At 70.2% G+C, this 57671-nt stretch carries 34 protein-coding genes and 1 pseudogene (1 of these 35 running past the window's edge); 23 read left to right on the top strand and 12 right to left on the bottom strand.

All coding sequences use genetic code 11. The annotated features are described in order from the left end of the window. From ACZ43N_RS33550 to ACZ43N_RS33505, 10 genes are all read left to right on the top strand, one after another. Positions 1 to 463, top strand: partial view of a CIS tube protein gene (locus tag ACZ43N_RS33550; RefSeq protein ID WP_468102824.1) — the 3' portion only. The gene continues 263 nt to the left of window position 1, outside the view; the window shows 463 of its 726 coding nt (coding positions 264-726); its start codon lies off the left edge, out of view; it ends in the stop codon at positions 461 to 463. Continuing rightward, entirely contained in the window at positions 463 to 2364 is a 1902-nt protein-coding gene (locus ACZ43N_RS33545; RefSeq protein ID WP_468102823.1) for a VgrG-related protein, read from the top strand. Before ACZ43N_RS33550 ends, ACZ43N_RS33545 begins: the two co-directional genes overlap by 1 nt. 156 nt (positions 2365 to 2520) lie before the next feature. Then, on the top strand, positions 2521 to 2955 hold the full coding sequence (locus ACZ43N_RS33540; protein ID WP_468102822.1) for a GPW/gp25 family protein: 435 nt from the start codon (positions 2521 to 2523) through the stop codon (positions 2953 to 2955). Then, positions 2955 to 4913 carry a putative baseplate assembly protein gene (locus ACZ43N_RS33535; protein WP_468102821.1) on the top strand — a complete coding sequence of 653 codons (1959 nt, stop codon included), beginning with the start codon at positions 2955 to 2957 and terminating at the stop codon, positions 4911 to 4913. Before ACZ43N_RS33540 ends, ACZ43N_RS33535 begins: the two co-directional genes overlap by 1 nt. Before the next feature lie 70 nt (positions 4914 to 4983). Next, positions 4984 to 5538, top strand: coding sequence for a phage tail protein (locus tag ACZ43N_RS33530; RefSeq protein WP_468102820.1), 555 nt, complete (start codon positions 4984 to 4986; stop codon positions 5536 to 5538). After that, on the top strand, positions 5535 to 7106 hold the full coding sequence (locus ACZ43N_RS33525) for an NADase-type glycan-binding domain-containing protein (RefSeq protein WP_468102819.1): 1572 nt from the start codon (positions 5535 to 5537) through the stop codon (positions 7104 to 7106). The genes ACZ43N_RS33530 and ACZ43N_RS33525 overlap by 4 nt, the downstream gene beginning before the upstream one ends. A gap of 106 nt (positions 7107 to 7212) precedes the next feature. Then, positions 7213 to 9411 carry an AAA family ATPase gene (locus ACZ43N_RS33520; protein ID WP_468102818.1) on the top strand — a complete coding sequence of 733 codons (2199 nt, stop codon included), beginning with the start codon at positions 7213 to 7215 and terminating at the stop codon, positions 9409 to 9411. Then, a complete protein-coding gene (locus tag ACZ43N_RS33515; protein ID WP_468102817.1) occupies positions 9408 to 10619 on the top strand; it encodes an McrC family protein in 1212 nt (403 codons plus the stop codon). Before ACZ43N_RS33520 ends, ACZ43N_RS33515 begins: the two co-directional genes overlap by 4 nt. A 42-nt stretch (positions 10620 to 10661) precedes the next feature. Continuing rightward, on the top strand, positions 10662 to 11219 hold the full coding sequence (locus ACZ43N_RS33510; protein WP_468102816.1) for a glycoside hydrolase family 25 protein: 558 nt from the start codon (positions 10662 to 10664) through the stop codon (positions 11217 to 11219). A 27-nt stretch (positions 11220 to 11246) separates the two neighbouring features. Next, positions 11247 to 15158, top strand: a complete 3912-nt coding sequence (locus ACZ43N_RS33505; RefSeq protein WP_468102815.1) for a P-loop NTPase fold protein — start codon at positions 11247 to 11249, stop codon at positions 15156 to 15158. A 151-nt stretch (positions 15159 to 15309) separates the two neighbouring features. Here the strand turns inward: ACZ43N_RS33505 and ACZ43N_RS33500 are convergent, their stop codons facing one another. Beyond that, positions 15310 to 15522, bottom strand: coding sequence for an EF-hand domain-containing protein (locus tag ACZ43N_RS33500; RefSeq protein ID WP_159773243.1), 213 nt, complete (start codon positions 15520 to 15522; stop codon positions 15310 to 15312). Positions 15523 to 15897: 375 nt separating this feature from the next. Here ACZ43N_RS33500 and ACZ43N_RS33495 point away from each other — a divergent pair, with 375 nt between their 5' ends. Continuing rightward, positions 15898 to 16533 carry a GNAT family N-acetyltransferase gene (locus ACZ43N_RS33495; RefSeq protein WP_468102814.1) on the top strand — a complete coding sequence of 212 codons (636 nt, stop codon included), beginning with the start codon at positions 15898 to 15900 and terminating at the stop codon, positions 16531 to 16533. Between the two features lie 6 nt (positions 16534 to 16539). On the opposite strand, the gene ACZ43N_RS33490 is transcribed toward ACZ43N_RS33495, so the two are convergent. The 5 genes from ACZ43N_RS33490 to ACZ43N_RS33470 form a co-directional block, all read right to left on the bottom strand. After that, a complete protein-coding gene (locus ACZ43N_RS33490) occupies positions 16540 to 17760 on the bottom strand; it encodes a YncE family protein (protein ID WP_468102813.1) in 1221 nt (406 codons plus the stop codon). Between the two features lie 354 nt (positions 17761 to 18114). Further along, on the bottom strand, positions 18115 to 18618 hold the full coding sequence (locus tag ACZ43N_RS33485) for an ATP-binding protein (RefSeq protein WP_468102812.1): 504 nt from the start codon (positions 18616 to 18618) through the stop codon (positions 18115 to 18117). 295 nt (positions 18619 to 18913) lie between these two features. After that, a complete protein-coding gene (locus ACZ43N_RS33480; RefSeq protein ID WP_468102811.1) occupies positions 18914 to 19681 on the bottom strand; it encodes an enoyl-CoA hydratase/isomerase family protein in 768 nt (255 codons plus the stop codon). A gap of 84 nt (positions 19682 to 19765) precedes the next feature. Further along, complete coding sequence (locus tag ACZ43N_RS33475; RefSeq protein WP_468102810.1) at positions 19766 to 21022, bottom strand: L,D-transpeptidase; 1257 nt, start codon at positions 21020 to 21022, stop codon at positions 19766 to 19768. Between the two features lie 204 nt (positions 21023 to 21226). Continuing rightward, positions 21227 to 22453 (bottom strand): L,D-transpeptidase, encoded by a 1227-nt coding sequence (locus tag ACZ43N_RS33470; RefSeq protein ID WP_468102809.1) that lies wholly within the window; start codon positions 22451 to 22453, stop codon positions 21227 to 21229. A gap of 178 nt (positions 22454 to 22631) precedes the next feature. Between ACZ43N_RS33470 and glgX the strand changes: the two genes are divergently transcribed. The 9 genes from glgX (at position 22632) to ACZ43N_RS33425 (ending at position 37706) form a co-directional block, all read left to right on the top strand. Then, entirely contained in the window at positions 22632 to 24890 is a 2259-nt protein-coding gene (glgX, locus tag ACZ43N_RS33465; protein WP_468102808.1) for a glycogen debranching protein GlgX, read from the top strand. A gap of 96 nt (positions 24891 to 24986) precedes the next feature. After that, positions 24987 to 26822, top strand: a complete 1836-nt coding sequence (locus tag ACZ43N_RS33460) for an ABC transporter ATP-binding protein (RefSeq protein ID WP_468102807.1) — start codon at positions 24987 to 24989, stop codon at positions 26820 to 26822. Next, positions 26819 to 28681: an ABC transporter ATP-binding protein gene (locus ACZ43N_RS33455; protein ID WP_468102806.1), complete on the top strand. Its 1863-nt coding sequence runs from the start codon at positions 26819 to 26821 to the stop codon at positions 28679 to 28681. The genes ACZ43N_RS33460 and ACZ43N_RS33455 overlap by 4 nt, the downstream gene beginning before the upstream one ends. Positions 28682 to 28753: 72 nt before the next feature. Further along, complete coding sequence (locus ACZ43N_RS33450; protein ID WP_468102805.1) at positions 28754 to 30592, top strand: ABC transporter ATP-binding protein; 1839 nt, start codon at positions 28754 to 28756, stop codon at positions 30590 to 30592. After that, complete coding sequence (locus ACZ43N_RS33445; protein WP_468102804.1) at positions 30589 to 32631, top strand: ABC transporter ATP-binding protein; 2043 nt, start codon at positions 30589 to 30591, stop codon at positions 32629 to 32631. Before ACZ43N_RS33450 ends, ACZ43N_RS33445 begins: the two co-directional genes overlap by 4 nt. A gap of 282 nt (positions 32632 to 32913) precedes the next feature. Next, complete coding sequence (locus tag ACZ43N_RS33440; protein WP_468102803.1) at positions 32914 to 34998, top strand: M4 family metallopeptidase; 2085 nt, start codon at positions 32914 to 32916, stop codon at positions 34996 to 34998. A gap of 304 nt (positions 34999 to 35302) precedes the next feature. Beyond that, positions 35303 to 36964, top strand: coding sequence for a M4 family metallopeptidase (locus ACZ43N_RS33435; protein WP_468102802.1), 1662 nt, complete (start codon positions 35303 to 35305; stop codon positions 36962 to 36964). Between the two features lie 71 nt (positions 36965 to 37035). After that, on the top strand, positions 37036 to 37572 hold the full coding sequence (locus ACZ43N_RS33430; protein ID WP_468102801.1) for a DUF1990 family protein: 537 nt from the start codon (positions 37036 to 37038) through the stop codon (positions 37570 to 37572). Next, positions 37569 to 37706, top strand: a complete 138-nt coding sequence (locus ACZ43N_RS33425) for a hypothetical protein (protein ID WP_468102800.1) — start codon at positions 37569 to 37571, stop codon at positions 37704 to 37706. The genes ACZ43N_RS33430 and ACZ43N_RS33425 overlap by 4 nt, the downstream gene beginning before the upstream one ends. A gap of 20 nt (positions 37707 to 37726) precedes the next feature. Here the strand turns inward: ACZ43N_RS33425 and ACZ43N_RS33420 are convergent, their stop codons facing one another. From ACZ43N_RS33420 to ACZ43N_RS33400, 5 genes and pseudogenes are all read right to left on the bottom strand, one after another. Continuing rightward, a complete protein-coding gene (locus tag ACZ43N_RS33420) occupies positions 37727 to 38128 on the bottom strand; it encodes a hypothetical protein (protein WP_468102799.1) in 402 nt (133 codons plus the stop codon). Then, positions 38125 to 45204, bottom strand: coding sequence for a polymorphic toxin-type HINT domain-containing protein (locus ACZ43N_RS33415; protein ID WP_468102798.1), 7080 nt, complete (start codon positions 45202 to 45204; stop codon positions 38125 to 38127). Before ACZ43N_RS33415 ends, ACZ43N_RS33420 begins: the two co-directional genes overlap by 4 nt. 109 nt (positions 45205 to 45313) lie before the next feature. After that, positions 45314 to 49030, bottom strand: coding sequence for a LamG-like jellyroll fold domain-containing protein (locus ACZ43N_RS33410; protein WP_468102881.1), 3717 nt, complete (start codon positions 49028 to 49030; stop codon positions 45314 to 45316). A 774-nt stretch (positions 49031 to 49804) separates the two neighbouring features. Continuing rightward, positions 49805 to 50283: pseudogene (locus tag ACZ43N_RS33405) on the bottom strand (DUF3417 domain-containing protein); the annotation flags it as partial. Beyond that, a complete protein-coding gene (locus ACZ43N_RS33400) occupies positions 50279 to 51154 on the bottom strand; it encodes a glutaminyl-peptide cyclotransferase (RefSeq protein WP_468102797.1) in 876 nt (291 codons plus the stop codon). The pseudogene ACZ43N_RS33405 and the gene ACZ43N_RS33400, both read right to left, overlap by 5 nt. A 211-nt stretch (positions 51155 to 51365) precedes the next feature. On the opposite strand from ACZ43N_RS33400, the gene ACZ43N_RS33395 reads away from it, so the two are divergent. Next, entirely contained in the window at positions 51366 to 51857 is a 492-nt protein-coding gene (locus tag ACZ43N_RS33395) for an LPXTG cell wall anchor domain-containing protein (RefSeq protein ID WP_468102796.1), read from the top strand. A 636-nt stretch (positions 51858 to 52493) separates the two neighbouring features. On the opposite strand, the gene ACZ43N_RS33390 is transcribed toward ACZ43N_RS33395, so the two are convergent. Beyond that, on the bottom strand, positions 52494 to 55115 hold the full coding sequence (locus ACZ43N_RS33390; RefSeq protein ID WP_468102880.1) for a glycosyltransferase family 1 protein: 2622 nt from the start codon (positions 55113 to 55115) through the stop codon (positions 52494 to 52496). 327 nt (positions 55116 to 55442) lie between these two features. Between ACZ43N_RS33390 and ACZ43N_RS33385 the strand changes: the two genes are divergently transcribed. Both ACZ43N_RS33385 and ACZ43N_RS33380 read left to right on the top strand, forming a co-directional pair. Next, positions 55443 to 56657, top strand: coding sequence for a S8 family peptidase (locus ACZ43N_RS33385; RefSeq protein ID WP_468102795.1), 1215 nt, complete (start codon positions 55443 to 55445; stop codon positions 56655 to 56657). A 229-nt stretch (positions 56658 to 56886) separates the two neighbouring features. Further along, positions 56887 to 57671 (top strand): maltotransferase domain-containing protein (locus ACZ43N_RS33380; protein WP_468102794.1); only part of this gene is annotated, 785 nt, incomplete at its 3' end.

Here is a 57671-nt window from a genome sequence, read left to right as displayed (position 1 = left end):
GGCCAGGCCGGGCGCCAACACGGTGCTGAAGAAGGTGGAGTCGCTGATGGGGTGCTGTGAGGTGACGTCGAAGAGCATCGCTGCCAAGCAGCCCTCACCCCCATGGGTGGAGTTCCAGTGGGGGGCGTTCTCGACGGCCCGGTTCACGGCGTACGTCAGTTCCGTGGACGCCACGTACTCCCTGTTCGGGACGACGGGTGTGCCGATCCGGGCCACATGCCAGGTCCGGTTGCACGAGATCCCCACCAAGACCAAGGGCCAGAACCCGACCTCGGGCGCGCTGACCGCACGGAGCGTGCACCGGGTGGTGGCGGGCGACTCGTTGCAGTCGCTGGCGTGGCGGGAGTACGGGAACGCGGCGGCGTGGCGGGCGATCGCCGAGGCCAACGGGATCGACGACCCGACGCGCCTGACGACGGGCGTGGTCCTCGTCCTCCCGGCGGCCGAGGAGGTGGGTCTCTGATGGTCAAGCCGTCCCACTCCAACGTCATCCACGTCACCATCGACGGCCGCAAGTTGCCGACCGAGTACGCCGATCTGCTCGTCGGCGGCTGGGTCGATCTGGGGGCCGGGGTGCCCGGCGCGTTCCGGCTGACGTTCCGGGACCCGCACGGGCTGCTGCTGGGCAAATTGAACATCAGGTTCGGCTCGCTGGTGGTCATCGCCTCCGTCGCCGACGGCAAGGGCGCGGGCTCCCCGCTGCTCAGCGGCGAGGTCACCGGAATGGAGACCGACTACGACGGGACCGGCACGTTCACCGTCGTCCGCGGCTACGACCCCGGGCACCGGCTGATGCGGGTGCGCAGGGTGGCGGCGTACCGCAACCAGACGGCCGCCGACATCGCCCGCAAGCTGGCCTCGGCGAACGGCATCCCGGTCGGGCGGGTCCAGGGCACGAGGACGGTCTACGAGTTCATCAGCCAGTCGAACGTCACGGACTGGGACTTCCTCGCTCGGCTCGCCGACGAGAACGAGATGGTGATGTCACTGGACTCCGAGGGGAGGTTCCAGTTCGTCAAGCCGAAGCCGGCGTCGGGGGCGCCCGCGACGAGCACCCCCGGCGAGAAGAGCCCCTTCGTGTTCCAGGCCGGCGTGGACGTGCTGCGCTGCCGGGCCGCCGTGACCGCCGCCGACCAGGTCGACAAGGTCGAGGCGCGGGGCTGGAACGTGACCACGAAGAAGAAGCTCACGGCGACGACGAGGGCCGGCACCAGCCCCGGTGTCGCCATCGGCACCACCCCGCAGAAGGCCGCGACCCCGTTCAAGGCGGCGAAGCTGGTCGAGACCGACCAGCCGTACGACCGCCAGGCCGAGGTCACGCACGCGGCAGGCTCCCTCGCCGACGACATCACCTCCGCGTTCGCCGAACTGGAGGTGACGGTGCGCGGCAACCCCGAGCTGCGGCCCGGGGTGCCGATCACGCTCACCGACGTGGGCACCCCGTTCGAGGGCAAGTACACGTGCACCGCCGTACGGCACACGTTCGGCGACGGCAGCCACTACGAGACGTTCGTGACGGTCAGCGGCCGCCAGTGGCGCTCCCTGTTCGGTCTGACCTCCGGAGGCTCCACGGCGGCCCCGAGGCTGCCCAGTGTGGCCAACGCGCTGGTCACCGATGTGGCGGACCCGCTGAAGCAGGGCCGGGTGAAGCTCCAGTTCCCATGGCTGGACGACACGTACGTCAGTGACTGGACGCGGACGGTGCAGCTGGGCGGCAAGGGCGGCGGCGGGATCTTCCCACTGGACGTCGGCGACGAGGTGCTGGTCGCCTTCGACCGGGGCACGCTGGACCACCCGTTCGTCATCGGCGGCCTCTACAACGGCGTCGACAAGCCGACCCCCGTCAAGGACATGTGGCTGCACGACCCGGTCAAGAAGAAGGCGATCCTGCACACGCTGTCCGACCGGGACGGCAACCGGGTGGACCTGCTCAGCCAGCAGACGGGCCTCCGCAAGCAGGGCGTACGGCTCGCCACCGGCAACGACCGGCTGATCGTCAACCTGGACCGGACGAAGACCGAGATCACCGTGGACAGCAAGGGCGCCGTGCGGATCAAGGGCGGCACGTCGGTGTCCGTGAACGCCGGTACGGATCTGACGCTGAGCGGGCGGCGGTCCGTGACCATCAGGAGCGGCGGGCCGCTCAACCTCCAGGGCCAGGGGCTGGTCAGCCTCCGATCGGTGACCGGCGCGGTCAACGTCTCCGCGATGGGCGCCCTCAACCTGAGCGCGACCGGCGCGGCGACGCTCAACGCCGCCGGGACCGTGCAGGTCAACGCCGTGGGCCAACTGGGCCTCAAGGCCGTCAAGGTCGACATCTTCGGCGGATTCTTCGTCAACCAGATCAAGTACCCGTTCGGGTGAGGGCCGAGAAGTACCGCAGACACACCCGTACCGCGGATCCACCCATACCCCGGATCCACACGTACCCCGGATCCACACGTACCCCGGATCCACACGGACCGCGGGTCCACACGGACCGCAGACACACGTATCTCAGGAAGGGAGGCCGGCCCGCACATGGCCGAGCAGTTCGTCGGGTCCGGTTGGGCGTTCCCGCTTCGCATCGGGCCGACCGGAGGCATCGCCCTGGTCAGCGGGGAGCGCGAGATCGAGGAGGCCATCCGGCTCATCCTCGCCACCGCGCCCGGTGAGCGGCCGATGCGCCCCGAGTTCGGCTGCGCCATCCACGACCTGGTGTTCGCCCCGGTCAACGAGGCCACGGCCGGCCGGATCCAGCACGAGGTGTACGCGAGCCTCGACCGCTGGGAGCCGCGTATCGAGGTCAGTGAGGTGGAGGTGACCGCCGGCACGGAGCAGGGCGTGCTCTTCATCGACGTCCGGTACGCGATCCGCGGCACCAACAACCCGCGCAGCCTGGTGTTCCCGTTCTATGTCATCCCCTCCCACGACGAGCCGGACCTGACGTCCGAGGCTCCCGAAAGCGACCGCTGATGGCCCTGCCCTCCCCCAACCTCGACGACCGCCGTTTCCAGCAGTTCGTCGACGACGCCAAGCGCTACATCCAGCAGCGCGCCCCGGAGTGGACCGACCACAACGTGTCCGATCCCGGTGTCACCCTCGTGGAGACGGTGGCCCACATGGCCGACCAGATCGTCTACCGCCTCAACCGGGTGCCGGAGAAGAACCACCTCGCCTTCCTGGACCTGGTGGGCATCACCCTCTTCCCGCCGTCCGCGGCCCGTACGGACGTCACGTTCTGGCTCTCCGCGCCGCAGGAGGAGCCGGTGCTGATGCCCCTCGGCACCGAGGTCGCCACCGTACGCACCGAGAGCGAGGAGGCGGTCGTCTTCGCCACCGAGCGCGAACTGGCCGTGGTGCCCTGCGCGTTGCGGCACCTGGTGGTGCAGCTGAGCGGTGAGCCCGTCGCCGACCGGACCGCCGACCTCGCGGAGGGCAAGGACCTGATGTGCTTCGCGGAGGCCCCACGGCCCGGCGACTGCGTGCTGCTCGGTCTGAGCGCCGCCGTCCCGTCGTGCGCGGTCGCGCTGGAGCTGGACAGCCGGGTCGACGGCGTGGGTGTGGACCCCCGGCAGCCACCGCTGGTGTGGGAGGCGTGGACGGAGGACGGCTGGGCCGCGTGCGAGGTCGACCGGGACGGCACGGGCGGCCTCAACCGGCCCGGCGCTGTCGTCCTGCACGTACCCGGCGGCCACACCCTGTCCCGCACCGGCGGGCAGGAGGCCGGCTGGCTGCGCTGCCGGGTCACCGAGCCCCTCGCCGGCCAGCCCTTCTACACCTCCTCCCCGACCGTCCGCGCCGTCGAGGCGTTCACCCTCGGAGGCACCACCACGGCCGTGCACGCGGAGACGGTGTACGACGAGGCGCTCGGCGAGTCCACGGGGCTGCCCGGCCAGCGGCTGCGGCTGGCGCACGCCCCCGTGGTCGGCGACACGCCGCCGGTGCTGCTGCAGACCGCCGAGCACGAGGGCTGGACCGACTGGGACGTCGTGCCCTCCTTCTCCGCGTCCACCCCCTACGACCGGCACATCACCCTCGACGCCGCCACCGGCGAGATCGCCTTCGGCCCGGCGGTCCGCGAACCCGACGGCACCCTGCGCCAGTACGGGGCCGTGGCCCCCAAGGGCGCCGTCATCCGCGCCCGCCGCTACCGCACCGGCGGCGGCCGCGCGGGCAACGTGGCCCGGGGTGCCGTGCAGGTCCTGCGCACCTCCATCCCGTACGTCTCCGAGGTCGTCAACCGGGAGGCCGCGCGCGGCGGTGTCGACGGCGAGACGGTGGAGGAGGCGAAGGTCCGGGCGCCCATCACCCTGCGCGCCCAGGAACGCGCGGTCACCCTGCGCGACTACGAGGAACTCGCCCGCCGCGCCGCCCCCGAGACGGCCCGCATCACGTGTCTGGAGGGCGACGAGGGCGAGCACGGGGCGTACGCGGTACGGGTCCTCGTGGTCCCGCAGGCCGTGCCCGACCCCGGCGGGCGGCTGCGCTTCGAGCAACTCGTCCCCGGAGACGCGCTGTTGCGGCGCATCACCCGTCACCTCGACGAACGCCGCCTGATCGGCACCCGGCTGGCCGTGGGGCCGCCGTTCTACCAGGGCGTCACCGTCGTCGCCACGGTGCACGCCTTCCGTGGCGCCGACACCGACCGGGTCCGCCGGCAGGCCCACGACGCGCTCTACCGCCATCTCGACCCCCTGACCGGCGGCGCCGACGGCCGGGGCTGGCCCTTCGGCCGCCCCGTCCAGTCCGGGGAGGTCTTCGCCGTCCTGCAGCGCGTGCCCGGCGTCGAACTCGTCGACGAGGTCCGGCTCCACCCCGCCGACCCGCTGACCGGCAAGCGGGGCGACCCCACCGACCGCATCGACCTCAGCCCGCCGTCCCTGGTCTTCTCCTTCGACCACCGGGTCCGAGTGATCGGGGACAGGCCATGAGCACGGCCCGCGACCGCCGAACGGCGGCACCTGGCGATTTCCGGGGCTCCCCGGAGAGAGGCGGCCGTACATGAGGGGCTCCGTGGACGGCCTCGGCTCGTCCTCCCCCATCGGCCACATGCTCCCCGCCGTCTTCGCCGACGACGACCTCGCCCAGCGCTTCGTCGCCGGCCTGGACGAGGTCCTCGCCCCCATCCTGGCCGTCCTCGACAACCTGGACTCCTACTTCACGCCCGCCCTCGCCCCCGTGGACTTCACCCGGTGGCTGGCCGGCTGGGTCGGTGCCGAGACCGACGGCACGGAACCGGAGGCCCGGCTGCGCGCGGCCGTCGCCGCCGCCGCGTATCTGCACCGGGTCCGGGGCACCCGGCGCGGCCTCTCCGAGGCCGTACGGCTGGTGTTCGGCGTGACACCGGAGATCAGCGAGAGCGGCGGCGCCGCCTGGGACGCCCGTCCCCTGGGCCCGGTCCCCGGAGAGCACCGCCCCCGCCTGCACGTGACCCTGCGACTGCCGGACCCGACCCGCGCGGACGAGCACCGGCTGGACGCCCTCGTGGCCGCCGCCCGCCCCGCCCACATGCCCTACACGGTCCACGTGACCACCGCCGAAAGGACGCCCGAATGACCAGCCAGACCCCCGACACGGGCCGGGCCCGCAGCTGCGCCGAGTGCGGCACCCGCGGGGAGCCCGGCCAGTCCTTCTGCGATGCCTGCGGCGCGGTACTCGGCTGGTTCGACACCACGGCCGGGTCCCCGGCGCCCCGCAGCACCGACCGCACACCTGACCGGGCCCCGGCCCACCAGGACACCGACCGCACACCTCACCGGGCCCCGGCTCACCAGGACACCGACCGCACGTCGGACCGGGCTCCGGCAGCCCGCGCGGACGGCGAACGCCCCACGGCCGACGCCGAACCGGCCTGGGACGCGTTCGCCCGCCCGGGCGCGGGCACGGGCACCGCCCGCACGGCCCACGACGCGGCGTCGGCGCGCCCCGACGCCGGCCCGGCCACCCGACGCGCCCCCGAGCGCCCCGCGTCCTCCCAGCACGCCCGCACCGGAACGGCCGCACCCGCAACCGCGCCGACCGCGGAACCGGAACCCACGCCCACCACCCCCGCCCCGCTGTCGTCCCCCGCCGCCGAGCCCGCCCCCTCACCCTCCGCGCCCGAACCGAGCACGCCACCCCACGCCCCGCACCCCGCCGACGACTCCACCACTCCCCTGCCGGCCCCCGACTCCCCGACGGCCCCCTCGCCCTCGCCGTCCCCCGCGCCTTCGCCCGACCCCGCCCCGACCCCCTCCGACCGGGCCCGCTCCCTCCTCGTCCCCGTCGCCGATCCGGCCCCCCGCCCCGCGGAGGAGCCGGCGGTCGCACCCGTGCTGCCGGGGCGGCCGGCGGCCCGGCGGCCCCAGGTGCGCGCACCCGGCCCGGAGACCGGTACCGAGGGTGGTGTGCCCTGCCCCTGGTGCGCGACACCCAACCGCCCGGACCGGCACTTCTGCGGGCGTTGCGCCATGCCGATGGCGGGCCGCCCGGAGACGCCGGGCCGTCAGCCCTGGTGGCGGCGGATGCTCAACCCCGGTGGCGGTCAGACACCGTGGGCGGGCGACCGCCCCCGCCTGCGGCGCGGCTTCGGCCGCATCATGAACTGGGTCGTCGGCGCCCTCGTGCTCGCCCTGCTCGTCACCCTCGCCTTCCGCCTCGACGACGGCATCCAGGCGACCAGGGACCACTTCGCCAAGCGCGCCCCGATCGGCCCGGACCGTGTGAAGGCGTCCCGCTCGTACCCGGACCACGGCGCCCGGCTCGCCTTCGACCAGCTCAGCAACACCTGGTGGGGGCCGGGTGTCACCCAGTCCGGCGAAGGGGAGTGGCTGGAGGCCCGATTCGACCATCCGACGCGGCTGCTGGACGTGGTCATCACCCCCGGTGTCTCGACCAAGGTGGACCAGCTGTCGCAGTCGGCCCGCCCGCACCGCATCGAGGCCGTGATCACGGCTGCCGACGGTTCGAAGAGCACACGGATCATCAACCTGGACCAGGGGGCCGGCGGCCAGCGCCGCACGTTCCGCGTCGGCGAGGTCACCGCCGTCCGCTTCGTCCTGCGCTCGGCCTACGGCGCCGACGCCAAGAAGCAGGTGTCCATCGCGGAGATCGAGTTCTTCGGCCGCTCCAACAGCAACACCTGAACCAACGGCCGGACGGCACCCCGCCATCGGGTGCCGCCCGGCTTGTGAACCCGTACGCGCCTCCTTCTAGGCTGGAGACTTCGAACGCGGAGGGGCGGGTGGGACCGTGGCGAGACGACCGGACGGCGTCGAGGTCGTGGCGGCGGTGCAGCGGGTGTTCCGGGACGGACTGCTGACCGGGAAGTCCGCGTTCGCGCCCGAAGCGGCGGCCTGGACCGCCGCCACCGCCTCCGATCTGCGGGCCCGCTTCGTGGACCGGCCCGACGAGTCGTCGGACACCTTCGTGGTCAAACTGAGCCGTCAGCTCGCCGGTGCCCCCACGCAGACCATCGTCCTCGCCGCCGAGCTGCTGTTCGTGAACATGGCCCCGCTGGTGCCTGAACAGATCGGCGTCGCGAAGAAACTCCAGCTCATCCACGAGGTGCTGTCCTGGACCGAGCCGGACGTGCCCGACTTCCTGCGCGTGCGCACCGTGCCCCGGGATCTGGAGCCGGCCCTGAAGGGCTTCCTCAACGGCGGCCAGGGCTTCCTCAACTACCGCTGGGCCCAGTTCCAGATCCTGGTCCTCCTGGTGGAGCGTCTGGCCGGGCTGGAACGCCCGGAGCGACAGGCGCTCCTCGACGACCCCTGGCGCTTTCGCGACCTCTGCTTCGCCGTCCAGGACTCGGTCGGCCACAAGAAGGGCCGCGCCCAGATCCACGTCCTCCTGCACGCCCTCTTCCCGAACACCTTCCAGCCCATCGCCAGCGCCCACCACAAGCACGAGATCGTCAGGGCGTTCGCGGACGAGATCCCCGCCCCCACCGGCGACGACGACAAGGACCTGCTGGCCCTGAGCACGTTCCTCGCCGAACGGGACGGCGCCCCCGTCGACTTCTACGACGAACCGTGGGTCGGCCGCTGGCGCAAGGGCGCCGTCCAGCACGAGCAGCGCGGCTGGATGGTCCGCGGCTACAACGTGGACGGGCAGAACTTCATCCCCGCCTGGGTCCGCGACGGCTACTGCTCGGTCTCCTGGCGCGAGGTCCCGGAGATCCCCGCGGGCGCCGCCAAGCAGCAGGTCCAGCGTGCCGTCGCCGAGGCCCTGCCCGAGGCCAGTGCCCAGCTGCGGGGCGCCGCCGCCTACCAGCTGCACGTCTTCCTGACCGAGATGCAGCCGGGCGACCTGGTGGTCACGGTAACCCCGGACGAGGTGCACGTCGGCACCGTCCAGGGCTCCGCCTGGTACGACGCCTCCGACGGCCTCGACAACGCCCGCCGCCGCCCGGTGCGCTGGGCCACCGCCGAGCAGCCCCTCGTCCGCGCCGACCTGCCGGAGAAGGTGCAGGCCCGGCTGCCGCTGCCGCCGACGGTGTACGACATCAGCAGCGTGGCGGCCGAGTTGGCGGAGCGCGCCGGTCTGGAGGACGTGGTCGCCGAGGAGCTCGCGGACGTCGACGTCACCAAGCCCCTCGAACTCCCCGCCGTGACCCCGGAGCTGGCCGACGAACTCCTGATGCCCCTGGCGTGGCTGCGCGAGACCGCCGAACAGCTCCAGGAGCAGCGCCAGCTGGTCCTGCACGGTCCGCCCGGCACCGGCAAGACCCATCTGGCCCGCGCCCTGGCCAGGCATCTGGCGGGCCCGGACCGGGTGCAGCTCATCCAGTTCCACCCCTCCTACACCTACGAGGACTTCTTCGAGGGCTTCCGTCCCGTGCGGGGCGAGGGCGGCTCGGTGGTGTTCGACGTGGTTCCGGGTCCGTTCAAACTGCTGGCCGAACGGGCACGCAAGGATCCCGCGAACCCGTATGTTCTGGTCATCGACGAGATCAACCGGGCCAATCCGGCAAAGGTGTTCGGCGAGCTGTACTTCCTGCTGGAGTACCGGGAGGAGCCGGTCACCACCCAGTACAGCCCGCACGATCCCTTCCATCTGCCGGGCAACCTGTTCCTCGTCGGCACGATGAACACGGCCGACCGTTCGATCGCCCTGATCGACGCGGCGATGCGCCGCCGCTTCGCCTTCCGCCGGCTCTCGCCGGAGCAACCGCCCGTCCAGGGGCTGCTCGGCCGGTGGCTGCGGGCGCGCGGCCTGCCGGACACCGCCGCCCGGCTGCTGGACGAACTGAACGCACGGCTGGGCGACGCCGACCACGCCATCGGCCCGTCGTACCTGATGAAGCCCGGCGCGGCCCGCCCGGAGGGCCTCGACCTCGTCTGGCGGACGCAGATCCTGCCGCTGCTGGAGGACCAGCTGTACGGCACGGGCGTGGACGTCGAGGCGGAGTACGGGCTGGACGCGCTGCGAGCGGCCCTCGAACCGTGAGCCCGCTGACGCTGTCGGTCGGCGAGACCGGCCCCGGCACCGTGCGGGAACTGACCGGGGACCAGGTCGCCGGGCTGCTCTCGGTGCCCGGCCTGGTACGGCTCGCCCCGGCGCCCAAAGGCCGCTGGCGCGTGGCCGGGAACCGGACGGTAGGCCTGGTGCGGCTGCGGACCCCGGCCGGCGACGCGATCGACCTGCGGCTGCGCCCCAAACTCCCCGTCCGCAACCTGCTGTTCCTGCTCTCCTACGCGCCCGACGACCCCTGGCGGCCCGACCCGGTCACCGCGGCCGCGGCGGACGACGACCTGCTGCCCGCCCTCGCGGCCCTGCTCGCCCGTACCACGCGCCGCACCCTGGAGTCAGGGGTCCTGCACGGCTACCGCACGGTCGAGGATGACCTCCCCCTGGTGCGGGGAAGTATCCGTACGGGCGACCAGTTGCGCCGGTTGGGCCTGCCCCTGCCCGTGGCCGTCCGCTACGACGACCACACCCCCGACATCGCCGAGAACCGCGTCCTCCTCGCGGCCCTGCGCCTGGCCGCCCGGCTGCCCGGCCTGCCCGCTCCCACCCGGCTCACCCTGCGCCATCTGGCCGACCACCTCCACGGCGTCCGCACTCTCCGTCCGGGCGCCCCGCTCCCCCGCTGGACCCCGACCCGTCTCAACGCCCGTTACGCCCCGGCCCTCCGTCTCGCCGAACTCCTCCTGACCGGCCGCTCGATCCGGCCGGAGGGCGGCGCGCCGGTCACGGCCGACGGCTTCCTCCTGGACATGCCGAAGGTCTTCGAACGCTTCCTGACGGTGACGGTCCGTGCCGCCCTCGCCCGACACGGCATCCGCTGCGCCGACCAGGAGACCCACCACCGCCTCGACGAGGCGGGCCGCGTCCCCTTCCGCCCCGACCTGATCCTCTACCGTGCGGGCCGTCCCGTGTCCGTGGCCGACGCCAAGTACACCCACCTCGGACCGTCCGCCCCGCCCACCGACCACCTCTACCAACTTCTCGCCTACTGCACGGCGCTCGGCCTCCCGCACGGCCACCTGGTCTACGCCGCCTCCTCCCGGGACACCGCCTCCACACCCCACGTCATCCGCCGGTCCGGCATCACCGTCACCGCTCACACCCTGAACCTCGACCGCCCGCCCGAGTCCCTCCTCGCGGACATCACCGACCTGTCCCGGAGGATGACGGAGCCGGGCGTCCCCTGACCGCAGAACCGCTCCACCCCCCACACCCCCCAGGAGACCCCCATGCTGCGCGGGATCGACGTCAGTTCCTACCAGCCCTCCTCCTACGACACCAGCGGCCTCTCCTTCGTCTTCGTCAAGGCCACCGAGGGCCGCACGTACACCAACCCCGGACTCGCCGCCCAGACCAGGACCGCCCGCGACGCCGGCCTGGTCGTCGGCTTCTACCACTTCCTCTGGCCCGGCAACCTGACCGCCCAGGCCGAGCACTTCCTCGCCAAGGCCCCCGAGAAGGCCGGCGACATCCTCGCCGTCGACTGGGAGACCACCGGCGAGGGCACCCACGCGACGAACGCCGAGAAGGACCGCTTCATCCGGAAACTGAAGGAACTCCGCCCGGACCACCGGGTCGTCCTCTACTGCAGCCGCAACTTCTGGCTCACCGTCGACACCACCTCCTACGCCGGTGACGGCCTCTGGATCGCCGACCACGTCACCGCCGGCAAGCCCCGCATCAAGGCGAAGTGGCGCTTCCACCAGTACACCGACCACCCCGTCGACAGGAACGTGGCCGCCTTCGACACCAAAGCCGCCCTGCGGGCGTGGGCCGCGGGCGGCTGACGGACCGACGCACGCGAGAATGCCGGCATGAGTGTGTGGGACGAAGAGCCGGACTGCGTGCGGAGGTTCTATGACCGCGCGGTCACACGAGCACTCAAGCACGAGGACATCCGGGCTTATCTGTCCTTGAACCGCCAGGAGGTCAGTGAGTCCTCGCTGTGCGCGGTGATGCTTGAGGACTCCGTCGCGGACGCTGTTCTGGACCAGGATGAACGGTACGAGCGGCTGTGGAAGCTTGGGCAGCGCCTGGACCGGAGCCGTGCCGAGTTCCGTGCGGCGGCAGCCGTGTGCACCGAAGGCACGTTTCTTCCCTCCCTCGCCGTCCTCGCCGCCATTCGCCTGCTTCTCTCCCTGAGTGTCGGTGTTGCCTGGTGGGTCGACCTCATCCTCCAGGCCTGGTTGGCTCTGATCGCCGTCGAGGCGTTCCGTGCGCGGTCGGGAAGGGAGAATTTCTCCTGCCAACTGTGGGCCGCGTACCTCTGGGTTCGGTGGTGCCTTCGGGCCGCACAGGCTTATCCGTATCTTGCTCACTGGAGTTTCCTCCGGTTGAGCCGACGGCTGGTGCCGTGGATGCGGCTAGAGATCACGAACCTCCTGGGCCCGGAGCACGACAGCCTTCTCGTCACGCGCCATCACAGGGGTCTGCTGCACGCCCACGACCCCAGCTTCTGGGTGTCCAGCCGGGTCGAGGTGTCCCTGCGTCACAAGCTCGACCAGATGGACGGCGGTGCCATCGCCCTCTGCGGACCTCGCGGAGTCGGGAAGACGACACTGTTGCGGAAGGCGAGCGAGGGACGCCTCGCCGGTGGTGCGCCGCGGAACCATTTCCGGGTGATCGTGCAGACACCGGCGAACTACCGGCCGGAGGAGTTCCTGCTGAGTCTGTTCCAGCAGGTCTGCCGCGGATTCCTTGAACGCCTCGGCCAGTGGGCCCGCGGCCCCTTTCTCCTGCGTATGCGCCCCACGGGTCTGTTGACGCGTCTCCTGCGGGCAATGGGGGGACTCCTGCAGCTCGCCGTCGGACTGGCACTGGTCGCTCTGGGCGTCGAAAGCTGGGCACGCGGCACCTACCGCTGGGCCGGGACCGAAGGCCGGGACGCGACTCTCCGCTGGCTGGATCGGCTTCAGGACGCCTACCACTCGGCGTGGCACGAACACTCCGCTGCCACCCGCACCGTCCTCATCGCTCTGGGACTGTTGCTCGTCCACCGGAGCGTCACCGGCCCCCTGTTTGCGAGTCGGCGCCGGAAGAGGCTCATCGGCGACTGCCACAGCTACCTTCATCTGCTGCAACACATACAGACGGCGGGAACGACCCACAACGCCGGGTTCGCCTCCATGGGCAGCCTGACCTTCGGCCTGGCCCGCACCAGCGGCTCTTCGTCGCGAACTCTGACCTACCCGGAACTCGTCACCCAGTTCCGTGAACTCCTCAGCCGTATCAGCGAGTACGTTCGCGACACCGACGGACACAAGGTGTTCATCGGCATCGACGAACTGGACCGACTGGGCTCCACGGAGCAGGCGCGGGCCTTCCTCGCCGAGATCAAGGCGATCTTCGCGATACCCAACGTGTACTTCCTGCTGTCCGTCTCCGAGGACGTCGGAGCGGCGTTCATCCGCCGGGGCCTTCCCGTCCGGGACGTCACGGACAGTTCCCTGGAGGACATCCTGCATCTGGAACCGCGCAGCCTGGAGGAAGCGAAAGAGCTGCTGCAGACCCGGGTGCCGGGCTTCACCGATCCGTTCGTCGCCCTCGTCTACACACTCTCCGGCGGTGTTCCCCGCGATCTGATCCGTTTCACCCGGAAGGTGGTGGAGATCCGGCACCGCACAGCTGAAGCCGATCTGCGGAGCATCGCAGGATGTCTTCTCCTCGAAGAGGTCACGGAGACTCTCTCCGGGTTCCGGGTCGTCCTCGGATCGCAGCCCCATGATGCCGCCTGGGGAGCGCTCCTGCACGAGTTGCACAGTGCCGTGGACAGGCTGCGCATCGTTCCCCCCGGCACGGATGTCCGGCGAACGCTCCACCGGGAGCTGCACCGTCTTTCGTCGAAGGCCGCACCAGCGGATGACGGTCTGGCAGCGCACTGGACGGAACTGTCCGCGTACATGCTGTTCGCCATGACCATGGTCGACGTCTTCGTGCCGCGCCGCTCGGACGACGAGACCGGCCCCAACCGGCTGCTGGCCGACGCCACCAGACTGAAGGAACTGGCCGCCGCGCGCCTGGAGCTGGGCGTCTCGGCCGGCAGTGCGAAGCTCGCCCTGGAGCGGCTTCGCAGCTCTTGGCAGCTCAATCGTGTCAGACCTCATGGATCGAGCGCCGCTCACTCTTCGGCGGCGTCCGGTCGGCCGGGGGTACTCACCCACGCGAATGAGGAGACAGCTCCCCCGAGGTCTGCCGTGAGGTGGGGGAGTCACCGGGCACGGCGCCGAGCCCATCGGGCGCAGTACCTGACGCGGGCCGAGCTGCGGGAGTTGCTCGGATGGGGAGCCGTCAGTGTCCGCCGACTTCTCCGGCGATACCCCGACTTCCCACGGCCGACCACTCGTCACGGAGACCGCGAGAGGGCCGACGCCTCTCTCTGGCCGGCCTCGTCGGTCTACAGCTGGGCAGCGGGACAGCCGGCATTCGCTCACCGGGGTGCCGTCCTCGACAGACCGCTGCCAAGCGATCTGTCCCCCGGTCACTGGCACCACAGCGTCGAGACTCCGTACGGCCCGGCCATCGACTGGGTGACGGACATCGGCATTATCAGAATCGTCTACGGCACAGGCAGGGGTGTCGCATCCCCCGTGGCCGCCTCTCTCGCCAAGACACGGGACACCCACGGCATCGTCACCGTTTGCGCCTTGTTCGGAGATCTGGGCCTCACTGGCCCTGCCCTCTGGGCCGCTGACACGAGGCGGCCCCACATCGAGTACGAGGCATCCTGGGGGAAGGTCTGCGCGCTGGCCGGTCTGCCATTGCCCTGGTGGCCGTCCGGACTGAGGCTGTCCGAACTCGTCACGGCTTGGCGGCCGGATGCTCCGCCGCCCACCGTCCATGTCCCGGCCGACGACGACGAGACGACACTGCGACGGGCCGCCGGAAATCCCTCGTTCCCGCCGGAAGCCCGCGTCGTGCTTGAGAGCATGGCGAACGCCATGCGCAACCAACGCGTCGAGAACGTCCGTAGAGAGATCGAGACGTTCGGTGGAGAGCAGTACGGCACGCGCCCGGTGGCCGTCGCCGCGCGGCCCGACGTCACCACGCATCCTTTGCCCGAGGAGGAGGACCGGTCTCTCCTTGCCACAGGATGGCAGGCGATCGGAAGCAGCAGCGAGCCGGATGCCGCCGCAGCCCTGAACGTGGCCGTCGCCTACGACCCGGACGGGCTGCCGTATGGCGCGATCACCGAGGTCGACCGACCGGAAGGGGCTGTCGAACGCTGGATCGAGCGTCTTGTCCCATGCGACCCGACCGCAGGCCACGTGCCGCTGGTCCGTATCGCGGACATGGAGGCGGAGGAGTTCTTCACCGACCCCCTGACGGGCATGCCAATCCTACGTACGGGCCCAGCGGGTTCCGGGAGCGGGAAGTGGAGGTTCTACTCCCCGCTGTCGCTGCCGGCAGACGGCGAATTGGTGTCCGTCGTCCTCCGGGACACCGCGTGGGTCACGACCGACGAGGGGCTCGTGTTTCCCGCACCCTGCGCCTTCCACGAACACCTCTGGTGGGGTGACGGGTGGGGCGACCGTCCCACCGAAATCGCGTACGTGGTCTCACTGCTCCTCGACGACCTGCGCGCCGTCCCCCGCTTCGCCGGACATTGGCCGTCAGCCCCGCGCGGCCTCGTCGCGCTCTTCGGCGAGGAGCACCCCCCGGGCACAGAACTCTCCCGGGCGACCTTGCTCCACGCCCGGCTCCACTCGCCGGTCACTGACGAGGCGTGACGCCGAAAAGGCAGGGCCCAGTGCCGTACGGTGCGCGGATACCGTCAAGGCCGTCGTTGCCGCCGGGGCGGTACCGCCGAGGGGGCAGGCCCGTATGACGCAGGGGGCGCCCGCCGCGGTGTGCGGCCGGCGCCCCCCGTGTCAGGGCACGTCACTTGTTGAGGTACGTCCAGAACTCGTCGAACGACAGGAGCTTGTCGCCGTTGAGGTCGCGGCTCTTGATGATGGCCTCGGCCACCGCCTCGGTGACGTTCCAGTCGCCCTCCTGGGCCAGGGCGGTCTTGAACTCGGCGGAGGTGATGAAACCGTCACCGTTCGTGTCGATCCGCTGGAACTGCTTGCGTGCTTCCTCGATGTCCGCCACCGGTCCGCCCCTTCGTCGTGCTCTTCATGCGTTACAGCCTTCGTTGGCGGGCTCAGATTAACCGGCGGGCCGAGCGCGCCGTGCGGCGACCACCCGGGCGAACTCCCGGGCGGGGGCGGGATGCGATTCCGTGGCCCGCACCAGCGCCGTCGGCTCCCGGAGAAGCGCCGGCGCCCCGCTCCCACGCCTCGCCCACGCGCTGCACGAGGCGGCTCGATGAACGAGGTGACGAGCCGGGCGGCGCCTGCGGGCCCCTGCCCGTCGTCCACGCCCGGTGGCCCGCGCGGGAACCCAGTGGTGCGGGCCCAGGGCCGGTGCCGTCGATCACGTCTGAGAGCCTGGGCTTTTCCGTGGCTGAAGCATCAAGGAGCGGTGATGGAGACGTTGGGGGACATTCTCGATGCGGCGGGCGGCGGTGTCCTCCCGCCCCCGGACGGCCGTACGAGGGTCGTGCCGCAGCCCTCCCGGCGGGACGCCGGGGTCTTCGCGTTCACCGCCCACACGGTCGTCGCGACGGACGAGGACCCGGCGTGGGTGTACGAGACGCTGGCGGCGCTCGACTGCGACGAACTGAGCGCGACCATGAACGCGCGGTTCGTCACCGCCCTGATGGACCGCACCGGTCGTCGCAGCGACACGATCGACGTGGTGTCGGTGGGTGCTGCCCTGCCGGGTGTGCCGGAGCTGCCGCTGGAGGAGATCGCCGATCCCGACCACCCGAGGGTGGTGAGTTCCCGTGAGCGGCGCGACGACGTGCGGGTGTGGAGGGCCGAGGGCGGTCTGCTGGTCCTCGGGCGTGGGGTCGCGGGGCGGCTGGAGGTCGCGGTCGAGGTGGCCGAGGGCGGACGGCATCGGGGGCTCGGCCGGGCCCTGGCGCGGGCGGCGCGGCAGCTGAGCGGGGGCGAGCCGGTGTGGGCCCAGGTGTCGGCGGGCAACGCCCGCAGTCTGCGGGCGTTCCAGGCGGCCGGTTATCTGCCGGTGGGCTCGGAGGTGGTGCTGAGAGTCTCCTAGGAGGTGTCACCGGAAGACGCCGGTGTGGCCGAGGGAGTAGCGGCCGGGCTGCGGGTACACGGCGAGGCCGTGCGGGCCGCTGCCGACGGGGATGCGGGCGAGCTGCTTCCCGCTGCGGGTGTCGATTGCGTACACCTCGGCGTCGTAGCGGCCGGAGAGCCACAGGACCTTGCCGTCGGCGGAGACGCCGCCCATGTCGGGACTGCCGCCGTCGGGCAGCTGCCACTTCTTGGTGAGCTTGTTCTGGGTGAAGTCGAAGACCGAGATGGTTCCCTCACCGCGGTTGGAGACGTACATCTCGCGGGAGTCGCGGCTGACGTACAGGCCGTGGCAGCCCTTGCCGGTGGGCAGCAGCTCCGGCTTGTCGAACCTGTCGCCGTCGAGGACCCACATGCCGTGGGCCATCATGTCGGCGATGTAGAACCGCTTGCCGTCGGGCGAGATCTTCACGTCCTGCGGCATGGCCCCCTCGAAGGGCAGCTTCTGCCGGCCGATCACCCGCATCCTCGCGGTGTCGACCTTCAGCAGTTCGCCGCTGAACTCGCAGGAGACGATGAAGTACGTGCCGTCGATGGAGAAGTCGGCGTGGTTGACGCCGTAGCAGCTGACCGGTTCGGTCCTGACCGGCTTCATGGTGTGCGGGTCGCGGAAGACGAGTTCGCGGTCGAGGGAGGCCATGACGACGGCGTACTTGCCGTTCGGGGTGAAGTACAGGTTGTACGGGTCGTGCACCTCGACGGGCTTGCCGGCCTTGCCCGTTCCGGGGTCGATGGGGGTGAGGGTGTGGCCCCGGTTGTTGTTGACCCAGAGGGTCTTCAGGTCCCAGGACGGCACGACGTGCTGGGGCTGGCGGCCCACCGGGATGGTTTCGATGATCTTGTACGTCTTCGGGTCGATGACGGAGACGGTGTCGGACTCGCTGTTGGGGACGTACACCCGCGACGGGAAGTCCCTGACGACCGGGGAGAGCTTGCCGGGGCGGTCGGCGGCGTAGACGTCCTCGGGGTCGAGGACGGGCGGCATGCCGTGCAGGCCCGGTGCCACGGGCCGCTGTTTCTTCTTCCGCTCGGCGGCTTCGGCGGCGGCCCGTTCGGTCCGGGTCCGCTGTTCCTGCTCGTCGGTCCCGGTCTCGCTGCCGCACGCGGCCACGGCGGTGAGAACGGCCGCCGCGAGGAGGGCGCGCTGGGCGAGGCGGCGCTGGATGGGGGAGGTGCGGGGCGTGGTCACGCGCACCTTTATAGGGAGGTTGGGCAGGTTTTCCGGCGATTGGCCCGTTCGGCGGAGATCCGCGTTGCGGGGGCGGTGGCGGGCGTTGCGGGGGCGGTGGCGGTATTCCCGGGCCCCTGGTGCTCACTGCACCAGGGCCTGTCGTTTGGATCACGCCTGGGCCGCGGGGCTCGGCACGCACATCTGCCACGTTGTCGTCGGTCCCCAACTCCCCCACGCCCGCACCACTCGCGCGGGGGGCCTCCATCGCGTCGGCTCCCTCCTCCGCCTTGCAGCCGCACGCACCACGCCCCGCTCACCGGCAGCCATCAAGGTGCCACAACCCGAAGTCGGCCTGGTCCGAACGACAAGGCCCTAGCGGTCCGCGACTCTCATCTCGAACCAGGTGGTCTTGCCGCGCGGCAGCAGGTCCACGCCCCACCGGTCCGACAGCGTGTCGACGAGGAAGAGTCCGCGTCCGCTGATGTCCATGTCCTGCACCGGCATCAGACAGGGCAGGCCGCGTGAGGGGTCGCGGACCTCGACGCGGATCCATCCGCGCCGCCGCTTCATCCGCAGCCCGAAGACTCTCGCCCCGGTGTGCCGTACGGCGTTGCCTACCAGTTCCGAGACGAGTAAGACCGCGTCCTCGGTCATCCTGGGCGAGAGCCGCCACTCGCGGAGGACGACGACCTGGGCGAGCCGGCGGGCGGTGGCCGCGGACTCGGGGCGGGACGGCAGCGGAACCTCGGCCTCAGCGGGGTTGCCGAACAACTCCAGCGCCTTCAGCGCTCGTTCGTCCTCGATCGCAGGCGACCAACGCGCCGCGGTCGCACTTCCGTGCCGCCGCGGCTGTTCGATACCCTCCAGCCCCGCCATGCACCCATCATGGCCGTCCGGCGCGCCGTTCGTGGCCGTTCCGAGGGAATACAACCCCCGGAACCAACCATTCCGGGGGTTTCGGATGTCATATGCCAACGGCATCAAACTCTCATGGGCAGCCCGTCTGACCTGCACAGATCATCTGAACTTCGGTCAGCAGCAGGAGCATTGGCCAATGCTCCTTTAAGACTGCCTTAAGGCTCCGATAAACCGCCCCTTCGGGGGACACGCAGAGGACATCGCGTCAACCGCAGAGGGATCAGCGGACCCCATGGAGCGAAATCCGGGACCCTCAGACGAACTTGGCCTTGCCCGGCCCCTCCTCCACGAAGCTGCGCATCCCGCGCTCACGGTCCTCGGTGGCGAACAGGCCGGCGAACCAGTTCCGCTCGATCGCGAGCCCCGTCTCCAGATCGGTCTCCAGGCCCGCGTCGATCGACTCCTTGGCCGCCCGCAGCGCGATCGCCGGGCCCTGGGCGAGCCTGGCGGCCCACTCGCGCGCGGCCCGGTACACCTCGTCGGCCGGGACGACCCGGTCCACGAGGCCGAGCGCGAGGGCCTCGTCGGCCTTGACCATGCGGCCGGTGAAGATGAGGTCCTTGGCCTTGGAGGGGCCGATGAGCCGGGACAGCCGCTGGGTGCCGCCCGCGCCCGGGATCACCCCCAGCAGGATCTCCGGCTGGCCGAGCTTCGCGTTCTCCCCGGCGATGCGGTAGTCCGCGCACAGCGCCAGTTCGCAACCGCCGCCCAGGGCGTAGCCGGTGACGGCCGCGACGACCGGCTTGGGGATCCGGGCCACCGCGCTGAAGGAGTCCTGCAGGGCGCGGGAGCGGACGACCATCGCCGCGTGGTCCATCGCCTGCATCTCCTTGATGTCCGCGCCCGCCGCGAACACCTTCTCCCCGCCGTAGAGGATGACGGCGCGTACGTCGTCCCGGCCCGCCGCCTCCTCGGCGAGCTCCTTGAGGCGGTCCTGGGTGGCGATGTCCAGGGCGTTCATCGGGGGGCGGTCGAGGCGGATGGTGCCGACGCCTTCGGCGACTTCGAGATGCACAGTCATGCAGGCAGGTTAACGGGGACTAACGACAGCGGCCCCGGTGTGCTGCGTCACAGCGCACCGGAGCCGTACGTCCGACCGGAAGGGCTACGCCTTCCACTTGCCCCAGGACATGTTCCAGCCGTTGTAGCCGTTGTCCGGGTCCACGACGCGGTCGTTGGAGTTCTTCACGACCACGACGTCACCGACCATCGAGTTGTCGAAGAACCAGGCGCCCGGCGCCTTGCGGTCGTAGCCGCCGCGGGTGTCGCGCAGTCCGATGCAGCCGTGGCTGGCGTTGTAGTTGCCGAAGGCGCCGCCGCCCCAGTAGTTGCCGTGGATGAAGGTGCCGGAGTTCGTCAGACGCATGGCGTCGGGCACGTCCTTGATGTCGTACTCGCCGCCGTAGCCGACGGTGTCACCGTTCATCCGGGTCACGCGCAGGCGCTCGCTGATGACCATCTGGCCGTTCCAGGTCTCCATGCCGGGCTGGCCGGTGGTGACGGGGATGGTCTTGATGACCTTGCCGTCCCGCTTGACCTTCATCGTGAGCTTCTTGACGTCCACGACGGAGACCTGGCTGCGCCCGATGGTGAAGGAGACCTTCTTGTTCTGCTCGCCGTAGACGCCCTCGCGCCCCTCCACGCCGTCGAGGTTGAGGTCGACGGTGACCTTCGTGCCGGCCTCCCAGTACTTCTCGGGGCGGAAGTCGAGGCGGTCGTTGCCGAACCAGTGGCCGGCCACCTCGACGGGCGGCTCGGTCTTGATGGTGATGGCCTTCTCGACGTCCTCGGGAGCCGTGATGCCGCGGGTGAAGCGGATCGAGAACGGCATGCCGACGCCGACCTTCGAACCGTCCTCCGGGGTGAAGATGCCGACGAAGGTGTTCTTCGGGGTCAGCGTGGTGAAGGACGACTCCTCGGCCGCCTGACGCCCCTCGGAGTCCTTGGCGACCGCGTGCACCTTGTACTCGGTGGCCGAGTTGAGATGGATGGACGGCGTCCAGGTGGCGCCGCCGTCAGTGATCTCGCCGGCGATCTCCCTGCCCTTGCCGTCCTCGACGGTGACCTTGGACAGCTTGCCCTTGGCGGCGGTGACCTTGAGGGCACCGCTGGTGGCCACGTCCTTGGCCTTGTTCTTGGGAGCGATGGAGACCACCGCTTCCGACGGCTTCGTGGCCTTGCCGGAGGCGCTCTTGTCCGATCCCTTGCCCTTGTCGCCGTCGGAGCCGGAGTCGGACCCCCCGCCTCCGCCCCCGCACGCGGTGACGGCGAGCATCAGCAGGCCCAGCAGAAGTGCCAGGACCCCCTTGCTCCCTCGTGTCCGCGCGCCAACCGACGCCCCCGATATCGGTCGCCCGTTCAATTCTGTTGTCTCCCCTCGCACGGCCTTGAGCAGGCCTGCACCCCTCCGCGCAGCACGCGCGTCCGCACGTACATTAACCAGATGATCGGATGGGATTGGCCCCGGCGAATGTCACCGTTCAGTCCCAACTTGAACAATCCCGAGCCCCGGTCACCGGTCCGGCCCCACCCCCGGACTCCCCGGCGTGCGTACGGCTATGTCGGCCTACTTCACCGCGGCACCCGCTTTCCATGACTTCCACCCCATGTTCCACCCGCCGAGCCCGTTGTCGGGAGCGACCGTTTTGTCATTGCTGTTGATCACCTCGACGACGTCCCCGACGAGGCTGCGGTCGAAGAACCAGCCCGCGGGAGTGCCGGAGCTGCCGCCCTTCACATCGCGCAGGCCCACACAGCCGTGGCTGACGTTGGACCGGCCGAAGGCGTCCGTCGCCCAGTAGTTGCCGTGCAGGAAGGTGCCGGAGGTGGTGAGGCGCATGGCGTGCGGGACGTCGGGGATGTCGTACTCGCCCTTGCCGTCCGCCTTCTTGAAGCCGACGGTGGCGCCGTTCATCCGGGTCACCTCCAGCATCTCGGTGACGACCATCTTCCCGTTGTACGTCGTCGTCCCGGGCGCCCCGGTCGTCACGGGCAGGGTGGCGAGCACACCGTCGCCGCGCCGGACGCGCATGGTGTGCCGGGCCGCGTCGACGACGCTGACCTGGTGGCGGCCGACGGTGAACGAGAACGTCTTGTACTGCCGGCCGTAGACGCCGGGCGCCCCCTCGACGTCGCGCAGACGCAGGCCGACGGTGACCTTCGTGCCGGGCTTCCAGTACGTCTCGGGGCGGAAGTCGACCCGGCCCCCGCCGAACCAGTGCGGGCGGATCTCGACGGCCGGCTCCGCCGTGACGCGGATGGCGCGTTCGACGGCCGCGCGGTCCTCGATCTCCCGGTTGAACTCCAGGGAGACGATCATCCCGGTGCCGACGGTGGAGCGGTTCTCGGGGGTGACGTACGCGATGAAACGCTTGTCGGGGACGTACGTCCGGAAGGTGACATGCCGGGCGGAGCGGCGGCCGTAGGCGTCCAACGCGACCACGTCCACCGTGTACTTCGCGGCCAGCGCGAGCCTCTGTGGCCCGGTGGGGCGCCAGCTCAGCCCGTCGGCGGACACCCGGCCCGGTACGGGTGAGTCCTGGGCGTCCTGGGACTTCACCACCTTGACGGACTCCAGGCGCCCGCTGGGCACCCGTACTTCGAAGCGCCGCTGAGGGCGCACGCCCCTGCTGCCGTCCTCCGGTGTGACCCGGATCGTGTCCTCGGGTGCCTTTTCGCTGGTCATCGGTGGTACGGGCGTGCATCCGGCGACTGCGGCCAGCAGGCCGGTCCCGATCAGTACGGCGGTCGGCGCGGCACCGGCGCGGCGCGCGTGCGTCTGTGCGTGGTTCACGTGCGTCCCAACGACGGCGCACGCCCCCGGGAAACGTGAGTGCGAGGCGTGCTCTGGGCAGAACCTTGGGAGACAACTCGACGGGGAGCAGGGACCTGTCGTCCCAGGACGGCAGGTCCCAGGGCTGGGACACCCGGCTCCGTTTTCGCGTCGGCCCACCGAGTCGCGGGAGGCCGTGGTGTCGAGCGCAGCCGAGCAGGAGGCAGTGGAGGAGACGCGCGGGGTGCCGGCCGCGCGTCGGGCCGCCGTGCTCAACGGCAGGCAGAGCAGGGCGGAGCCGCCCATGCCCGTGTGGCCCGGAGCCCCGACACCGCTCGGGGCGCGTTTCCGGGTGGGGCCGGACGGGGTCGCCGGGACGAACTTCGCGCTGTGGGCGGGCGGGGCGGAGGCCGTCGAACTGTGCCTCTTCTCCCCGGCGGGCGAGGAGACACGGCTGAGGCTCCACGAGCTGACGCACGAGATCTGGCACGGTTTCGTGCCCGGTGTCCTGCCTGGTCAGCGGTACGGCTACCGGGTGCACGGCCGCTGGGACCCCTGGACCGGCGCCCGCTGGAACCCGGCGAAGCTGCTCCTCGACCCGTACGCCAGGGCCGTGGACGGCGAGTTCAGCCTTCCCCCCGAGGTGTACGGGCACGTCCGGGACTGGCCCGAGCAGCATGTCGCGGACACGGTGCGCGACGAGCGGGACTCGGCGCCGTTCGTGCCCAAGGGCGTGGTCGTGCACGATGACAGCCCCGACGACGAATGGATGGACGACCGTCGGCCGAAGACGCCGTGGGCGGACTCGGTCATCTACGAGCTGCACGTCAAGGGGTTCACCAAGCTGCACCCCGGCATCCCCGAGGAGCTGCGCGGCACCTACGCGGGGCTCGCGCACCCGGCGGCGATCGAGCACCTGGTGAAGCTGGGCGTGACGGCGGTGGAGCTGCTGCCGGTGCACCAGTTCGCCCACGAGGACCATCTGCTGCGGCGGGGCATGCGGAACTACTGGGGCTACAACTCGATCGGCTACTTCGCCCCGCACGCGACGTACGCGGCGTCGGGGACCGCCGGGCAGCAGGTCGGGGAGTTCAAGCGGATGGTGCGGGCGCTGCACGCCGCCGGGATAGAGGTCGTCCTCGACGTGGTCTACAACCACACGGCGGAGGCGGACGAGCGCGGCCCGTGCCTGTCGCTGCGGGGCATCGACAACCGGGGCTACTACCGGCTCCAGGGCGACGCGCGTCACTACGCGGACTACACGGGCTGCGGAAACACGCTGCATGTGGTCCAGCCGCATGTGCTGCGTCTGATCACCGACTCGCTGCGGTACTGGGTGACGGAGATGGGGGTGGACGGCTTCCGCTTCGACCTGGCGGCGGCGCTGGCCCGGTCGATGCACGACGTCGACATGCTCTCCCCGTTCCTCGCCGTCATCGCCCAGGATCCCGTGCTGCGGCGGGTGAAGCTGATCGCCGAGCCGTGGGACGTGGGCTCGGGCGGCTACCAGGTGGGCGCCTTCCCGCCGCTGTGGACGGAGTGGAACGACCGCTACCGGGGGGCCGTACGGGACTTCTGGCGCGGGGCCCTGCCGGATGTGCGGGACCTCGGCTACCGGCTGTCGGGGTCGAGCGACCTGTACGCCTGGGGCGGGCGGCGGCCGTACGCGTCGGTCAACTTCGTCACCGCGCACGACGGTTTCACGCTGCGGGACCTCGTGTCGTACGAGCGCAAGCACAACGAGGCGAACGGGGAGGGCAACCGGGACGGCTCGGACGACAACCGGTCCTGGAACTGCGGCACCGAGGGCGAGACCGACGACGAGCGGGTGCGGGCGCTGCGGCGCCGGCAGCTGCGGAACCTGCTGACGACGCTGCTGCTGTCCACGGGCGTGCCGATGCTGGTCGCCGGGGACGAGCTGGGGCGGACCCAGCGGGGCAACAACAACGCGTACTGCCAGGACAACGAGATCAGCTGGCTGGACTGGGGGCTGCTGGAGGACCCCGGCTGGAAGGCGCTGTTCGACCTGACGGCGCGGCTGATCGCCCTGCGCCACGAGCACCCCGTACTGCGCCGGCGTGCCTTCTTCTCGGGCCGGGCCCACTCGGCGGACGGGCTGCGCGACCTGGCGTGGTTCACGGCGCGCGGCAGCGAGATGACCGAAGGGGACTGGTACGCCCCGGCCGCGACCCTCGGCATGTACCTCTCGGGCCGTGACATCCCCGGGCGCGACGCCCGCGGTGCCCCTGTCCTGGACGACAGCTTCCTCGCGGTCCTGCACGCGGGCGACCGCCCCGTGGACTTCGTGCTGCCGGGGGCACCGTGGGCCGAGCGGTACGAGGTCGTCGTGGACACCTCATGGGAGGAGCAGACGGAGGGACCGGGCGTGGCGCATCCGGCGGGGGCGGTGGTGACGGTGCCGGCGCGGTGTGTGCTGCTGCTGCGGGTGGCGGGATGAGCAGGGGCCGGGCCGGCGGCGTAGGACCGAAGACCGAACTCGGTCCGGCCAAAACTCGGTGGGCGTTGTCAGCAGCGATCCGTAGGCTCGCTGCTGATGGCCACCACACATGCAACCGCCGAGGACAACGAGCAGACCCCGGGACCCGGGAAGGCCGAGGGGCGTTCCGCCGTACGCACGCTGCTGCGGCTGTGGCCGTACGTCCGCCCCGTGCGGGCGCGGCTGTCCTTCGCCGCGGCCGTCGCGATAGTCGCGTCCTGCGTGGGGCTGGTCATCCCGCTCGTCCTGAAGTGGATGGTGGACGGGCCGGTCGCGGACCGCGACCCGGCGGGCGTGTGGCTCGGCGCGCTGTACCTGCTGCTGCTCGGGCTCGCCGAGGCGCTGCTGTTCGGGCTGCGGCGGTGGCTCGTGGCCCGGCCGCTCGCCGGCGTGGAGGCGTCGATGCGGGCCGACCTCTACCGGCATCTCCAGCGGCTGCCGGTCGCCTTCCACGACCGGTGGGCCTCCGGGCAGCTGCTGTCGCGCGGCACCACCGATCTGATGCTGCTGCGGATGTTCCTCGCCTTCCCGCTGACGTTCCTGCTGGTCAACGGGGTGACGATCCTCGTCGGTGTGATCATCATGCTGTTGCAGGACTGGACGCTCGGGCTGGTCATCCTCGGGCCCGCCGTGCCGGTGGTGGTCACCTGCGTCGTCTTCGAGCGGAAGTACGCCCGGGTCGCGCGGCTCGCCCAGGACCAGGTGGGCGATCTGACGACGGTCGTCGAGGAGAGCGTGCTCGGCATCCGGATCATCAAGGGGTTCGGGCGGCACCGCAGTCAGGCGCGGGCGTTCCGGGAGCTGTCCCGGACGCTGCGGGGGACGGAGCTGCGCAAGGCGCGGCTGCTCTCCGCGATCTGGGGCGTCATCATCGCCCTGCCCGAACTCGCCATCGGGGCGGCGCTCGTGGTGGGCGTGGTGCAGGTGGCGGACGGCGCGCTCTCCGCGGGGACGCTGGTGGCGTTCCTGTCGACGGCGCTCGCGCTGCGGTGGCCCGTGGACTCCATCGGCTTTCTGCTGGCCATGAGCCAGGAGGCGGCCACGGCGACCGAGCGGTACTTCGAGGTGATGGACGCGGAACCGGAGGGCGCCGACGACACCGGGAGCACCCGGCGTCCCCCTGTGTCGGAGGTCGTACGGGGCGGCCTGGAGTTCCACGGCGTGCGCTTCCGCTACCCCGACGCCCCCGCCGACGCGCCCCCTGTCCTCGACCGGATCGATCTCCACATCCGGCCCGGTGAGTCCATGGCGCTCGTCGGGGCCACCGGGTCGGGGAAGACGACGCTCACCGCGCTCGTGTCCCGGCTGCACGAGGTGACCGGCGGACGGATCACCCTGGACGGGGAGGACATCGCCGGGATGCCGAGGCAGGAGCTGCGGGCCAAGGTCTCCGTGGCCTTCGAGGAGCCCACGCTCTTCTCCGCGAGCGTCGGCGAGAACGTCCTGATGGGAGCCGGGCCGGACGCCGGGCAGGCCGAGCTGGACCGTGCCCTCTCCATCGCCCAGGCGGACTTCGCGCACGCCCTCCCCGACGGCACCGCCACCCAGGTCGGCGAGCAGGGCCTCAGCCTCTCCGGCGGACAGCGACAGCGGCTGGCGCTGGCACGGGCGGTGGTCGGACGGCCCCGCTTCCTGGTGCTGGACGACCCGCTCTCCGCGCTGGACGTGCACACGGAGGCCGCCGTGGAGGCGGCGCTGCGCCGGGTGCTCGCGGAGACGACCGCGCTCATCGTGGCGCACCGTCCGTCGACGGTGCTGCTGGCCGACCGGGTGGCGCTGCTGTCCGGCGGCCGGGTCGCCGCCGTGGGCACCCACCACGAACTGCTGCGGACGAACGCCGAGTACGCCCATCTGATGTCCGGCACCGACGAGACCGAGGGGGACGCGCGATGACGGCGCCCACGACGACCGCGCCGAACAGGGAACCGGACGACGACGAACGCCCGGTCGAGCAGGGGACCACCGACGCCTTCGACCAGGACGACCTGCCCACTGTGCCGGGCGCCACCCTCGCGCTGCTGCGTTCCCTTCTCGCGCCGATGAAGGCGCGGGTCGCGTTCACGAGCGTGCTGCTCCTGCTCCAGCAGGGGGCGGTGCAGGCGGGACCGTTGCTGGTGGCGTACGCCATCGACAGTGCCGTACCGGCGTTCCGGGACGGCCGGCACGGGCCGCTGGTCACGGTGGCGGTCGCCTATCTGGTGTGCGCGCTGGCGGCCGGCGGGCTGCAGTTCGCGTTCATCGGGATGTCCGCGCGGGTCAACCAGGACGTCCTGCTGGATCTGCGCGGCCGGATCTTCCGGCACGCGCAGGCGCTGAGCATCGACTTCCACGAGCGGTACACCTCGGGCCGGCTGATCTCGCGCTCCACCACGGACGTCGAGTCGCTGCGCGAGCTGCTCGACGAGGGTCTGCAGGAGCTCATCACCGTGCTCCTCGCCTTCGTCTACATCTCGGCGATGCTGCTCTGGCTGGACCTGGGCCTCGGCGCGGCGGCGCTGGCCTCCTTCGTGCCGCTGTACGGACTCGTACGGCTGTACCAGCGGCGGGTGGCCGGGGTGTACGCGGCCCGGTCGTCCGCGATCGCCGCCGTGATCGTGAAGTTCGCGGAGACGATGAACGGCATCCGGCCGGTGCGCGCGTTCCGCCGGGAGTCCGCGAACGACGCCGAGTTCCAGCGCCTCAACAGCCACCACGAGCGCACCAACGGTGACGCCATCCTGGAGATGGCCCGCTACGTCGTCGGCTCGCGGGTGGTCGCCAACATCACGGTCGCCGCGATCGTGCTGTGGGGCGCCTACCGGGTGGCGTCCGAGTCGCTCGCGCTGGGTGTGCTGGCGGCGGCGGTGCTGTATCTGCGGCGGCTGTACGACCCGATCGACCGGCTCGGCATGTTCCTCAACTCGTACCAGTCGGCGGCCGCCTCGCTGGAGAAGATCGCCGGGCTGCTGGCCCAGCGGCCGACGGTGCCCGAGCCGCTGGAGCCGAAGGAGCTGCCCGCCCCGGTCTTGCAGATGCCGGGCCGCGAGGTCGTCTTCGACGGTGTGCGGTTCGCGTACCGCACCGGCGGCGAGGTCCTGCCCCGCTTCGACCTCACGCTCGAGGCAGGCAGCACGGTCGCCGTGGTCGGCTCCACCGGCGCGGGCAAGTCGACGCTCGCCAAGCTGCTGGCCCGCTTCTACGATCCCTCGTCCGGACGGATCCTCCTCGACGGCGTCGACCTGCGCGACCTGGCGGTGCCCGAGCTGCGGCGCGGGGTGGTGATGGTCACCCAGGAGGCGTTCCTGTTCTCCGGCACGGTCGCCGAGAACATCGCCATCGGCCGCCCCGACGCCACGCGCGAGGAGATCGAACGCGCCGCGAAGGCCATCGGAGCGCACGACTTCATCAGCGCGCTCCCCGACGGCTATGACACCGACGTACGCAAACGCGGCGGGCGCATCTCCGCCGGGCAGCGTCAACTCGTCGCCTTCGCACGGGCGCTGCTCGCCGACCCGGCCGTCCTCATCCTCGACGAGGCCACCAGTTCCCTCGACATCCCCGGGGAACGGGCCGTGCAGCGCGCCATGGCGACGGTCCTGCGGGGCCGTACGGCCGTGGTCATCGCCCACCGGCTGTCCACGGTGGAGATCGCCGACCGCGTCCTGGTCATGGAGCACGGCCGGATCGTCGAGGACGGCACCCCCGCGGAACTCATCGAGGGCAGGGGCCGGTTCGCGGATCTGCACCGTGCCTGGCGGGACAGCCTGGCGTAGGGCGTGTCCGCACCCGCACGAAGAACGGCAGGTCCGGGGGAACGACACGTCCGGCAGGAGAATCGGGGGCCGATGATCAACGCGTACGAGGACCCGGGCGTCCCCGACCGCCGGGGCGGGGCCCGCTACCTGTGGTGGCTGGTCAGGAAGCAGGCGGGCCGCTCCGCGCTCGGGTCGGTGATCTCCTGTGTGTGGATGGTGCTGCTCGCGGCGACGCCGTACATGCTGTCGCGGGCGATCGACGAGGGCCTTCAGCCCGGGGACCACGGCGCGCTGATCGGGTGGTCGGCGGGCCTGTTCGGGGTGGGCGCTTTCAACGCCTGGCTGAGCATCATGCGGCACCGCACCATGACCCGGGTGCGGATGGACGCCAACTTCCGCACGGTGAAGGTGGTGATGGCGCACGCGGTCCGGCTGGGCGCGGCGCTGCCGCGTCGGGTCGGCGCCGGTGAGGTCGTCACGATCGGTGTGGGCGACGTCAACACGATCTCGTCCTCGCTGACGGTCATCGGGCCGGGGGTGGGCGCGGTCGCCGCGTATCTCGTGGTCGCGGGGCTGCTGTTCTCGGTCTCCGTCCCGATCGCGGCGGTCGTGCTGCTGGGGATGCCGCTGATGGCCGTCCTGGTGGGGCCGTTGCTGCGGCGGTTGCAGGGAACGGAGGCGGAGTACCGGGAACGGCAGGGGGTGCTGACCGCACGGATCGCGGACCTCGCGAGCGGACTGCGCGTCCTCAACGGTCTCGGCGGCAAGGGCCTGGTCGCCGACGCGTTCCACCGCGACTCGCAGCGGCTGCGGGCGCAGGGCTACCGGGTCGGGTCGGTGACCAGCTGGCTCCAGGCGCTCGGGGTGGGGCTGCCGACCCTGTTCCTCGCGGTGGTGACCTGGCTGGCGGCGCGGCTGGCCGCCCAGGGGGCCATCACCGTGGGCGAACTGGTGTCGGTGTACGGATATGTGACCGTGCTGGTGCGGCCGGTGTCGTACTTCGTCGACTGGGGGTACGAGGTGAGCCGCGGGGTGGTGGCGGCGCGGCGCGTCATCCGGTTCCTGGACCTGGAGCCGCTGCCGGACCACGGCACGCGGGACGCGCCCGCGGAGCCGTCGGCACTGCACGACCCCGAGTCCGGCGTACGGGTGCTGCCGGGCCGGCTGACCGCGCTGGCCGGCGACCGGCCCGCCGATGCGGCCCTGGTGGTGGACCGGCTCGGGCGGTACGTGCCGACGGCCGCGACCTGGGGCGGGATCCCCCTCGACGAGATCCCGCTGGCGCAGGTCCGCGAGCGGATCCTGGTCGCCGACCACGAGGCGGACCTGTTCGCGGGGCGACTGCGGGAGCTGCTCGGCGGCCGTACGGAGGCGGCCGACGCCGAGATCGCGGAGGCCGTGCGCACGGCCGTCGCCGACGACATCGTGCAGGGTCTGCCGGACGGGCTCGACTCGGCGATCGACGCCCAGGGCCGCAACCTCTCCGGGGGCCAGCGGCAGCGGGTACGGCTGGCGCGGGCGCTGCTGGCCGACGCCGAGATCCTGCTCGCGGTCGAGCCGACGTCGGCGCTCGACGCGCACACGGAGGCGCGCGTCGCCCAGCGGCTGCGGGCGGCCCGCGCGGGCCGTACGACCGTGGTCACCACCACGTCCCCCCTCGTCCTGGACCACGCGGACACGGTCATCCACCTCGTCGACGGCAAGGTCGGCGCCACCGGCACCCACCGCGAACTCCTGTCGACGGAACCGGGTTACCGGGCACTGGTGGCGCGGGACACGGGGGAGGACGGGGACGAGGAAAGGGAGGCGGGGGTCGGCGCAGGCGCAAGGGCGAGGGCCGGGGCCTCAGCGGCGAAGGCGAAGCCGGAGGAGAGCGTGGTGGCGAACGCGGACACGGACGAGGTGGCCGCAGAGGAGGCCGTACGATGACGACGCGCTCACCCGAGGGGCCCACGGATCCCCCCACCAGCGCGGCTTGCGCATCGGGTTCCCCGGCGGACACCTCGCCCACGGGCGCGACCACGACCGGCCCTTCCGCGGCGGTTTCCTCCGGCGCCGCCCCCTCCGCGGCCAGCTCCTCGGGCGCCGACGACACCCCACCCACCGGCCCCGCCACGACCGGCCCCTGCGCAGCCGGCCCCTCCGGGGCCTCCCGCTCCTCGGGCTCTTCCGACGCCTCCCGCTCCTCGGGCTCTTCCGCCGACTTCACCGCCAAAGGCCCGTCCTCCCGTCTCCCGGTCGCCGGGCCCGCCGATGTGCGACGGGCCGCTGTGCTGCTGCTGCGGGGGGACGGGCGGGCGTTTCTCGCCGTGCTGGCGTTGAACGGGGTGGCGGCCGGGATGGGGCTCGCCGGGCCGTGGCTGTTGGGGCGGATCATCGACGAGGTACGCGGTGGGGGCGGGGTCGGCGCGGTGGACCGGCTGGCCCTGGCCATCCTGCTGTGCGCGGTGGCGCAGCTGCTGCTGGCCCGCTGGGCCCGGTATGTGGGGCACCGGTTCGGCGAACGCCTCCTCGCCCGGGTCCGGGAGGAGTTCGTGGACCGCGCTCTGGCCCTGCCCGCGTCGGTCGTGGAGCGGGCGGGCACCGGCGATCTGACGGCGCGCGGCACCGCCGACGTGGACACCGTCGGCAAGACCCTGCGCGACGCGGGCCCCGAGCTGCTCATCAACACCGTGCAGGCGTTGTTCCTGATCGGCGCGGTCTTCGCGCTGGACCCGCTGCTCGGGGTGTGCGGGCTGCTCGGCCTCACCGGCATCTGGTTCGTGCTGCGCTGGTATCTGCGCCGGGCGCGGTCCGGCTATCTGGCGGAGGGCGCGGCCGGCTCCGAGGTCGCGGAGATCGTCGCGGCCACGGCGTCCGGGGCCCGTACGGTGGAGGCACTGCGCCTGGAGCGACGCCGGATCGCCGCGAGCCGGGACGCGCTGGAGGTCTCCCGGCGCCGGCGGTTCCACACCCTGTTCCTGCGGACCGTGTTCTTCCCGGGCGTCGATGTCTCGTATCTCGTGCCGGTGGTGACGGTCCTGCTAATCGGCGGAGCGCTGCACGAGCGCGGCTCGATGAGCCTGGGCGCGGTGGTCGCGGCGGCACTGTATCTGCAGCAGCTGAGCGGGCCGCTCGACGAGATCCTGATGCGGATCGAGCAGTTGCAGTCCAGTGGCGCCTCGTTCGCCCGGGTCGAAGGGCTGGCCCGGGCACCGCGGACGGTCCCGGTGCGGTCACCCGAACCGGTGGACGACCGGATCGACGTGACCGGGGTGCGGTACGCCTACGACCGGGGCGGCGAGGTGCTGCGCGGTGTCGAACTGACCGTACGGCCGGGTGAGCGGCTGGCCGTGGTCGGCCCGTCCGGCGCCGGGAAGACCACCCTGAGCAGGCTGCTGGCCGGTATCGACGCGCCCACCGAGGGCACGGTGACGGTAGGCGGGGTTCCTGTCGTCGGCCTCGGCCCCGAGCGGTTGCGCCGTCAGGTCGTCCTGGTCACCCAGGAGCACCATGTGTTCCTCGGGACGGTCCGCGACAACCTCCTCATCGCCGAGCCCTCCGCCACGGACCCCGAGTTGTGGGCCGCCTTGACGGCCGTGGGCGCCGACGCCTGGGTCCGCGACCTCCCCGACGGGCTCGGCACCCGCCTCGGCGAGGGCGGTCACCGTACGCACGGGTCCCAGGCCCAGCAGCTAGCCCTGGCCCGGGTGGTCCTCGCCGACCCCCACACGCTGATCCTCGACGAGGCGACCGCCCTGCTGGACCCCACCACCGCGCGCCACACCGAACGGGCCCTCGCCGCCGTCCTCCAGGGCCGCACGGTCATCGCCATCGCCCACCGCCTCCACACCGCACACGACGCCGACCGGGTCGCCGTCATGGAGGACGGCCGCCTCACCGAACTGGGCACCCACGACGAGCTGGTGACGGCGGGCGGACCGTACGCGGCGCTGTGGGAGAGGTGGCACGGCGAGCAGCCCGCCTGACGGAGCCCCCGGCCGGCCCCTCTGGCCGACGGCTCAGCCAACAGCCCGTATATCGAACATGACCATCCGGTCAACGAACGATTTCCGGCCAACTTCTTGACGCGCCCCTGACAGATGGCGCGATCTCCTGCCACGCTGCCCACAACCGCGGCACAGCAACCTCACAAGCTCCCCCGCAGTGCCGCGAAGCACCTTCCACGCATGTGGTGTTCGCGTTCCACCCCTGTTCTGCCCGGGCGGTCACCAACCGTCCGGTCTCCCCTGGCCGCGCGAACCGCGGCCATGCAGAAGGAGTCAGTGTTGAGACGCCAGTCCCACAGACGCACCTCCCACACCGGTGACATCCGTTCCCGTTCCATCCAGCGACGCGCCGCCACCGGCGCGCTCGTCGCCGTCAGCGCCCTGCTGGCCGCGGCCGTCCAGTCGGGCACCGCCACCGCCGCCCCGGAGAAGGCACCGTCGGCAGCGGGCAAGGCCAACGCCGGGGCGGTCTCCGTCAAGCTCACCCCCTCCCAGCGGGCCGAGCTGATACGCGAGGCCAACGCCGGCAAGGCGGAGACGGCGAGGGAACTGCACCTCGGCGCCAAGGAGAAGCTCGTCGTCCGTGACGTGGTCAAGGACCGCGACGGCACCGTGCACACCCGGTACGAGCGGACCTACGACGGTCTCCCGGTCCTCGGCGGCGACCTGGTCGTCAAGACCTCGAAGGCCGGTGAGACCAAGGGCGTCATCAAGGCCACCAAGGCCACGATCAAGGTCACCTCGCTGAAGCCGACCCTAGCCGCCGCGAAGGCCGAGAAGCAGGCGCTCGGCGCGGCGAAGGCCGAGCACGCCAAGAGCCCCGAGATCAACCGCGCACCGCGCAGGGTGATCTGGGCCGCGAGCGGCAAGCCCGCCCTCGCCTACGAGACGGTCGTCGGCGGCTTCCAGCACGACGGCACCCCGCAGGAGCTCCACGTCGTCACGGACGCCAGGACCGGCGAGAAGCTGTTCGAGTGGGAGGCGGTCGAGACCGGCACCGGCAACACGGTGTACTCCGGCACGGTCGACCTCACCTCCACGCAGTCGGGGTCGACGTACAACCTCACCGACGGTGCGCGCGGCAACCACAAGACGTACAACCTGAACCGCGGCACCTCCGGCACCGGCACCCTGTTCTCCGGCCCGGACGACGTGTGGGGCAACGGCAGCCCGTCGAACCTGGAGTCGGCCGCCGCCGACGCCCACTACGGCGCGGCGCTGACCTGGGACTACTACAAGAACGTGCACGGCCGCAGCGGCATCCGCGGTGACGGCGTCGGCGCCTACTCCCGCGTGCACTACGGCAACAACTACGTCAACGCGTTCTGGCAGGACGGCTGCTTCTGCATGACGTACGGCGACGGCTCGGGCAACGCCAACCCGCTGACGTCGATCGACGTGGCGGCGCACGAGATGTCCCACGGCCTCACGTCGAACACGGCCGGCCTCGTCTACTCGGGCGAGTCCGGCGGTCTGAACGAGGCCACCTCGGACATCTTCGGCTCGACGGTCGAGTTCTACGCGAACAACAGCTCCGACGTCGGTGACTACCTCATCGGCGAGGAGATCAACATCAACGGCGACGGCACACCGCTGCGTTACATGGACAAGCCGAGCAAGGACGGCTCGTCCAAGGACGCGTGGTACTCGGGCATCGGCTCGATCGACGTGCACTACTCGTCGGGTCCGGCGAACCACTTCTTCTACCTCCTGTCGGAGGGCAGCGGCGCCAAGACCATCAACGGCGTCAGCTACAACTCGCCCACCTCGGACAACCTGCCGGTCACCGGCATCGGCCGGGACAAGGCGGAGAAGATCTGGTTCCGCGCGCTGACCACCAAGTTCACCTCCACCACCAACTACGCGTCGGCCCGCACCTACACCCTCGCGGCGACCGCTGACCTGTACGGCACCACGTCCGCCGAGTACACGGCGGTACAGAACGCGTGGGCGGCCATCAACGTGGGTTCGCGGCCCGGTGGCGGCGGGGGCGGCGGTACGTCGTTCGAGAACACGGCCGACGTAGCGATTCCGGACAACGGCGCGGCGGTCACCTCTCCGATCACCGTCTCCGGCCGGACGGGCAACGCGTCGTCGAACCTCGCGGTGGCGGTCGACATCGTCCACACCTACATCGGTGACCTCCAGGTGCAGTTGGTCGCCCCGGACGGTACGGCGTACACACTGAAGGCGTACGGCACCGGCGGGAGCACGGACAACATCAACACCACGTACACCGTGAACGCGTCGTCCGAAGTCGCCAACGGTGTCTGGCAGTTGAGGGTCCAGGACAACGCGGCCCGGGACACCGGCTACATCAACAGCTGGAAGCTGACGTTCCCGTAGGGGGCACGGCGGCCCTTCGTATACGAGGCCTGAGATGACAGGGCGCCGTCCCGGTGGATCCAACTCCCCGGGGCGGCGCCCGTTTTGCCGTTCACCCAAGCCCGCTTGGCCCGCCCTTTGCCATGTTCGAAGCGGATTTACCTGTCGGAAACACTTCCAGACAGTTGACTTTCGGCCAACATCACTTGAACCTCCTGACATGTACGCGTCCTAGGTGTCACGCTTCACCCAACCGCCGCACTCGTAACTTCAGTTCACCGGACGGCGACCCCACGCCACCCGGTCTCCCCCACAAGGAGCATGAGTGACTCCGTTCTACGCGCGTCATAAGCGGACCACGCTGGCCATCGCGACCGCTGTCGCCGCCGGTGCGCTGCTGACCACCGGTCTGACCACCGGCGCCACCGCCCAGCCCGCGCCGGTCGCCGACAAGGCCACGTCCGCCGGTGCCCCGGTCCTGCTGACGCCGGCCGCGCGCACGGCCCTCATCAAGAAGGCGGACGCGGCAACCGCCGAGACCGCCGACGAGATAGGCCTCGGCGCCAAGGAGGAACTGGTCGTCCGCGACGTCCTCAAGGACGCGGACGGCACGGTCCACACCCGCTACGAGCGCACCTACGGCGGCCTCCCGGTCCTCGGCGGCGACCTCGTCGTCCACGAGTCCAAGTCGGGTGCCGTCAAGAGCGTCACCAGAGCCACGAAGGCCACCGTGAAGGTCGCCGACCTCACCGCGGACGTGACGAAGGCCGCCGCCGAGAAGCAGGCGCTGAAGGCCGCCAAGGCCGAGGGCTCCAGCAAGACCGCGGCCGACAAGGCCCCGCGCAAGGTCGTCTGGGCCGCGAGCGGCAAGCCCGCCCTCGCCTACGAGACCGTCGTCGGCGGCTTCCAGCACGACGGCACCCCGCAGGAGCTCCACGTCATCACCGACGCGGAGACCGGCAAGAAGCTCTACGAGTGGGAGGCCGTCCAGACCGGCACCGGCAACAGCCAGTACAACGGCCAGGTCACCCTCGGCACCACCAAGTCGGGTTCGACGTACAACCTGACCGACGCCGGGCGGGGCAACCACAAGACGTACAACAAGGCCCGCGCCACGTCGTCCTCGGCCGGCACGCTGTTCACCGACGCGGACGACATCTGGGGCACCGGCAGCGTCTCCAGCTCCTCCACCGACCAGAACGCCGCGGTGGACGCCCACTACGGCGCGCAGGTCACCTGGGACTTCTACAAGAACGTCCTCGGCCGCAACGGCATCAAGAACAACGGTGTCGCCGCGTACTCCCGCGTCCACTACGGCAACGCGTACGTCAACGCCTTCTGGTCCGACAGCTGCTTCTGCATGACCTACGGCGACGGCGACGGCAACGTCAAGCCGCTGACCTCCCTGGACGTCGCGGGCCACGAGATGTCCCACGGTCTGACCTCCAACACCGCGGGCCTGAACTACTCCGGCGAGTCGGGCGGTCTGAACGAGGCCACCTCCGACATCTTCGGCACGGCGGTCGAGTTCTACGCGGCCAACGCGAAGGACCCGGGCGACTACCTCATCGGCGAGAAGGTCGACATCCGCGGCAACGGCACCCCGCTGCGGTACATGGACCAGCCCAGCAAGGACGGCTCGTCGGCCAACTACTGGTCGTCGTCCCTGGGCAGCCTCGACGTGCACTACTCGTCGGGCCCGGCGAACCACTTCTTCTTCCTCCTGTCGGAGGGCAGCGGCGCCAAGACCATCAACGGCGTCTCGTACAACTCCCCCACCTCCAACGGCGTCACGATCACCGGAATCGGCCGCGCCAAGGCCGTCCAGATCTGGTACAAGGCTCTGACCACGTACATGACCTCGACGACCAACTACAAGGGCGCGCGCACGGCGACCCTGAACGCGGCCCGTGACCTTTACGGCTCCGGCAGCGCGGAGTACAACGCGGTGAACGCCACGTGGGCGGCGGTCAACGTGACCGCGTAGCACACGCGGTATGTCTGTGGGCGGTACCCGGAGAGAAGGCGACTCCGGGTACCGCCCTAGGCTTTGGCCCCATGTCCCACACCGACGCCTCACACCCTCTCCCGGACGGCTTCACCTACGAGGCCGTCGGCGCGACCCGCGAGGGCCGCTGCCCGCCCGGCTTCACCGAGATGCAGGTCCGCACCCGCCTCGGCGAGGGCACGGCCCTCTTCGAACGGGCGGCGGGCGCGGTCCGCACCTGGGAGATGCACCGCGCGCTGGGCGTGGGCCTCCACACGGACGCGCCCGAGGCAGCGCCGGGCGTCGACGTCACGGTCACCCTGGGCGGCGTCATCAAGGCTCCCTGCCGCGTCGTCTGGACGGTGGACGAGCCCCGCCGCAAGGGCTGGGCCTACGGCACGCTCCCCGGCCATCCCGAATCCGGCGAGGAGTCCTTCGTGGTCGCCCGCACGGGCGACGGCACGGTCTGGCTGACGGTGACGGCGTTCAGCCGCCCGGCGAAGTGGTACGCGAGGGCGGGCGGCGCGGCAACGAGGGGGCTGCAGCACGCGTACGCACGGCGGTGCGGGGTGGTGCTGCGGAGGTTGGCGGGGGATCCGAAGGCGTGACCGCACAGGCGCCCCACCCCTCGGCGCACGCCACCCGCACGAACCGGCTCTTCCGCATCTTCGAGCGCCAAGGCATCCCCATCCAGATCGACCCCGCCTACCAAGGGCGGCCCCTGGCTGACCACTGCTCGTAAGCCATCGCACCCGACAGGGCTCACACCGTGGCAAACCACAGATCGTTTGCCGAGAAGGTCTCCATTTCCAACTCGTGAAACTTCTCCTCCCCGCCAAACACTCGCCCGAGAACGGTAAAGTCACAGCGCATGACTGGAGCATCGAATGAAGAAACAAAAATCACTGTTTTGCCCTGGGTAAAGACATGCAAGTCATCTGAAGTGCGTTCCTCTGCGACAATCAGTCGTAGCGTTGCAGACACCATCGCCACGCGAGCATCCCGGACCAGGACACTCAGCCATTCCTCGTCTGCTTCTTTATCCCAGTCGACAATCCCTCCCACTGATCGAGCCAGATAGTCTGCGATCTCGACTGCAACGTCTTCGCCCCATTTCGCCGGCGGATCACCCAAGCGCGCCAGCGCATCCGAGATATCGATCACGGCGCACCTCCGGGGCTACCATGAATAGCACCCCGAGCATTCCGGTAGACATTTATGTAGTGAGTCAACTCCCCAGTCCTTCCGATAACCCCGACAGGCCCATTCTCGACGTACACCTTTGCTTTGTTCCCGGTCCAGAGTCCATGGGCGTCAGCATAGGCGGCAGCATCCAGAGTAGCCTTCTCTGCATCCACGCCCTTGAGGAAAACACTCTTTGTCGGACCTGACGAACCTGGGAGATGCTTCAGCATTGCCGGGTAGCTAACGGTGTATGTACCGTTCGTCAGCTCCCCATGACGGTTCAGGTAGCTACCAGGTGCCTCAAAACAATTTGCATTGTGAACGAGCACCGGTGTCTCGCCCGCCAGCACATAGTACGTGTGCAAGTCAGCGACAGTCAGGTTGTACGTAGTGGCATGCTGCTGGTAGGCCCTGTTTCCGGTGACTATCACCGTGTCGCCGTCATCGGTAAGCAGGGTCATGCCCGGCTTGAGCTTGCCTGCTCCGATCCAGTCGCGTTCGGACGGGGACCAGAACGGGTGCTCGTGCGTCGCAGTGAGCTTCTCGACGCCGTCCAATGTGGCAACCGAGAGCTCGTTGAAGAATTTGTCGTCCTCGGTTCTGATGAGCCGCGTGACCTCTCGAGGCCCGGTTTCTCCAGTTTCCGGGTCGGTGGCCAGCACCTTGTCACCAAGTTCGACGTCTTCGATGTTCTTGGTCGTTCTGTCTGCCATGAGGACATCAGTGCCGACGAGGAAGCACTTGCATCCGAGAGCACGGAGAGTGCTACTGACCGACCCGCCTCCCACGGTTCTCCCAGCAGCAGCTGCTTCCACTGCGGCTGAGCGCGCGGCCAGCCGGCTGAGGCCCAGGCCCACGAGGTAGAGGATGTCTGTGACCACAGCTTCGACGCAGTCACCCTTGCCTGTGGCGCAATTGATGTTGGCCTGTACTCCGAAGGGATCGTTCCCCAGAGGCTCCAGCAGGCCGGCCTTATGGACTGTCGAGCAAAAGCCTTGGTAGCCGTCACTACTGTGGGTGTTCTGGCAGATGCCCACCATCCACTCGTGGAGCGCGACGTCGTACGTCTTGCCGAAGATCATCGCTCCACGTGCGGTGAGTTCTTCCTCGGTCGGTATGGGGACATTCTCGACGACAGGCCTTCCTGTGTTCCCCCCACTGTTGGTGCTTGCGGTTCCGCCTGTCCCACCTCTTCCGCCACCACGGGAGAGACCGCAGTTCGCGTTCTTGCTGCCGTAGCAGTTGGATGCCGGATCCTTGGCCGGCTTGTACGTGTCGTACGTCCCGTTGCTGCCAGAGCAGTAATGCTCGCCGCAGCTCTCCAAACCGGTGGGGTCGCTGGCCGTGATAGGAGTGTTGTTGGCGTAGCTGTAGCCGTTGAGGGACTGGTGCTGGTCAAGGCTGAGCAGCGGGTCGACGCTGATGAACCGGCCGAGCGCCGGGTCGTACTCGCGCGCCCCGATGTGGGTCAGCCCCGTGCCCGCGTCCGCCGGCTTGCCGAGGAACGCCTTGTCGTCCGGCCAGGTGACGCCCGGCTTCAGGTCGCGTGACGCGCCGAACGGGGCCATGTACCGCTTCGTGACCGCGTACGTCGTCGCATCCATGGCGAGGCTGGACGTGCCATGGTGGTCGGAGGCCAAGAAGCTCAGCTTCGTACCCGACGTACCCGAGGCGGCCGTGCGGACCGCGATCGTCTGGCCGTTGGCCGTGTAGTAGCGGGTGCCGGAGAGGGTCTTGGTGGTGCCCTTCACCGTCAGGCGGATCTCCATGCCGCCGAGGTAGAGGATCGTGTCGCCGTCGCCCTTCGCCCGGCGGATCAGCAGCTCTCCGTCGGCGTCATAGAGGTAGCTCGTCTGCGCCGAGCCCTCGGTCGTCCTGGCCAGCCTGCCCTCGCCGTTCCAGAGCAGGCTCTGCTGAGCGGCAGGTCCCGGGCGGGACGTTGTGTTGCCGTGTACGTCGTAGTCGTACGTCGCAGCCCCGGCGCCCGTCGTGTTGTCCAGGGTGTGGGGCTTCTTGTCACCGGCCTCGGTGGTGTCGTCGTACGTGTACGTCGTGGTGCTGTCACCGGTGCCGGAGTGCTTGGTCTCCGTCTTGCGCTGACCGGCGTCCGTATACGTGTACGACGTCCAGTAGGGGGCTGCGCCGTCGAGGTTCGACACCGTACGGCCCGAGGCAGCGCAGTCGGTGGTCTTGGGGGTCCAGGACTCGGTCAGGCGGCGATGGCCGTCATAGGTGAAGCACTGGTAGTCGGGCTTGGTCGTGCCGCCCTGGGTCGTCGCGTCGAAGATCGAGGTGACGTTGCCGGCGTCGTCCTGGGCGAACTTCAGTTCCTGCGGCATGTAGCCGTGGACGTCGTCGGTGACGTAGGCGCGGGTCAGACGGCGCGTGCCCGGCTCGAAGTCCCAGTTCAGGAACATCTTCTTCGCCGTGTCCGCCCCGCTCTTGCCCAGGACGAGTTGCCTGAGGTCGCCCTGCGGCGAGAACGTCGCCCCCTGCAGGTAGCCACTCGTGCCCCTCGACGTGAGCTGATTGCCGGTCGCGTCGTAGGTGTACTCGACGGCCTCCGAGGGGAGGCCGCCCGCCGCCGGCTGGGACGTCATGCTGATCGTGCCGTCCGGGCGGTACCCCGTGGCGAAGGCAAGGGTTTCCGGCACGCCCGCCGCGACCAGTTCGTCCGTTTTGGGCAGGAGAAGCTGGCTCTCCATGACCTGGTACAACGGGTCGTACTTCGTGATCTTCTTCGTGTATGCCTGGCCCGTGAGGCCACCGTCGTAGCGGACCGCGGTGTCCAGCTGCCCCTTGGCCAGGGAGTCGAACGTCCAGGCCGCGAGCTGGTTCGCGTCCTTCTTCTCGCCCTGCCACAGGCCGGTCTTGCGGTTCAGCTCGTCGTATCCGTAGAGGAGCTTCTTGCCCGCGTCCTCGGTGTTGAAGGTGCTGTCGACGCGGTCGAGGGCGTCGTAGGTCGTCCTGCTCGTGCCCTTGTCGGGGTCTGTAGCGGTGACCTGGCGGCCGAACAGGTCATAGGTGTACAACCACTTGGCCTTGTCGGGGCCGGTGATTGTCTTCTGCTGTCCGGCATCCGTGTACGTGTACCTGGTCGTGGTGTAGTCCGTGCCGGTCGGCTTGGGACCGGCGTATTCACGGCGTTCGGTTGTCTGGCCGAGCGCGTTGGTGACCACAGCGATGGCCTGACCGCCGGACGGGGCAGTCGCCATGACCGTGTCACCGGTGTACGTCGTGTCGACGCTCCAGCGGGTCACGCCATGGTTCTTCGTGACCGTCTTGGTGACGCGGCCGGCACCGTCGTACGTCGTGTCGGTCTGGATCGGAGCCTGGCTGCCCTCGGTCTGGGCCGCGGAGCCGGAGGGGGCGGACTTGTCGTCCCAGATGTCTCCCTGCGCGCTGGTTGCGAGACCCCGGCTGTCGTACCGGGTCAGTGAGATGAGGCGTCCACCGACAGGGGTGGGAGTCTGGACCTGGCGCAGGCGCAGCAGGTTGTCGTACAACTCATAGGTGGTGTTGTAGCCGGTTCCGTCGCCCTTCAGGGCGCTGGTCGACACCCACGACAGGTCCGAGTTGGTGATGTTGTAGGCATAGACGAAGTTCGCAGTCTGCTTACGGGCCTTCGAGCGGTTGGGGAGCCAGACCCTCGTGACACGGCCGAGGCTGTCGTACTCCGTCTCGGTGATCTTGTCGTTGGGGTCACTGACCTTGACTGGGGCGCCGGTCGCGAACGACACGTTGGTGGTGGTCTTGTGGCCCTTGACGTTGGTGGCGCTGCTGGACGTCATCGGGCCGGTCCCGGCCGGGACGTAGGTCGTGTCCGAGACCGTCTTGTCGTTGGTGTCCTTGACGATACGTGGGCGGCCGAGGGCGTCGTAGGTGGTGGTGGCCATCTTCTGCCAGGCCGGGGCGCCGTCGCTGCCGTAGGACTTGGCACGTCCCGTCCAGACGGCCTCGCCCTTCGTCGGCTTCTGGGACGCCGTCCATGCCGTGGCCGTCGCGTCGTCGTAGATCGTCGCTGCGTCCGAGATGACGTCACCGGGCCGGCTGCTGTCCGCCGGCAGATCGAGGGCCGAGTCCGTGGTGGCACAGGTCCTGGCGACCGTGCGGGTGCGTGACACCAAGGAGTTGATGCCGTTGTCGGCGTTGCGGGCGTACCAGGTGCGGGTGCATTTCTCGTCGCCGTTGACGGCCCCGTCGCCCTGGTCCTCCGTGGTGCTGACCATGCCGTGGTCGTCGTACGTGTAGGCCGTCGTACGAGAACGGTCGACGGCCGTGCCGGTGGTCGTCACGCGGGTGCGGTCGGTGGAGTCGGCGACCCTGACCATGTAGGCCTCGGTGTCGGCGTACGACTTGTGCTGGGCTGCGGTCTTCCTGGACCACATGGTGTTGACGGTCCCGGAAACCTCTTCGGAGCCGTTGTAGGTGACCGTCTCGCGGACGGAACCGGCGTACTGGTCGCGGTCCGTGACGGCTCCAGCCGAGATGCCCTTCACGGACGCCGACTTGCGGTTGTCCGGGTGCGGCGTCTTGTTGTCGGAGCCGAGGACCCTGTCACCGTTCATGCCCTGCATGTACACCGTGGTCGTCTTCAGCTGGTCGGTGCCGCTGGTGCCCGTCAGGTGCGTGACGCGTTGGAAGCCGCGCCAGAGCGACCACGTCCGCTCCTTTTCCGGCAGGAACGGGTTCTCGTCGTAGTGCCAGGCGGGCGTGGAGTAGCGGTAGGTGTGCTGGACGGCTTCCGCGCCACCGTGCGGGGCCGAGGTGGTGACGGAGGTGACCGGGTACTTCTGGAACCAGTCGAGGATCGGGGTCTTCTCGCCGTTGGGTGCCCAGTACACCGGGTAGCACCGCTTGTCGTTCTCGTCGACCTTCGGCATGGCCTGCCCGTGGACGCAGTCGGCCTCCATGTACGACACGACTGTCTCGGCGCCGGCCTCGGACGTGATCTTCCTCAGGCGCGGCTTGTCGAAGGAGAGGATGTTGTCGTGCTGGCCGTCGACACGGTTGGGGAGGAGTGTGTGCTCGAACTTGACCGGCGGCAGGGCCAGATCGGTGCCCCGCTTACCGGTGTGCTGAATCTCCTTCAACCACAGGGACTGGTCGGCGGAATCACCCGTGTCGCCCGGGTCGGGGTAGCCGTGTTTGAGGGACCATGCGTCGACGGACGCGTAGGCGGGAGTGGTGGCAGCCGCGTCCCAGGCGTACGTGGTGACGTCGGTCAGCCGCTTGCGTGTGAAGAACGAGGGACCGGTGTTGCCGGTGCATTTGTCACCGCTCTTGCAGACCGCGTCGAACGGTACGTCGGGCCAGTTGTCCCGGGTGTCCTCGGTGAGGGAGTCGCAACCCTTGCCGGACGCGACGCACCGCTCGCTGTAGCCGAGGACGACCTTGTTGGAGGCGGCGGGCGTGGCGGAGAACAGGGCCCCCTTCCGCTGGCCGTAACGGATCTCCTTGAGGTAGCCGCCGCGCACGTACTCGGTGCCGGTGGTGTCGTCGCCGAGCATGTCGTAGTGGTTGCGCTCGGCCTCGTACCAGTAGCTCATGGCGTTGCCGTGGGTGTCCTCGACATAGTCGAGGTTCCATCGCCATGCCTGCTTCTTGTCCCGGCCGGAGAAGCCACTGCCGCTGCTGTGGCCCGGTTCACCCGCGTCGTCACCGAAGACCGGGACGGTCCAGACGGACTCCGTGCGGTTGTCCTTGCCCGCGCCGTCGAGCTTGTTCAGGCCGAAGACGTACCTGGTCCCGTCGCCGGTGATGACCGTCCAGTATTCGCCCTTGCCGTCACCCTTGCCGTCGTCCGTCGCCGGGTCGCCGTCGGGGTCGGTGTTCGCGTCGCCGTCGTCACCGTTGTCGGCGCCCCAGGAGTGGATGACCCTGGAGGCGTCGTCGTTCTTGAGGCGCCATCTCTTGGTGGTGTCGTCCTTGACCAGCTCGCTGGCCTTGCCGTTCAGAACCAGGGACGCGTTCTCGTACTTCCAGCACAGGTCGAACTTGTTCTTCTGGTCGTCGTCATCGCAGGAGCCGTACTTGCGCTCGATGTAGGAAGAGGTGAGGTCGAAACCTTCCCCGACCTGGCTGCTCTGGTTGTTCGAGTTGGCGGTACGACCGTCCACGGCTCCGGAGTCGTACGAGATCGACAGGTCGGGTGCCGGGCCGGCCGCGACGGGCGGGGTCCGCAGCGGGTAGGACCAGGTGAAGGTGCCGGACGAGCCGCCCGCCTCCCAGGACGAAGAGGACGACAGGGGAGTCGCCTTGTAGTCGCCGGCCCCGGACTGGGTGCCGGCTGCCAGCGCCAGGACCATCGTTGGGGCCTTGCGGGCACTGCGCTTGAAGGTCAGGGTCGAGGAGAGGTTGTGCCCGGCACGGTCGTTCACCGAGACCAGGGGCTGGGGAGCACGGCACGTGTCCTTGGTGCTGTCACCGAGGAGGCACTGGGGGAACTTCAGCAGATTCAGGCGGCCCGCCCAGTCACCGCCATAGGCCGAGGAGAAGGCAGAGTAGTCGAGGCCGAGTCGGGCCCGGCCGCCGGTCTGCGGGCCGGTGACCTGGAGAACCACGCCCTTGACGCCGAGTTTCCTCGACGTCTTCTGGTCCAGGACCTCGACCTTGACCGAGTCGGCGGTACGTGGCTGCTTCCCGCCCTTGGCGGCCTTCGGCTCGGCCAGGGTCACGGGTAGCGATCCGGGGGTGCCCTTGGCCTTGCCCCGGTCGGACAGGGAGAGAGTCGCCGAGCCTCTGTCGGGCCAGTCCACCGTCCGAGCGCGGTCTTTGCCCGCTCGCTGCGCGGCGGCCCGGTTGGCGGATTCGATTTCCCTTCCGAGCGCCGCGAGCTTCTTGTTCGTCTTCACCGTCCACGGGGAGACCTTGGCCTCCCTAGGAACCCCCAGGTCCGGCCTGCCCAGCGGTTCGACGTCCGCAGCAAAGGCGACCGGAGTCGTCAGGCTCGACAGCATGGCGAAGCCGAGCAGCGCGGCGACACGCCGCGTCCAGATACGCCCGGCAGGTGTAGCGACCCCGCTTCTTGGCGAGCCCGCGATGAACTGGTTCATGACAAGTCTCCTGGCGGCGGTCGCTCCACGGGGGAGCGGCTGCGCGCTGTCGTGAATCGGAGGCCGAAGAGGCCGAAAAAGGCGGGGAGGGCGCGGAGCGGCGGAGTGGTCAGGTGGACGGATCAGCGATCTGGCTCTTCACCTGGTCGTTGGTCATCGCGCCGACCCACACGCGTACCTTCGCCAGATCACCCGGCAGGTGATGTCCCGTGGTCCCGTTCGCCGAGCCCCGCCCGACCGACAGAGCGCCCGAGCCCTGCTGGTCGACCTCAAGGCCGCCGTCTTCCGCGTTCTGAGGGAATTGACCGACGAACAACTGGGTCACCCCGAAACGCTGTGCGCCATCGGCCGCGCTGAACGGCTGGGTCGCGTCGAACACACCGGTCAGATCGACCCACGTGTTGAACTCGCGGTCGCCGACGGTTTCGTGAGCGACGGCGAACGCGGTGCCCACCACCTTGCCCGTGGAGTCGACAGCCGTCCGGCCGAACCTCCACTCATAGGCGCCGCCCTCGATCTTCTCCACCCACAGAGCCCAGGAGGATTCCTTGCCCGCCCCGGTCGCCTGTGCCGCGACCAGTCCGCGATAGCCGTCCGGTTTGGCGTCCAGCAGCGCCTTGTCGAGACGTACGCGGGCGGACACGGTGAAGGACCCGGTCTCGTCGATCACCGGTCCCGTCGTCGATGCGTAACCGGTGCTGCCGTCGAGCACGAGGGCCGTGGCGTCCTTGCCCGTCAGCCGGGCAGCGCCGGACAGTTTCAGACTGCCACGGCGATACGGGAACGATGTGCTGGCCGGGTCGTCGGGATCCTCGGGGCTCTCGGTGACCTGTGTGCCTGACGAGATCGTGGCGTCCCAGTGGGCGACCAGTTCATTGGTCGGCACCTCGTCCGTCTTGAGTCGGTGTTCCTCGCGGACTTGCTCGGGTTGATGCGCCTCCTGCCACACCGCGACCTCGTCGAGACGCCCCCGGAAGTGCTCGCCGAACACACCGTCGACCTTGGAGACACCCAGCATCAGATTCCGGTTGGCGGCCCAGGGCGTGTACGTGGCGGTCGCCTTGGACAGGACGACGGGATCGCCCTGAGGCTTGCCGTTGACGTAGAGCTGGATGGTGTCGTTGCTCTTGTCCACGTCCTGCTTGGTGTCGAAGACAGCGGCCAGATGAGTCCAGACCCGCAGCGGGGGGTTCGTCTCATCCGCCACCGAGCGAATGTACACAGGGTCTTTCTTGTCCTGGTCGGTCCGGTTGAAGACCCACTTCTTGTACGTGGACGAGTAGTAGAGCGTGAACGCGGAGCCCTGGTCGCCAGGTGCGGACAATACCGTCCTGTTTTCGGATGCGTCCGTGAGATAGACCCACGCCGACAGGGTGAACGAGTCCTGGGTGTTGACAGCGGCTCCCTCGGTGGACGCGTAGCCCGTCTGCTTGGCGGGGTCGGTACTGTCGTTGAGCCACAGCGAGTAGTCGCCCGCGCCCCGGCGGCCCATCGTCGACCATCCGGTGCCCGCGGCGTCACGCAGGACGACGTCATGGCGTGGGCCGGCTTCGCCGGTGTCTTTGGCCTCCGTCACGCCGGACCCCGGCTTGCCGTCGTCGAAATGCCAGCGGCCGATCGGGCCCTCGGGCAGACCCACTTTGAGGACGAATTCAGCCGGTGGGCCCCAACGCACGCGGCCGTCCTTGTCCCGCTTCAGATCGCTGGCCTCGACCGCCAATGTCTGTGTCCCGGACAGTCCGGGAACGATGTCCTTACGCCTCACCGGCGCATTGGTCGTGGCCGCGTTGACCTGCTTGACCGCACTCGCGCCCGTGGACAGGAAGCGCCAGCGGTAGGCCTTCACGTCCTTGTCAGCCGTGTTCGGTCGGAAGGTGAAGGTGCCGGGAGTGCCGGGAGCGCCGTTCGGGGCACAGTTATTGGCCGTGCATTCGCTGTAGGGCCCGCCGGTAGCGATCGTCGGCACCTTGGGAGCTGTCGAATCGATCCTCAAGTAGCACCACGACGAGTACGGTGAGAACAGATCACCAGATCTGCCGTCATAGCTCCAGTGGGACTGGGTGCGGGCTCGGAACCGGTAGAGTCCCCCGTCTTCCCTCTTGCTCGTCGTGATTGATTCAAGATCTCCGTCAGTGGCCCAACCGTTGTGCGGCCGGTGTCCACTCCACACCTGTGGCCAAGTCCCCTTGACCGTGTCGTCGCTGGAACGCTGCATCACGAATTCGGCCTGCAGGGCCGGCGTGGTCTCGTCCGCGCTCGGCTGGACCAGTGTCTGCACCCTCGCGTGGACAGTTGGCGTGTCCACTGTCACGGTCAAGGGGTCCGACGATGGACGGCACGGCCCTGTCTTGTTACCGCTGCCCGGAATCGCACCGACTGTGGTCGGCACCCCCGGCTTGTGCACATACCAGACCTTGAGCTCGGCGTTGTTGTCGAACCTCTTCCACGCGCGCGGCTCAGTCTCGTCCTTGGCCCGCAGCATCACCGTCAGCCGGGGGAATTTGCCGGCCGCGAAAGCCCGCACCGTGGAAGTGAGATTCTCGTCTGCCTCTCCCGGGTTGTCGTTGAACTCGATCCACTTGTTCGGCTGCTCGGGGTCGCACAGATCCCCGCGTCCCGCGGAGACGTACTTGTCGCCCAGCTGGTCCAGTTGCCTGGGGCCGGGCCAGCGGGTGCCCTCCGAGATGTTGTCCGTGCGTTCCAGGTCCACCCAGTACGGGGTGCAGTTAAACGACCAGGTCTCCAACGCGCGGAACGTCGCGTCCAGCACGTGCTTGCCGGCCAGTTTGCCGGCGCCGAACTCGAAGTACATGCGGTCCGTGTAGCCGGGGCCGCATGCATAGCCGTCCGCGACACCGCAGCGACCGACGCCCTTGGGCTCGGTGAACTTCCAGAACCGGTCACCGTCCGAGGACAGTTTCGTCCACTCGGACACGCCCAGCCCCACTGGGGGATCGATGAACACCGGGTAGACGGTCTCCGGGCCGCGAAGCAGTTCAAGGTCCGGCTTCACCGACACGGTGCCCTCGCCCACGGCCACCGGCAACTCCGCCGTGACGTCCCCCTGACCGGGATGCGAGGATTCGTCGGCGGTGATCCGAGCGGTCCCCTCCTCAGTGGCCGTCGACATCAACTGCGTTCGTGGTCCGGCTACCGCGTTGTCGCCCGCCGAGTCCCACATCTGCCCGGCGGGGCCCCGGAACACCGCGTTGCCGTCGGCGTCGACGGCACGTATACCCCCGCCTTCGCCGGATACGACGCTGAGACCGTCGCCCGTGGCGGTGAGGCTGATCCGCTCCAGCTCCGAGCTGGCGGCGGCTTCGGCGGACCTGACCACCAGCACCTCACGGTAGCCCTCGGCCGTCGCCGTCATCTGTAGGTCCACGCCATTGACCGGCACGTTCGCGTACGTCGCGGTGGCGCCATCCAGAGTGGGAGTCGGCAGTGAGGTGGGCCACCCCATCCTCAGCTCCTGGTCCTCGTGGCCGAGACGCAGCAGCCCGGAGCCGCTGCCTCCGCCCGAGAAGGCCATGTCCACCACAGCGGCCTTCGGCCCGACCGTTCCGTCCGGCCGTTTCTCCAGCGTGACGTCGATGTCCTGCCAGGTGCCGTCCTCGGAGCGCGCACGCTGGGGTTGCGTCGACTGCGTGAGGGTGAAAGTACCGTCGGGGTTCGCGACGGTCGTCGTGTATTCGGTCCGCTCGGACCGGACTTCGACGGGCTCACCGGTCGCGGCGGCCCGCTCCGAGGCCGACTGCTCGGTCAGAGGCGCTGCCGGTGCGTCGGCCGCTGCCTCCCCGGACATCGCGAACGACACGACAGGCATGAGCGACAGCAACATCGCCGTCGCCGAAATGCTACCGACAAATCGCCGCGATCGGATTATTCGCATCCGAACATGGCGGCACCCCCGCCCCAACCCCACGACCGCACCCCGTAGTCACAGAACCTTCATAAGTCCCGGCGAGTTAACGCTGCATCAGCTCTTCGGGTCAATGTGAACTGCACCACAAAAGCAGGCGACGAGCGGACCCTCACCTGCGGAACCGACGACTGCTACCGGCCAGGAGAGTTCGACACCCGACCACCGAAAGCCTTCACACTCTGCACACGATGAGTTCGACGAGCCGATCGCATCACGCCATATCTCGAGGCACATTCAAGCAAAGGGCGCATTGCCGGAGTCAGCCCGGATCTCGCCGATCACCTAGCGCATTGAGGTTCCATCGCGCCCCTCGACAGACAGTGACTGTGCCTGAAGCACGCCAACATCCGATTTTCTGGCCACTGCTTGTCATTACCTGGAGTAATGAACCTGCGAGGTCCAAGACGCATTTTTCCGCCACGTACACACTCGGTGCAGGCCCGGGCGTTCACGGATTCCGAGCTCGGCACTGCGTCGGATGAAGGTTGTGCATGACCGCGTGGAGGCCGCCACCCCATACGTGACGGCAGCGCGTCCCGGTCACCGGGTTCGGTGGACGCTGAGGCCGAGGGCAGGCGCGGGCAGCCGTTCCCATCGCCTCGGTAATGGGAAGGACCCGCCCGGCCCACGGGGCCGGCCAGCCCGGCAGCGCCCCGCCCACTCGACTCTCCCCTCCTAAGGCACCGCCACGCGGCCCATTTCCACCGCCGGGGAGGCGCGGAGCCGGTGTGCGGGCAGGATGCGGACCGTGTAACCGAACAGGCCGGTGCGGTCCAGACCCAGCGGGCCCTCGTAGACCCAGCGGCCCTCCTCGTCGGCCCCGCTGGTCGGCTTCAGCGGCACCGCCTGCACCTCCACATCGTCCGGGGCCAGTTCACCGAGGTCCACACTGACCGGCAGCATCAGCGTGGCGCCCAGTTCGGCGGTGCTGGTTGGGGCCGCGGAAGCGCGGCCCTTCAACCCACCGGTGCTGCACGCCTCCAGCGGCCGCAGCGGATTGTTGAGCCACACGTCGCAGCCCGGGTACAGCTTCTGCGCCATCGCCATGCCGCAGTCCGGCAGGAACACGATCCGGTGGCGAACCCGCGGGTCGCCGCCTCCCCCGACTCCTGGACGAGGCGTTTGCCACCGTCGCCCGCCCGGACGGCATCACCCGGCGACGAAGACCACCCGGAACATCCGGGGCCACCATTTGCCGGTGAGCAGGAACTCGTCGGTGCCGGGGACGGCGGCGATGCCGTTCAGCACCTCGGCGTGCCGTTGCTCCTCCGGATTCCGCAGTCCTGAGGCATCGATCTCCGCGGTCACCACGCCGGTCGCGGCGTCGACACGCACGATCCGCTCGGACGGCCAGACGTTGGCGTACACGCTGTCGCCCACGCATTCCAGCTCGTTGAGCTTCGGCACCGGACGGCCGCGGAGGGTCACACGCACCTCGCCGACGGGGGCCAGGGTCCGCGTGTCGCGGAAGGTCAGCCGGGAGGAGCCGTCGCTGGTGACGAGCCGGCCGGGCCGGCCGGGCCGGCGCTGGTGGCACACGCCCCAGCCTTCCCGCGCGAACGGCACCCGGCGCAGTTCGGCCAGTGTCGTGGCGTCGCGTTCGATGGCGACGTGGTTCTGCCAGGTCAGCTGCCACAGCGTCGGGCCGAGGACGGTGATCCCCTCCCCGAAGAGCGGTGCCGGCAGGTCGGCACGGACGGCGTGCGGCCCACCGGGCGGGCCGCGGCGGACCGACGACGTTCCGGGCAGGCCCGTGCTCTCGTAGAGCGTGCCGCCCCTCATCTCCAGGCCCTGGGTGTAGCTCGTCCGGTCGTGCGGCAGCGTGTCGATGACCTTGACCCGCAGACGCTCGACACGCCCCGCGGCGGTCCCGCCCGGGAGCGCCCCGGCGGGTGCGTCCGCGTCGGTGCCGCACGATCCGGCGAGCAGCGCGCCGATCGCTGCTCCCAGCAGGCCCAGCAGAGCCGGCCGCGCGATGGCACGCCGGCGTCCGACCAGGGGCCGAAGGCAGTCGGACAGATTCACGGCAGCCACCTCAGGTGAACATCCGGGCAGGGGAGCGGGGTTCGCCGCCACGCCGGTCGAGCCGGGTCCCGGATGGCACTCCGCTTACGCCATCCGGTGAGCACCCGGAGCCTGAGCGTTAACTTCTACCATTTCTGGCTATTGATCCCGGTATAAGAAATGCGGGTCGTGTCTGCCTTCGGCCTGGATTATCTGAGGGAGCGTGAAACGAATGACTGTGTCCTCGAAGTGGCGTTCCGCCATCGCGGCCGCGGCAGCCTCAGCCACCATGGCCGCCGTGCCGCTCTTGGGCGCCCAACCGGCGCATGCCCAGTACCCACCACCGCCTCCGGGCCTCACCCTGAGCTCCACCGTCGTGTCCCCCGGGGACCCCCTGACCTTCACGGGAACGGGCTTCGCCTCCGAACAGACGGTCGAGGCGCGGCTCTACTCGAAGAAGGTGACGCTCGGGTACTTCCGGGCCGACCAGCAGGGCACGGTCAGAGGGAGGGTGGTCATCCCCGAGACCACCAGGCCGGGCAAGCACATCTTCATGCTGAAGGCGCGGAAGCCCACGCGGGTTCTCGTGGCCAAGCTGACGGTGCTCCCGCGCCTGGCCGACACCGGCGACAGCACGTCGCCTCTCCTGCTGGGCGGGTCCGCGGGCATGGTGGCCCTCGGCGGCGGAGGAGTCCTTCTCGCCCGGCGGCTCAGGAAGCGCTGAGGGCCCCGTCCCTGACTCCCCCTGCTTCCCCGGCCATGTGCACCCGGTCGGCGGCACCACACTCGTCCGGTAGCGGCTCGTCCGCACCGGGCGGTGGGCCGCCGGCCGGTTCTGCGTCGTGCCGCACACTCGACGTCGAGCGGCGGCCCCGTACGAGCCCGTCGAGCCGGGCGGCGGCTTCCCTCACGTGCGTGGCGCTCGGCCACGGCACCCGGTACGAGGTCGGCTCTCTCGACCGACTCGGCGGTGATCCGGCGGGAGGCGACTCCCGAGGGGGGCCGCCCGACCCCGCGACGACGGAGGCGGCGGCGGGCGGCCGTGGCCGCCACCGGCCCGCCCCGCACGGCCTCCGTCCCGGCGATGCTCACCCCCACGACGTCCCGCTCGGCCGGACAGCCGCTGCCTGAGCAGGACGGCGGGTCTGGCACGGGTGTCGCGTGCTGCCCGGCGCACCTCGCATCCGGTGACCGGTGCGGCTCGTCGCCCCCGGGGGCGACACCCGGGACCGGCCACGCCGGCCCCGTCCGAGCTGTCGTCGTCGCCGGTTCCCGGCCGTGCCTTCCGGCCATCGGCCGCGCCGCCGCGCACCGGGCCGGAGCGAGGAGGCTCCCGGCCCGGCGGGGACGCGGCCCGGCACTAGCGCATCAGCACCCCGGCACCCTCCCCCGTCTCCTCCGAAGGCACCGCCACCAGGCCCAGTTCCGCCGTGGAGGCGAGGAGCCGGTGGGCGGGCAGGATGCGGACCGTGTAGCCGAACGGGCCGGTGCGGTCCAGGGCCAGCGGGCCCTCGTAGACCCAGCGGCCCTCCTCGTCGGGCCCGCTCGTCGGCTTCAGCGGGACGTTCGATGCGTCCGTGATCCGGTCCTCGGAGTCGACGCGGCCCGGCACCGCCTGCACCTCGACGTCGTCCGGGGCGAGTTCCCCGAGGTCGACGCGGACCCGCAGCATCAGCGTGGCGCCCAGTTCGGCGGTGCTGGTGGGGGCCGCGGTGGCCTCCACGTGGTCGACCTTGACGCGGTGCCAGGCGCCCCGGACGCGCGCCTTCCACGCCGCCGACTCCCTGGCCGTGTCCGGGTTCAGCGCGCGGTGGGCGCGGGCCGCGGGGGCGTACAGACGGTCCACGTACTCGCGGACCATCCGGCCGGCCAGCACCTTGGGCCCGAGATGGGTGAGGGTCTGGCGGACCATCTCGATCCAGCGGTCGGGCAGTCCGCCCGGGCCGCGTTCGTAGAAACGGGGCGCCACCCGCTGTTCCAGCAGGTCGTACAGGGCGGCGGCCTCCAGGTCGTCCCGGCGGTCGTCGTCCGTCGCGGTGCCGTCGGCGGTGGGGATCGCCCAGCCGAAGTCCGGCCGGAACCATTCGTCCCACCAGCCGTCAAGGACCGACAGGTTGAGGCAACCGTTCAGCGCGGCCTTCATCCCGCTGGTGCCGCACGCCTCCAGCGGCCGCAGCGGGTTGTTCAGCCACACGTCGCAGCCCGGGTACAGCTTCTGCGCCATCGCCATGCCGTAGTCCGGGAGAAACACGATCCGGTGGCGTACCCGCGGGTCGTCGGCGAACCTGACCAGTTCCTGGATGAGGCGTTTGCCGCCGTCGTCCGCCGGGTGGGCCTTGCCCGCGACGACGATCTGGATCGGCCGCTCGGGGTGGAGCAGCAGCTCCATGAGGCGGTCCTGGTCCCGGAGCATCAGCGTCAGCCGCTTGTACGACGGGACGCGCCGCGCGAAGCCGATGGTCAGGACGTCCGGGTCGAGCACCCCGTCGATCCAGCCGAGCTCGGCGGTGCCCGCGCCGCGCTGGCGCCAGGAGGCCGCGAGGCGTTCCCGTACCTCCAGCACCAGTTGTTCGCGCAGGTTCCGGCGCAGCTCCCAGATGTCTCCGTCGGGGATGTCGGCCACGGAGTCCCAGCGGTCCGAGCCGCCGACCGTCATCGCGTCCTCGGTGCGTTCGGCCCCGATCTGCCGGGAGCCGAGGCGGAAGACCTCGGGGGCCACCCAGGTCGGGGCGTGCACGCCGTTCGTGACGGAGGTGATGGGGACCTCGTCCGCGTCGAAGCCGGGCCACAGGCCCGAGAACATCTCCCGGCTGACCTGGCCGTGCAGCAGGGACACCCCGTTGGCGCGCTGGGCGAGCCTGAGGCCCATCACCGCCATGTTGAAGACGTTCGGGTCGCCGCCCGAGTAGGTCTCCATGCCCAGGCCGAGGATGCGCTCGACGTCGATCCGTGGCAGTTCGGCGTCGGGGCCGAAGTGCTGGGCCACGAGTTCCCGGTCGAAGCGGTCGATGCCGGCGGGCACGGGGGTGTGGGTGGTGAAGACGGTGCCCGCCCGTACCGCTTCGAGCCCTGCGTCGAAGTCGAGCCCCTGGTCGCAGAGTTCGGCGATGCGTTCGAGGCCGAGGAAGCCGGCGTGGCCCTCGTTGGTGTGGAAGACCTCGGGCTCGGCGTGGCCGGTGAGGCGGCAGTACGTACGGACCGCCCGGACGCCCCCTATGCCGAGGAGCATCTCCTGGAGCAGCCGGTGCTCGCTGCCGCCGCCGTAGAGCCGGTCGGTGACACCCCGCTCCCCGAAGTCGTTCTCCTCGACGTCGGAGTCCAGCAGGAGCAGCGGCACGCGGCCGACCTGGGCCTGCCAGACACGGGCGTGCAGCCGGCGCCCGGCGGGGAGCGCCAGGTCGACGCGGGCCTGGGAGCCGTCGGTCTCCTGCAACGGCACCACGGGCAGCTCGTTGGGGTCGAGCACGGGGTAGTGCTCCTGCTGCCAGCCGTCCCGGGACAGCGACTGCCGGAAGTAGCCGTGCCGGTAGAGCAGGCCGACGCCGATCAGCGGCACCCCCAGGTCGCTGGCGGCCTTCAGATGGTCGCCGGCGAGGATGCCGAGGCCGCCGGAGTACTGCGGCAGCGCGGCGGTGATGCCGAACTCGGGCGAGAAGTAGGCGACCGCGGCAGGAAGTTCCGAGGTCTGCGTCTGGTACCAGCGGTCGCCGGTGATGTAGTCGCGCAGTTCGTCGGCGACCACGGTGAGCCGGCGCAGGAAGCGCCGGTCGTCGGCGAGTTCGGCGAGGCGCCGGGCGGAGACGGAGCCGAGAAGGCGTACGGGGTCGCCGCCGGACGCCGCCCAGCACTCGGGGTCGACCGACTGGAAGAGGTCACGGGTCTCCGCGTGCCAGGACCAGCGCAGGTTGCGCGCCAGCTCGCTGAGCGGGTGCAGGGCTTCGGGGAGGACGGGTCGGACGGTGAATCTGCGGATGGCCTTCACAGAGGATTCCACCTTCACGCCAGGACGTACGGGCAAGGGGACGCACCTGTTGCGTGCGACCGTTCGTCACCACGACGGTAGCGGCGCGGGTGGGCGGATCGGCAAGCACGGCGCGTCCCTCGGTATGCAATTACGGCGCATCCGTACCCCGGCCGCCCGGCCGCGCAGTCCGGTCCCCGGCCTTCAGGCCTGATTTCGTCGCGACGTCCACATGTACCCCACGGGGGATATGGCCGATTCCGCCCCTCTGCTCGGCCTTGTGGCGCTTCACCCCGCACGAGAGGCTGCCGGGTGGCGCACCGGCCGACCGAGGAGGGGGTCGCATCCATGCAGCACCGGGCAGAGCCGGGAAACAGGCGTCTGCGCTGGGCGGGAGGCCTCGCGGCGGTCATCACGAGCGCGGTGTTCTCGGTCGCCACCGCCGCACCCGCGCACGCCGCCCCGGAGGGGCGCGTCCTGGGGGCCGGGGGCGCCGGCTCCGTCGGCGGCAGTTACATCGTGACCCTCAAGGCGGGGACGGAGGCCCCGTCGAAGGAAGGGAAGGACATCGCCCGGAAGTACGGGGCGGAAATACGCCATACGTACAGCTCGGTCCTCAACGGGTATTCCGTGAGGGCCCGAGAGAAACAGGCCAAACGGCTCGCGGCGGACTCGCGCGTGGCCTCCGTCGTCCAGGACACGACGGTCAGGTACGACGGGATCCGGCGCAATCCGCCGTCCTGGGGCCTGGACCGCCTGGATCAGGCCGGCCTTCCGCTCGACGAGCGTTACACCTGGCCGGAGTCGGCGGGCAGGGGCACCACCGTGTACGTGATCGACACCGGTGTACGCATCACCCACAAGGACTTCGGCGGCCGGGCCGGCTACGGCTGGGACTTCGTGGAGAACGACAGGACGGCGCAGGACGGCAACGGTCACGGCACCCATGTGGCGGGCACGGTCGCGGGCGCCGAGTACGGGGTCGCCAAGCAGGCGAAGGTGGTCGCGGTACGCGTCCTCGACGACGCGGGGGCAGGGACGACGGCCCAGGTCATCGCCGGGATCGACTGGGTCACCCGGCACGCGCGGAAGCCGGCCGTGGCCAATCTGAGCCTGGGCGGCCCGGGCAACGCCCAACTCGACGCCGCCGTACGCACGTCCATAGCCTCGGGGGTGACCTACACGGTCGCCGCGGGCAATGAAGCCCTGGCCGCGGGCCTCTATTCACCCGGCCGGGTGAAGCAGGCGATCACGGTCGGCGCCACCGGAAAGAAGGACGCCCGCGCCGGCTTCTCCAACTGGGGCCCGCGTCTGGACCTGTTCGCCCCGGGTGTGTCCATCACCTCCGCGTCCCACCGGAGCGACACCGGGACGGCGACCTTTTCCGGTACGTCGATGGCGGCACCGCACGCCGCGGGCGCGGCGGCCCTGTACCTGGCCGACCACCCCCTGGCGACACCGGCGCAGGTGGCCGAAACGCTGGTGCACCATGCGGTTTCGGGCAAGGTGAAGAACGGTTTTCCGGGCTCTCCGGACCGGATTCTCCAGGTCGGCGTCCCGTAGGTCCCTGTAACACCACAGGTGAACGTCCCTTTACCCAAAGCGACTAGAGTGACCGGCCTCGCCCCCCTGGGACGAGGCCGGTCTTGTGTGTAGACATACGCGTGAGTAGTTAACAAAGTGCCGGAATGCTCACCCGCACTGTGTGGGAAGGCTCCACCGGTACATCCCGCTGGCCCCACCTCCCCACACCCTCATCCGCCCACCCACGTTGACGCGGACAGGAGCGGTCATGCCCGCCACGCACCACTCGTCGGCACCCCCGACGACCAGTACCACCACAGCGCACACCAGCACCTCCTCAGCGGCGTCCGCGAGCGCCGACGCACGCCCCGCACGCCGGGCGCACACCGGCCCGCCCGCGCCGTCGGCCTCACCCCCGGACACGGCGACCGTCGGCCGGATACCGGTTCTGGACGTACGGCCCACCGTCCACCACGGGCGCCGGCCGGCCAAGGCCGTCGTGGGCGAGGAGTTCGAGATCTCGGCCGTCGTCTTCCGTGAGGGCCACGACGCGGTCGCCGCCAATGTCGTTCTGACGGACCCCGAGGGCCGTCCGGGCCCGTGGACCCCGATGCGGGAACTCGCCCCCGGCACGGACCGCTGGGGCGCCACCGTCTCCGCGCCGAGCGAGGGCCGGTGGACGTATGCGGTGGAGGCCTGGGGCGACCCGGTCACCACCTGGCGCCACCACGCCCGGATCAAGGTCCCGGCCGGCATCGACACGGAGCTGGTCCTGGAGGAGGGCGCGCGGCTCCACGAGCGCGCCGCCGCCGGGGTCCCGGAGGGCGGGCGGGCCCGTGGTGTCGTCCTCGCCGCCGTGGACGCGCTCCGCGACACCGACCGGCCGGCCGCCTCCCGTCTGGCGGCGGCGTTGGCGCCGGAGGTGGACGAGGTGCTGGCCCGGCATCCGCTGCGGGAGCTGGTCACCTCCTCCGACCCGCTGCCGCTGCTGGTGGAACGCGAACGGGCCCTGTTCGGCTCCTGGTACGAGTTCTTCCCCCGCTCCGAGGGCAC

This window comes from Streptomyces sp. NPDC030814 (assembly GCF_055572155.1).
The sequence above is the reverse complement of the archived record's forward strand: the minus strand, read 5'-3'. Positions and strand labels throughout refer to the sequence as shown.

Bases quoted from the DNA above. Each gene is read 5' to 3' on its own strand.
- ACZ43N_RS33545 (WP_468102823.1), top strand. From the start codon at position 463: ATGGTCAAGCCGTCCCACTCCAACGTCATCCACGTCACCATCGACGGC.
- ACZ43N_RS33540 (WP_468102822.1), top strand. From the start codon at position 2,521: ATGGCCGAGCAGTTCGTCGGGTCCGGTTGGGCGTTCCCGCTTCGCATC.
- ACZ43N_RS33535 (WP_468102821.1), top strand. From the start codon at position 2,955: ATGGCCCTGCCCTCCCCCAACCTCGACGACCGCCGTTTCCAGCAGTTC.
- ACZ43N_RS33530 (WP_468102820.1), top strand. From the start codon at position 4,984: ATGAGGGGCTCCGTGGACGGCCTCGGCTCGTCCTCCCCCATCGGCCAC.
- ACZ43N_RS33525 (WP_468102819.1), top strand. From the start codon at position 5,535: ATGACCAGCCAGACCCCCGACACGGGCCGGGCCCGCAGCTGCGCCGAG.
- ACZ43N_RS33510 (WP_468102816.1), top strand. From the start codon at position 10,662: ATGCTGCGCGGGATCGACGTCAGTTCCTACCAGCCCTCCTCCTACGAC.
- ACZ43N_RS33505 (WP_468102815.1), top strand. From the start codon at position 11,247: ATGAGTGTGTGGGACGAAGAGCCGGACTGCGTGCGGAGGTTCTATGAC.
- ACZ43N_RS33495 (WP_468102814.1), top strand. From the start codon at position 15,898: ATGGAGACGTTGGGGGACATTCTCGATGCGGCGGGCGGCGGTGTCCTC.
- ACZ43N_RS33485 (WP_468102812.1), bottom strand. From the start codon at position 18,618: ATGGCGGGGCTGGAGGGTATCGAACAGCCGCGGCGGCACGGAAGTGCG.
- ACZ43N_RS33480 (WP_468102811.1), bottom strand. From the start codon at position 19,681: ATGACTGTGCATCTCGAAGTCGCCGAAGGCGTCGGCACCATCCGCCTC.
- ACZ43N_RS33460 (WP_468102807.1), top strand. From the start codon at position 24,987: ATGGCCACCACACATGCAACCGCCGAGGACAACGAGCAGACCCCGGGA.
- ACZ43N_RS33455 (WP_468102806.1), top strand. From the start codon at position 26,819: ATGACGGCGCCCACGACGACCGCGCCGAACAGGGAACCGGACGACGAC.
- ACZ43N_RS33450 (WP_468102805.1), top strand. From the start codon at position 28,754: ATGATCAACGCGTACGAGGACCCGGGCGTCCCCGACCGCCGGGGCGGG.
- ACZ43N_RS33445 (WP_468102804.1), top strand. From the start codon at position 30,589: ATGACGACGCGCTCACCCGAGGGGCCCACGGATCCCCCCACCAGCGCG.
- ACZ43N_RS33440 (WP_468102803.1), top strand. From the start codon at position 32,914: ATGCAGAAGGAGTCAGTGTTGAGACGCCAGTCCCACAGACGCACCTCC.
- ACZ43N_RS33430 (WP_468102801.1), top strand. From the start codon at position 37,036: ATGTCCCACACCGACGCCTCACACCCTCTCCCGGACGGCTTCACCTAC.
- ACZ43N_RS33415 (WP_468102798.1), bottom strand. From the start codon at position 45,204: ATGAACCAGTTCATCGCGGGCTCGCCAAGAAGCGGGGTCGCTACACCT.
- ACZ43N_RS33410 (WP_468102881.1), bottom strand. From the start codon at position 49,030: ATGCCTGTCGTGTCGTTCGCGATGTCCGGGGAGGCAGCGGCCGACGCA.
- ACZ43N_RS33395 (WP_468102796.1), top strand. From the start codon at position 51,366: ATGACTGTGTCCTCGAAGTGGCGTTCCGCCATCGCGGCCGCGGCAGCC.
- ACZ43N_RS33385 (WP_468102795.1), top strand. From the start codon at position 55,443: ATGCAGCACCGGGCAGAGCCGGGAAACAGGCGTCTGCGCTGGGCGGGA.